Origin of the sequence: Pseudomonas sp. QC2 (assembly GCF_002859085.1) — a bacterium.
GTDB classification, from domain to species: Bacteria; Pseudomonadota; Gammaproteobacteria; order Pseudomonadales; family Pseudomonadaceae; genus Aquipseudomonas; species Aquipseudomonas petroselini.
In genome coordinates this window covers 115,343-170,963 of record NZ_PKKS01000008.1, presented here as the reverse complement: position 1 = coordinate 170,963, position 55,621 = coordinate 115,343, and the positions used below count along the sequence as shown (strand labels likewise).

Annotated in this window: 56 protein-coding genes (2 of these 56 cut by a window edge); 34 read left to right on the top strand and 22 right to left on the bottom strand. The window is 61.7% G+C overall.

Translation table 11 applies throughout. The annotated features are described in order from the left end of the window. Positions 1-1,005, top strand: the 3' portion of a protein-coding gene (gene ligD, locus QCBJ_RS07500) for a DNA ligase D (protein WP_102060438.1). Its footprint begins 1,500 nt before the window's first position; only the last 1,005 of its 2,505 coding nucleotides appear in the window; the start codon falls outside the window, past its left edge; the stop codon is at positions 1,003-1,005. Positions 1,006-1,024: 19 nt separating this feature from the next. Here ligD and lpxO read toward each other — a convergent pair whose 3' ends face one another. Both lpxO and QCBJ_RS07490 read right to left on the bottom strand, forming a co-directional pair. Beyond that, positions 1,025-1,924 carry a lipid A hydroxylase LpxO gene (gene lpxO / locus QCBJ_RS07495; RefSeq protein ID WP_046034230.1) on the bottom strand — a complete coding sequence of 300 codons (900 nt, stop codon included), beginning with the start codon at positions 1,922-1,924 and terminating at the stop codon, positions 1,025-1,027. Positions 1,925-2,173: 249 nt separating this feature from the next. Next, a complete protein-coding gene (locus QCBJ_RS07490) occupies positions 2,174-3,490 on the bottom strand; it encodes a Wzz/FepE/Etk N-terminal domain-containing protein (RefSeq protein ID WP_102060437.1) in 1,317 nt (438 codons plus the stop codon). Between the two features lie 361 nt (positions 3,491-3,851). Here QCBJ_RS07490 and QCBJ_RS07485 point away from each other — a divergent pair, with 361 nt between their 5' ends. Then, positions 3,852-4,238 (top strand): TIGR03067 domain-containing protein, encoded by a 387-nt coding sequence (locus QCBJ_RS07485; protein WP_102060436.1) that lies wholly within the window; start codon positions 3,852-3,854, stop codon positions 4,236-4,238. Positions 4,239-4,384: 146 nt separating this feature from the next. Here QCBJ_RS07485 and QCBJ_RS07480 read toward each other — a convergent pair whose 3' ends face one another. Next, on the bottom strand, positions 4,385-5,197 hold the full coding sequence (locus QCBJ_RS07480; protein ID WP_102060435.1) for a bifunctional 2-polyprenyl-6-hydroxyphenol methylase/3-demethylubiquinol 3-O-methyltransferase UbiG: 813 nt from the start codon (positions 5,195-5,197) through the stop codon (positions 4,385-4,387). A 155-nt stretch (positions 5,198-5,352) separates the two neighbouring features. On the opposite strand from QCBJ_RS07480, the gene QCBJ_RS07475 reads away from it, so the two are divergent. From QCBJ_RS07475 to QCBJ_RS07465, 3 genes are all read left to right on the top strand, one after another. Further along, positions 5,353-6,591, top strand: a complete 1,239-nt coding sequence (locus tag QCBJ_RS07475; RefSeq protein ID WP_102060434.1) for an MFS transporter — start codon at positions 5,353-5,355, stop codon at positions 6,589-6,591. Positions 6,592-6,733: 142 nt separating this feature from the next. After that, on the top strand, positions 6,734-8,320 hold the full coding sequence (locus tag QCBJ_RS07470; protein ID WP_080567188.1) for an ABC-F family ATPase: 1,587 nt from the start codon (positions 6,734-6,736) through the stop codon (positions 8,318-8,320). Between the two features lie 278 nt (positions 8,321-8,598). After that, positions 8,599-9,774 (top strand): MFS transporter, encoded by a 1,176-nt coding sequence (locus tag QCBJ_RS07465; protein WP_043205287.1) that lies wholly within the window; start codon positions 8,599-8,601, stop codon positions 9,772-9,774. Here the strand turns inward: QCBJ_RS07465 and QCBJ_RS07460 are convergent. Both QCBJ_RS07460 and QCBJ_RS07455 read right to left on the bottom strand, forming a co-directional pair. After that, on the bottom strand, positions 9,768-10,805 hold the full coding sequence (locus QCBJ_RS07460; protein ID WP_012723997.1) for a dienelactone hydrolase: 1,038 nt from the start codon (positions 10,803-10,805) through the stop codon (positions 9,768-9,770). The genes QCBJ_RS07465 and QCBJ_RS07460 overlap by 7 nt on opposite strands. A gap of 207 nt (positions 10,806-11,012) precedes the next feature. Then, on the bottom strand, positions 11,013-11,624 hold the full coding sequence (locus tag QCBJ_RS07455; RefSeq protein WP_012723996.1) for an FMN-dependent NADH-azoreductase: 612 nt from the start codon (positions 11,622-11,624) through the stop codon (positions 11,013-11,015). 125 nt (positions 11,625-11,749) lie between these two features. On the opposite strand from QCBJ_RS07455, the gene QCBJ_RS07450 reads away from it, so the two are divergent. Together QCBJ_RS07450 and QCBJ_RS07445 are read left to right on the top strand one after the other, a co-directional pair. After that, positions 11,750-12,658 carry a LysR substrate-binding domain-containing protein gene (locus tag QCBJ_RS07450; RefSeq protein ID WP_012723995.1) on the top strand — a complete coding sequence of 303 codons (909 nt, stop codon included), beginning with the start codon at positions 11,750-11,752 and terminating at the stop codon, positions 12,656-12,658. Next, positions 12,655-13,011: an MmcQ/YjbR family DNA-binding protein gene (locus QCBJ_RS07445; protein ID WP_012723994.1), complete on the top strand. Its 357-nt coding sequence runs from the start codon at positions 12,655-12,657 to the stop codon at positions 13,009-13,011. The genes QCBJ_RS07450 and QCBJ_RS07445 overlap by 4 nt, the downstream gene beginning before the upstream one ends. Here QCBJ_RS07445 and QCBJ_RS07440 read toward each other — a convergent pair. Together QCBJ_RS07440 and QCBJ_RS07435 are read right to left on the bottom strand one after the other, a co-directional pair. Next, on the bottom strand, positions 13,000-13,383 hold the full coding sequence (locus tag QCBJ_RS07440) for a DUF1294 domain-containing protein (protein ID WP_012723993.1): 384 nt from the start codon (positions 13,381-13,383) through the stop codon (positions 13,000-13,002). The two genes, QCBJ_RS07445 and QCBJ_RS07440, sit on opposite strands and share 12 nt — an antisense overlap. After that, the gene (locus QCBJ_RS07435; RefSeq protein ID WP_012723992.1) at positions 13,380-14,210 is read right to left on the bottom strand and encodes an undecaprenyl-diphosphate phosphatase; all 831 of its coding nucleotides are present in this window, start codon (positions 14,208-14,210) and stop codon (positions 13,380-13,382) included. Before QCBJ_RS07435 ends, QCBJ_RS07440 begins: the two co-directional genes overlap by 4 nt. Positions 14,211-14,429: 219 nt before the next feature. Between QCBJ_RS07435 and QCBJ_RS07430 the strand changes: the two genes are divergently transcribed. The 3 genes from QCBJ_RS07430 to QCBJ_RS07420 all read left to right on the top strand — a co-directional run bounded on the left by QCBJ_RS07430 (position 14,430) and on the right by QCBJ_RS07420 (position 17,422). Further along, entirely contained in the window at positions 14,430-16,064 is a 1,635-nt protein-coding gene (locus QCBJ_RS07430) for a methyl-accepting chemotaxis protein (protein ID WP_102060433.1), read from the top strand. A gap of 279 nt (positions 16,065-16,343) precedes the next feature. After that, positions 16,344-16,907 (top strand): nicotinamide riboside transporter PnuC, encoded by a 564-nt coding sequence (gene pnuC / locus QCBJ_RS07425; protein WP_102060432.1) that lies wholly within the window; start codon positions 16,344-16,346, stop codon positions 16,905-16,907. Next, positions 16,904-17,422 carry an AAA family ATPase gene (locus QCBJ_RS07420; protein WP_012723989.1) on the top strand — a complete coding sequence of 173 codons (519 nt, stop codon included), beginning with the start codon at positions 16,904-16,906 and terminating at the stop codon, positions 17,420-17,422. The genes pnuC and QCBJ_RS07420 overlap by 4 nt, the downstream gene beginning before the upstream one ends. A gap of 145 nt (positions 17,423-17,567) precedes the next feature. On the opposite strand, the gene ggt is transcribed toward QCBJ_RS07420, so the two are convergent. Continuing rightward, complete coding sequence (ggt, locus tag QCBJ_RS07415; protein ID WP_012723988.1) at positions 17,568-19,292, bottom strand: gamma-glutamyltransferase; 1,725 nt, start codon at positions 19,290-19,292, stop codon at positions 17,568-17,570. Between the two features lie 178 nt (positions 19,293-19,470). Between ggt and QCBJ_RS07410 the strand changes: the two genes are divergently transcribed. Beyond that, positions 19,471-20,109 (top strand): TetR/AcrR family transcriptional regulator, encoded by a 639-nt coding sequence (locus QCBJ_RS07410; protein ID WP_043205286.1) that lies wholly within the window; start codon positions 19,471-19,473, stop codon positions 20,107-20,109. Here the strand turns inward: QCBJ_RS07410 and QCBJ_RS07405 are convergent. From QCBJ_RS07405 to QCBJ_RS07390, 4 genes are all read right to left on the bottom strand, one after another. After that, on the bottom strand, positions 20,106-23,633 hold the full coding sequence (locus QCBJ_RS07405; protein ID WP_102060574.1) for a molybdopterin cofactor-binding domain-containing protein: 3,528 nt from the start codon (positions 23,631-23,633) through the stop codon (positions 20,106-20,108). The genes QCBJ_RS07410 and QCBJ_RS07405 overlap by 4 nt on opposite strands. A 5-nt stretch (positions 23,634-23,638) precedes the next feature. Then, complete coding sequence (locus QCBJ_RS07400; RefSeq protein WP_012723985.1) at positions 23,639-24,121, bottom strand: (2Fe-2S)-binding protein; 483 nt, start codon at positions 24,119-24,121, stop codon at positions 23,639-23,641. A 160-nt stretch (positions 24,122-24,281) separates the two neighbouring features. Further along, positions 24,282-24,716, bottom strand: a complete 435-nt coding sequence (locus QCBJ_RS07395; protein ID WP_043206229.1) for a MarR family winged helix-turn-helix transcriptional regulator — start codon at positions 24,714-24,716, stop codon at positions 24,282-24,284. 60 nt (positions 24,717-24,776) lie between these two features. Next, positions 24,777-25,829, bottom strand: a complete 1,053-nt coding sequence (locus tag QCBJ_RS07390) for a 2,5-dihydroxypyridine 5,6-dioxygenase (RefSeq protein WP_102060431.1) — start codon at positions 25,827-25,829, stop codon at positions 24,777-24,779. Positions 25,830-26,136: 307 nt separating this feature from the next. On the opposite strand from QCBJ_RS07390, the gene QCBJ_RS07385 reads away from it, so the two are divergent. The 6 genes from QCBJ_RS07385 to QCBJ_RS07360 all read left to right on the top strand — a co-directional run bounded on the left by QCBJ_RS07385 (position 26,137) and on the right by QCBJ_RS07360 (position 32,638). Beyond that, entirely contained in the window at positions 26,137-27,270 is a 1,134-nt protein-coding gene (locus QCBJ_RS07385; RefSeq protein WP_102060430.1) for an FAD-dependent monooxygenase, read from the top strand. Continuing rightward, a complete protein-coding gene (locus QCBJ_RS07380) occupies positions 27,267-28,064 on the top strand; it encodes an alpha/beta fold hydrolase (RefSeq protein WP_102060429.1) in 798 nt (265 codons plus the stop codon). Before QCBJ_RS07385 ends, QCBJ_RS07380 begins: the two co-directional genes overlap by 4 nt. 14 nt (positions 28,065-28,078) lie before the next feature. After that, on the top strand, positions 28,079-28,831 hold the full coding sequence (locus tag QCBJ_RS07375; protein ID WP_012723980.1) for an Asp/Glu racemase: 753 nt from the start codon (positions 28,079-28,081) through the stop codon (positions 28,829-28,831). A gap of 183 nt (positions 28,832-29,014) precedes the next feature. Then, positions 29,015-29,647 (top strand): N-carbamoylsarcosine amidohydrolase, encoded by a 633-nt coding sequence (locus QCBJ_RS07370; protein ID WP_102060428.1) that lies wholly within the window; start codon positions 29,015-29,017, stop codon positions 29,645-29,647. Positions 29,648-29,824: 177 nt separating this feature from the next. Continuing rightward, positions 29,825-31,135, top strand: a complete 1,311-nt coding sequence (locus QCBJ_RS07365; protein ID WP_046034237.1) for an MFS transporter — start codon at positions 29,825-29,827, stop codon at positions 31,133-31,135. Positions 31,136-31,492: 357 nt separating this feature from the next. Continuing rightward, positions 31,493-32,638 (top strand): MalY/PatB family protein, encoded by a 1,146-nt coding sequence (locus tag QCBJ_RS07360; protein ID WP_102060427.1) that lies wholly within the window; start codon positions 31,493-31,495, stop codon positions 32,636-32,638. A 55-nt stretch (positions 32,639-32,693) separates the two neighbouring features. Here the strand turns inward: QCBJ_RS07360 and QCBJ_RS07355 are convergent, their stop codons facing one another. Further along, positions 32,694-32,909: a molybdopterin-binding protein gene (locus QCBJ_RS07355; protein ID WP_003173733.1), complete on the bottom strand. Its 216-nt coding sequence runs from the start codon at positions 32,907-32,909 to the stop codon at positions 32,694-32,696. A gap of 318 nt (positions 32,910-33,227) precedes the next feature. Here QCBJ_RS07355 and QCBJ_RS07350 point away from each other — a divergent pair, with 318 nt between their 5' ends. From QCBJ_RS07350 to QCBJ_RS07340, 3 genes are read left to right on the top strand one after another with little or no spacing between them, the layout of a single operon-like run. Further along, the gene (locus QCBJ_RS07350) at positions 33,228-34,184 is read left to right on the top strand and encodes an aliphatic sulfonate ABC transporter substrate-binding protein (protein WP_102060426.1); all 957 of its coding nucleotides are present in this window, start codon (positions 33,228-33,230) and stop codon (positions 34,182-34,184) included. A gap of 22 nt (positions 34,185-34,206) precedes the next feature. Beyond that, entirely contained in the window at positions 34,207-35,028 is an 822-nt protein-coding gene (locus QCBJ_RS07345) for an ABC transporter permease (protein WP_102060425.1), read from the top strand. Next, a complete protein-coding gene (locus QCBJ_RS07340; protein WP_102060424.1) occupies positions 35,025-35,741 on the top strand; it encodes an ABC transporter ATP-binding protein in 717 nt (238 codons plus the stop codon). The genes QCBJ_RS07345 and QCBJ_RS07340 overlap by 4 nt, the downstream gene beginning before the upstream one ends. 159 nt (positions 35,742-35,900) lie before the next feature. Here the strand turns inward: QCBJ_RS07340 and QCBJ_RS07330 are convergent, their stop codons facing one another. Then, positions 35,901-36,821 (bottom strand): FecR domain-containing protein, encoded by a 921-nt coding sequence (locus QCBJ_RS07330; RefSeq protein ID WP_102060423.1) that lies wholly within the window; start codon positions 36,819-36,821, stop codon positions 35,901-35,903. After that, complete coding sequence (locus QCBJ_RS07325) at positions 36,818-37,336, bottom strand: sigma-70 family RNA polymerase sigma factor (protein WP_046034241.1); 519 nt, start codon at positions 37,334-37,336, stop codon at positions 36,818-36,820. The genes QCBJ_RS07330 and QCBJ_RS07325 overlap by 4 nt, the downstream gene beginning before the upstream one ends. Positions 37,337-37,574: 238 nt before the next feature. Here QCBJ_RS07325 and QCBJ_RS07320 point away from each other — a divergent pair, with 238 nt between their 5' ends. After that, the gene (locus QCBJ_RS07320) at positions 37,575-38,540 is read left to right on the top strand and encodes a threo-3-hydroxy-L-aspartate ammonia-lyase (RefSeq protein WP_102060422.1); all 966 of its coding nucleotides are present in this window, start codon (positions 37,575-37,577) and stop codon (positions 38,538-38,540) included. Further along, positions 38,537-38,917: a RidA family protein gene (locus QCBJ_RS07315; protein WP_046034243.1), complete on the top strand. Its 381-nt coding sequence runs from the start codon at positions 38,537-38,539 to the stop codon at positions 38,915-38,917. Before QCBJ_RS07320 ends, QCBJ_RS07315 begins: the two co-directional genes overlap by 4 nt. Here the strand turns inward: QCBJ_RS07315 and QCBJ_RS07310 are convergent. After that, positions 38,905-39,531 (bottom strand): transcriptional regulator, encoded by a 627-nt coding sequence (locus QCBJ_RS07310; protein WP_102060421.1) that lies wholly within the window; start codon positions 39,529-39,531, stop codon positions 38,905-38,907. The two genes, QCBJ_RS07315 and QCBJ_RS07310, sit on opposite strands and share 13 nt — an antisense overlap. A gap of 258 nt (positions 39,532-39,789) precedes the next feature. Here QCBJ_RS07310 and QCBJ_RS07305 point away from each other — a divergent pair, with 258 nt between their 5' ends. The 5 genes from QCBJ_RS07305 (at position 39,790) to QCBJ_RS07285 (ending at position 44,590) form a co-directional block, all read left to right on the top strand. After that, positions 39,790-41,040, top strand: coding sequence for a ribonucleotide-diphosphate reductase subunit beta (locus tag QCBJ_RS07305; protein ID WP_102060420.1), 1,251 nt, complete (start codon positions 39,790-39,792; stop codon positions 41,038-41,040). A 150-nt stretch (positions 41,041-41,190) separates the two neighbouring features. Next, complete coding sequence (locus QCBJ_RS07300; RefSeq protein WP_012723968.1) at positions 41,191-41,679, top strand: DUF1289 domain-containing protein; 489 nt, start codon at positions 41,191-41,193, stop codon at positions 41,677-41,679. Between the two features lie 168 nt (positions 41,680-41,847). After that, on the top strand, positions 41,848-42,762 hold the full coding sequence (locus QCBJ_RS07295; protein ID WP_046033825.1) for a class I SAM-dependent methyltransferase: 915 nt from the start codon (positions 41,848-41,850) through the stop codon (positions 42,760-42,762). Positions 42,763-42,910: 148 nt separating this feature from the next. After that, the gene (gene pcsA, locus QCBJ_RS07290; RefSeq protein WP_012723966.1) at positions 42,911-43,627 is read left to right on the top strand and encodes a phosphatidylcholine synthase; all 717 of its coding nucleotides are present in this window, start codon (positions 42,911-42,913) and stop codon (positions 43,625-43,627) included. A gap of 183 nt (positions 43,628-43,810) precedes the next feature. Continuing rightward, the gene (locus QCBJ_RS07285) at positions 43,811-44,590 is read left to right on the top strand and encodes a TSUP family transporter (RefSeq protein ID WP_012723965.1); all 780 of its coding nucleotides are present in this window, start codon (positions 43,811-43,813) and stop codon (positions 44,588-44,590) included. On the opposite strand, the gene nudC is transcribed toward QCBJ_RS07285, so the two are convergent. Together nudC and QCBJ_RS07275 are read right to left on the bottom strand one after the other, a co-directional pair. Further along, on the bottom strand, positions 44,558-45,391 hold the full coding sequence (gene nudC, locus QCBJ_RS07280) for an NAD(+) diphosphatase (protein ID WP_046033824.1): 834 nt from the start codon (positions 45,389-45,391) through the stop codon (positions 44,558-44,560). The two genes, QCBJ_RS07285 and nudC, sit on opposite strands and share 33 nt — an antisense overlap. A gap of 5 nt (positions 45,392-45,396) precedes the next feature. Next, positions 45,397-46,209, bottom strand: coding sequence for a crotonase/enoyl-CoA hydratase family protein (locus QCBJ_RS07275; RefSeq protein ID WP_102060419.1), 813 nt, complete (start codon positions 46,207-46,209; stop codon positions 45,397-45,399). Between the two features lie 302 nt (positions 46,210-46,511). On the opposite strand from QCBJ_RS07275, the gene QCBJ_RS07270 reads away from it, so the two are divergent. The 3 genes from QCBJ_RS07270 to QCBJ_RS07260 all read left to right on the top strand — a co-directional run bounded on the left by QCBJ_RS07270 (position 46,512) and on the right by QCBJ_RS07260 (position 48,948). Beyond that, complete coding sequence (locus QCBJ_RS07270; RefSeq protein ID WP_043205273.1) at positions 46,512-47,075, top strand: YecA family protein; 564 nt, start codon at positions 46,512-46,514, stop codon at positions 47,073-47,075. Positions 47,076-47,272: 197 nt separating this feature from the next. Continuing rightward, a complete protein-coding gene (locus QCBJ_RS07265; RefSeq protein ID WP_102060418.1) occupies positions 47,273-48,529 on the top strand; it encodes a 3-phosphoshikimate 1-carboxyvinyltransferase in 1,257 nt (418 codons plus the stop codon). Between the two features lie 32 nt (positions 48,530-48,561). Beyond that, positions 48,562-48,948: a hypothetical protein gene (locus QCBJ_RS07260; RefSeq protein WP_043205271.1), complete on the top strand. Its 387-nt coding sequence runs from the start codon at positions 48,562-48,564 to the stop codon at positions 48,946-48,948. Between the two features lie 64 nt (positions 48,949-49,012). Here the strand turns inward: QCBJ_RS07260 and QCBJ_RS07255 are convergent, their stop codons facing one another. Further along, positions 49,013-49,276 (bottom strand): hypothetical protein, encoded by a 264-nt coding sequence (locus tag QCBJ_RS07255; RefSeq protein WP_102060417.1) that lies wholly within the window; start codon positions 49,274-49,276, stop codon positions 49,013-49,015. 111 nt (positions 49,277-49,387) lie between these two features. Further along, positions 49,388-49,987 carry an NAD(P)H-dependent oxidoreductase gene (locus tag QCBJ_RS07250; RefSeq protein ID WP_102060416.1) on the bottom strand — a complete coding sequence of 200 codons (600 nt, stop codon included), beginning with the start codon at positions 49,985-49,987 and terminating at the stop codon, positions 49,388-49,390. 69 nt (positions 49,988-50,056) lie between these two features. On the opposite strand from QCBJ_RS07250, the gene QCBJ_RS07245 reads away from it, so the two are divergent. After that, positions 50,057-50,659: a TetR/AcrR family transcriptional regulator gene (locus QCBJ_RS07245; RefSeq protein WP_012723956.1), complete on the top strand. Its 603-nt coding sequence runs from the start codon at positions 50,057-50,059 to the stop codon at positions 50,657-50,659. Here the strand turns inward: QCBJ_RS07245 and QCBJ_RS07240 are convergent. Then, a complete protein-coding gene (locus QCBJ_RS07240) occupies positions 50,631-51,320 on the bottom strand; it encodes a GNAT family N-acetyltransferase (RefSeq protein WP_093545432.1) in 690 nt (229 codons plus the stop codon). The genes QCBJ_RS07245 and QCBJ_RS07240 overlap by 29 nt on opposite strands. Positions 51,321-51,341: 21 nt before the next feature. After that, positions 51,342-52,247: a LysR family transcriptional regulator gene (locus QCBJ_RS07235; protein WP_102060415.1), complete on the bottom strand. Its 906-nt coding sequence runs from the start codon at positions 52,245-52,247 to the stop codon at positions 51,342-51,344. Between the two features lie 112 nt (positions 52,248-52,359). Between QCBJ_RS07235 and QCBJ_RS07230 the strand changes: the two genes are divergently transcribed. From QCBJ_RS07230 to QCBJ_RS07220, 3 genes are all read left to right on the top strand, one after another. Further along, positions 52,360-53,574: an MFS transporter gene (locus tag QCBJ_RS07230; protein ID WP_102060414.1), complete on the top strand. Its 1,215-nt coding sequence runs from the start codon at positions 52,360-52,362 to the stop codon at positions 53,572-53,574. 81 nt (positions 53,575-53,655) lie between these two features. Next, entirely contained in the window at positions 53,656-54,507 is an 852-nt protein-coding gene (locus QCBJ_RS07225; protein WP_046033815.1) for a CAP domain-containing protein, read from the top strand. A 153-nt stretch (positions 54,508-54,660) separates the two neighbouring features. Then, on the top strand, positions 54,661-55,621 hold the start of the coding sequence (locus QCBJ_RS07220) for a GAF domain-containing protein (RefSeq protein ID WP_102060413.1). 1,220 nt of this gene lie beyond the right edge of the window; only the first 961 of its 2,181 coding nucleotides appear in the window; the start codon lies at positions 54,661-54,663; its stop codon lies beyond the right edge, outside the window.

Sequence of the window (55,621 nt, the reverse complement as noted above, 5' to 3'; positions counted from 1 at the left end):
GAAGGTGTGGTCCGCCAGGCGGCATTCGTGGGTCTGCGCAGCGACAAACCGGCCGCCGAGATCATTCACGAGCAACCACGAACGGCCAACGCCATGAAACCCGCGAAAAAAAACAGCGCTGCGGTAACGATCACCCACCCCGACCGGGTGATCGACCCGCAAAGCGGCACACAGAAGCAGCACCTGGCGCAGTTCTACGACAGCATCAGCCAGTGGATCTTGCCCTTCCTGCGCCACCGCCCTGTTTCATTGCTGCGAGCGCCTGAAGGCATCGAAGGCGAGTCATTCTTCCAGAAACACTCGGAGCACCTGGCCATTCCCAACATCAAGCACCTGGATCAGGCACTCGACCCAGGGCATGCGCGCCTGATGGAAATCGACAGCACCCCCGCGTTGATCGGTGCCGTACAAATGGGTGCCGTAGAATTTCACACCTGGGGCGCCACCTCAGACAAGATCGAAACTCCCGACCTGTTTGTGCTCGATCTCGACCCGGACCCGGCGCTGCCCTGGAAAGCCATGCTGGAAGCGGCGCAACTGACCCTGTCGGTGCTGGATGAACTGGGGCTGCAAGCGTTCGTCAAGACCAGCGGAGGCAAGGGACTGCACCTGGTCGTGCCCCTGGCGCGCCGCGACGGTTGGGACACCGTCAAGGCGTTCGCCAAGGCCATCGCGCAGTTTATGACCGAGCAACTGCCCGAGCGTTTTACCGCGACGTCAGGGCCCAAAAACCGCGTCGGCAAGATCTTTATCGACTACCTGCGCAACGCGCGGGGCGCCAGCACCGTGGCGGCCTACTCCGTGCGGGCACGCCCAGGCCTGCCGGTGTCGGTGCCGATCAGCCGTGAGGAGTTGAAGGGTTTACGCAGCGCGCAGCAATGGACTGTCGCCAATGTGCAGCAGCGGTTGAACGGTTTGAAGGCTGATCCCTGGGCCGGGTATACCAACCGACAGAAACTCAGCAAGAAGATGTGGGACAAATTGGGCGCCCGTCCACCGGTGTGAATGGCGCCCAACGTGACGATCAGATCAGTAGGAAGATCGCTGCCAAACCAGCGAAGATCGCCCACTTTTCCAGGTAATAACGGGTACGGTTGCGCTTTTTCAGCTCTTTACCACGCAGACGGATCTTGTACAGCCGCGTGAACGCGCGGTTGAGCCCACCGGTCTTGTCACCGTCATCATTGGGCGAACCCGCAGCGGCCATGACGGTACGGCTGAACCAGCGATTGAAAGCCGCCGCCCAGCGGTACTTCATCGGACGCTCAATGTCGCAGAACAGGATGATGCGATTCTGCTGTGTGGTGTTTTCCGCGTAGTGGATATAAGTCTCGTCGAACATCACCGGCTCGCCATCACGCCAGGAGTAGCTTTCGCCATCCACGTTGATGTAGCAACCTGGGTCATTCGGCGTATCCAGGCCCAAGTGATAGCGATACGAGCCGGCATACGGATCACGGTGGCGTACCAATTTTGAGCCCGGCGGCAGCTCGGCAAACATCGCGGCCTTGATCGAGCCGATGCTCTGGACCAACGCCGTGGTGCGCGGGCACAGCTTCATCGCCGACGGATGGCTGTCGCCATACCATTTCAGGTAAAAGCGTTTCCAACCCGACTTGAAGAACGAATTGAAGCCGACGTCGTTGTATTGGTCCGAACGCTTGATTTCCCCGGCGCGCATCAGGTTCTGGCCTTCCTGGCGGATTTCTTCCCAGTGTTCCTGGAGCGGGCTCAGGTCGGGAAAATCGCTGGGCGACAGGTAGGGCCGGCTGGGCAGCTTGGAGAAGAGATAGAGAAAACAGTTGATCGGGGCGAGAAAGGTCGAATGATCACTGAGCTGGCGACCCAGCTTGTGTCGCACCCGGCCACGCAGGTGGACATACGCAATCGAGGCAACGTAAAGAACAACAATGATGAGCTTCAAGGGATTTCGTCACACGTCAGAAGAGAACAGGCTGCTCCTGCGTGCCCACGACGGCCGAGGATGGATAGCAGCACCTGAAATCACAATTCACACAATCGGCACCACCGTCTGAGAGATCGGTGCGTTGCCATTGGCAGTTATTTAGCCACAGTTTGTAACCAAAAGTTAACTAAGAATTGTGAAAAGCTGTCTTCTGAATGTGTTGAGCGGGCTTGCTCAGGGGCACGCCCGCGGTGCGGCTAATCCATCTTATCGAGGGGGTAAACGACGCTCATTGATCACCGAAAATGGCCCGTTCTCCCAGCGAACTTGTGCGAAATGCCGAATCAACGCCACCAAAACACCCAGCATCAGCCCTGCCATCAGGCTCAATGCAATAATCAGGGCTTTTTTCGGTTTGATCGGCCCCAGCGGTTCCTGCGCCTGGCGGTCCACCGTCACCAACTTCAGCGCGCTCATATCGATACTGAGGCCCCGCAGCCGGGCCTCCTCCGCCCACAGTGGCTCCACACCTTGCAGGAATATGTCCTCATCCTTACGGCTGTTGAGCACCTCCACTTCGCGATTGACATCAAGCATGCGCAACTCTTTGCTGATTTCGGCAACCCGATTGTTGGTGAAGTCATCATTGGAACGTTGCGCCAACGCTGTGCGCTCGGCCTCCAGCGCCTCGGTGCCCATGAAGTACAGCGGGATTTTCTGGTTGGTGACTTCGGTGCGCATCACCTGGCCGGCCCCACGAACCGCGCTGGCTCCCATGGCGGAAGGCGTGGTGGGGTTGTTGATGCCGATGGACTTGGCGATGGAAATAGCCTCGGCCAATTCTGCCAAGCGGCTGACGCGTTGCATTTTCATCTGCAAGCGCAGCGCGGAGAGTTCATCCTTCAATTGAGCGCGCTTGACCTTATCCGCCTCCAGCAACCTGGCGATTTTTGACGCTTTGCCCGTTTCGTAGTTGGCGCGTGCCGCGTCGATCTTGCCTTTGAGCTCGTTCAGGCGGTTGTTCACGATCACCTTGAGGTCCGCGCCCACTTGCTCGCGTTGCTGCGTGATCGCATAGGCTACTAACCCGTTTAGAATCGCCACCCCATCAATCCCATTGGGGTACTGCATTTCCAAGCGGAGGTAATTGTTGAGTGCGTCGGGCTTCTTGGGATCTGCGCCCACCAAGTTGATAGCGTTCTGATTGAACGCTTCAAAGCTCTGTTCCAGGCTTCGCCCAGGTTGTTGAAAGGCCTCGAACAAAGGCAGGTTGGCCCTGAAGAAGCCCAGCCGCGTTTCGTAGGAATCCAGCTGTGCACCGACTTTGGCCAGCGCATCGGCCGGCGGCAACTTGTAGACTTCGGAGCGGTTGAGTGCATCCAGCTCATTGATTGCCGCAGGCCGCAACACACTGCTGACTTGGTAAACCCTCGGCGCAAGGAACGCGTAGCCTACTCCCAGAAGGCCCGCCAGAATCGTGCAACCGATGATCAGTTTTTTTTGCTTCCAGATCGCGTGAAACAGTTCAAACAGATCGATTTCATCCGTAGGCAAATATTGATGCAGCTGGGGAGTGTTGTTCAAATGTCTTACACCCTGGTGAGTTGAAATTCAGCGTCCGACAACAGACCTGATCAACAACTGAATAAACAGGGGGCAACGTCCGGCCACACGACACGCATGGCCCTCTGCGGTAACGGAGCCACCCAATTCACTGAAACGTCAGCCTAAGCAGCAAGCGGTTTCATTTCAGTGACACGGGTGTCATTAGTGACAGACACCCAGAACATAGACGCTCCGTTACAAGACGTTACCCGGAGGGCAGGCAAAGTACGCCAATTGCCTGTGTTCATAACGAAAAATTGCATAAGAAAATAAAAAACAGGACCCTTCCTACGCTTGATTACGCATCAGGCCTTCACCCCCTCAGCAAAAAGGAATTTGTATGTCATCCATTTCCGACCCAGACCTTCAAGCCCTCCAAGGTGCCTGGGAGCAAACTTCACTCGAAGACAGTGGCGTGCTTAATCCCGTCGACGCGCACAGCGCCCCCGGCGCAATCACCACGATTAGCGGCGACCGCTTCGAAGTGAAAACCGTCAGTGGCGAGGTGTTGCTGGCTGGCCGGTTTTTCCTGGACGGCAGCACCGTTCCCAAGGGCATTACCTGGGTCGACTCCATAGGGGATGACGCCGGCAAACACTTGCCTGCCAGTTATCGCCTCGAAGGGGATGAGTTTGTGTTCATTGCAGCCGATGAAAGTATGCCCAGGCCAATCGTATTCAGTACTGGCCCAGGTCAAACCATGCGCACGTTCGTGCGGCGCTCCTGAACGACGCCTTACGAACCTGTGACAGTATTTTCACAGGGCCTTCACTTTCGGGTCTATAGGGTGAAGCCTACCTACTCCAGTGAATCTCCAGTGAATCCCTTAGCCCGCGTCTTTTCGTGGGCTTTTTTTGCCTGTGGAATGACGCCTCAATCAGCACGCTTGATGGCCGTCAAGGTAAAGCACATCGGCAATTGCGCAGGCTGGTCTTCGTACTGGTCGTAAAGCTCTTCGCGGTTGGAATGGGCATATTCCTCCAAGTGGCTGATCTGCAAGCCCGCGCAGATCGCGGCGTTTACCAGGTCGCCCAAGGTATGCACATACCAATAAGAGGTGGGCCCGGCAATCTCGCCCTGGCCTTCATAAACAATTGACTCCTGCAGCACAAAGGGCTCGCGCTGGAAGTAGGAGCTGGCCGGCAGGAATGGGTTTTGCGCGCGAGGATCGAACACCTCCAGGAACGGATGGGTTTCGTACATCACCAGCGTGCCGCCGGGTTTCAGGGTGCTGGCAACGTGGTGCATGAACAGCGCCACGTCCGGCATCCAGCCCAGCACACCGATGGTCACCAAGGCGATATCGAAACGCTCGTGCAACGCGTGCGGCAGCTGGTGGATATCACTCTCCACGAACTCAGGGTTGTGCGGCGAGACACCCGCCAGTTCACGGGCCTGCTGCAGAAACGCCGGCGATTGGTCCACGCCCACGACCGAGCGCGCGCCCAGGCTGAACAACGAGAGGCTCTCGCGACCATTGTTACAACACAGTTGCACCACGTCTTTGCCGGCCACGCCTACGTCTTGCAGCACGCCGGTGATGGTAGGGTCCAGACATGAAAAACCAGGCTTGCCGACACCGCTGAGCAGCGCGTTCCAAGTGTCGGTGGTTTTGTGCAGGCTGGCAGATTGGTCCCAGGCGTCCTTGTTGCAGGCGACCGCCTGTTGAGCTGAGGGCATGTCCATTGCGTCTCCAGATAATCCATTGAGTGGGGCTCTGAAAATAAGCCAAGTGCCTGCGGATTAAAACCCCGAGAAACGGGCGAAACTTAACGCCACGCCTGTAGGTCATTAACGCTGTGAGTGTTCAACCCCTGAACGCCGCCTCAGAAGTTCTTGCCGTGGCTAAACATTCCGACCTGCGTAATACCCTGTCCCTGGACAGCCTGAACTTCTTCCTGGCGGATGTGCGCGACGGACTCGGTCCCTACCTCGCCATCTACTTGCTGGCCGTGCACAAATGGGACCCGGCCAGTATCGGCGTGGTCATGACCCTGGCGGGTATCGCCGCGCTGCTCACCCAGGGGCCGGCGGGTGCGTTGATCGACCGTACCCACAGCAAGCGCGCGGTCATTGCGCTGGCCGCCATTGTGGTCACCGCCAGTTGCCTGCTGCTGCCCTTTGTCAGTTCTTTCAGCCTGGTCGCCCTTACCCAGGCTGCCAGCGCCGTTGCCGCGTCCGTGTTTGCCCCAGCGATCAGCGCGATCTCCCTGGGCATCACCGGCCCCCGCGCGTTCACCCGCCGCACAGGGCGCAATGAAACCTTCAACCACGCCGGCAATGCCGTGGCCGCGTTGTTGGCCGGCGGCCTGGCCTACCTGTTCGGGCCGGTGGTGGTGTTCTACCTGATGGCCTTTATGGCGGTGGCCAGTATCGTCGCGATCAGTTGCGTGTCGGCCGAGGCGATCGACCACGACGTCGCCCGAGGCTTCGACCCGGCGCATCACACCGATCATGAGCAACCGTCCGGCATGAAGGTATTGCTGGCGAACCGCCCGCTGTTGTTGTTCGCCATCTGCTGCGCGTTGTTCCACCTGGCCAATGCGGCGATGCTGCCGCTGGTCAGCCAAAAGCTGGCGCAGATCAACCTGCACATGGCCACCCCGCTGACGTCGGCGTGCATCGTCGCCGCGCAACTCGTGATGGTGCCGATGGCCTGGCTGGTTGGGTTGAAGGCCGACATCTGGGGACGCAAGCCGTTGCTGATGGCCGGCTTCATGATCCTGCCGTTGCGCGGCGTGCTCTACACCCTGTCCAGCGACCCTTACTGGCTGGTGGCCGTGCAAATGCTCGACGGCATCGGCGCAGGTATCTTCGGCGCGTTGTTCCCGGTAATCGTCAAGGACCTGACCCAGGGCACCGGCCGGTTCAACGTCAGCCTGGGCGCCCTCTCCACCGTCTTTGGCCTGGGCGCGGCGCTGAGCAGCAGCCTGGCAGGTTTTGTGGTGCAAGAGGCCGGCTACAACGCGGCATTCCTGACCCTGGCCGGCGTGGCGGCGCTGGCCTTGGCGCTGTTATGGCTGGCGATGCCGGAGACGTTGGAGAAACCTTCCTTCGCTCGACATACAACTGTCGCCTGACATATGCGACAATGCGCGCCAAATTCCAACACACATCCCAAATTTTCTGCTCAGCGACCGGGTTTCGCGCCTTGATGTCGCTGTTGACGCATGCCTGAAGGCTCCTGCCGTCACGCTCGCAACCCATTGATAGGTAAAGTAATTGATCTCCACAGCTAACATCACCATGCAGTTCGGCGCCAAGCCGCTCTTTGAGAACGTCTCGGTCAAGTTCGGCGCCGGCAACCGTTATGGTTTGATCGGTGCCAACGGTTGCGGCAAGTCGACCTTCATGAAAATCCTCGGCGGCGACCTGGATCCGTCCGGCGGCCAGGTCATGCTGGAGCCGAATGTACGCCTGGGTAAACTGCGCCAGGACCAGTTCGCCTACGAAGAGTTCACCGTGCTCGACACCGTGATCATGGGCCACGAAGAGCTGTGGAAGGTCAAGGCCGAGCGCGACCGTATCTACTCGCTGCCGGAAATGAGCGAAGACGACGGCATGGCCGTGGCCGAGCTGGAAACCGAGTTCGCCGAGATGGACGGCTACACCGCCGAATCGCGGGCCGGTGAGCTGCTGCTGGGCCTGGGCATTCCCCTGGAACAGCACTTTGGCCCGATGAGCGAAGTGTCCCCAGGCTGGAAGCTGCGTGTACTGCTGGCCCAGGCATTGTTCTCCGATCCTGAAGTGCTGTTGCTCGACGAACCGACCAACCACTTGGACATCAACACCATCCGCTGGCTGGAAAACATCCTGACCCAGCGCTCCAGCCTGATGATCATCATCTCTCACGACCGTCACTTCCTGAACAGCGTGTGCACCCACATGGCTGACCTGGACTACGGCGAGCTGCGCCTGTTCCCGGGCAACTACGACGAGTACATGACCGTGGCGACCCAGTCCCGCGAGCAATTGCTGTCGGACAACGCCAAGAAGAAGGCGCAGATCTCCGAACTGCAATCCTTCGTCAGCCGCTTCTCGGCAAACGCCTCGAAAGCCAAGCAGGCCACCTCCCGTGCCAAGGCGATCGACAAGATCCAACTGGCCGAGGTCAAGCCTTCGAGCCGCGTGAGCCCGTTCATCCGTTTCGAACAGACCAAAAAGCTGCACCGCCAGGCGGTCATCGTCGAGCGCATGGCCAAAGGCTTCGATGGCAAGCCGCTGTTCAAGGACTTCAGCTTCCAGGTTGAAGCGGGCGAGCGCGTGGCCATCATCGGCCCGAACGGCATTGGCAAGACCACCCTGCTGCGCACCCTGGTCAACGAACTGACGCCGGACGCCGGTAGCATCAAGTGGACCGAAGCCGCTGAACTGGGCTACTACGCACAGGACCACGCCCACGACTTCGAAGACGACATGAGCCTGTTCGACTGGATGGGCCAGTGGACCCAAGGCGAGCAAGTGATCCGTGGCACCCTGGGCCGCATGCTGTTCTCCAACGACGAGATCCTCAAATCGGTCAAGGTGATCTCCGGTGGTGAGCAAGGTCGCATGCTGTTCGGCAAGCTGATCCTGCAAAAGCCGAACGTGCTGATCATGGACGAACCGACCAACCACTTGGACATGGAATCCATCGAAGCACTGAACCTGGCGCTGGAAAACTACCCAGGCACGCTGATCTTCGTCAGCCACGACCGCGAGTTCGTATCGTCCCTGGCCACCCGCATCATCGAGTTGAGCGCCGATGGCGTGATCGACTTCAGCGGCACCTACGACGACTACCTGCGCAGCCAAGGCGTGGTGTTCTAAAACACACGCTTGTAATGAGCGCGCTTGTTGTGGTGAGCGGGCTTGCCCCGCGCTGGGGTGCGAAGCGGCCCTAAAAAGAACACCGCGCTCTGTCCGACAGAACGCGGTGTTTTCTATTGGGGCCGCTTCGCAGCCCAGCGCGGGGCAAGCCCACTCACCACAACAAGCCCGCTCACCACAACAACACACCTGTTCATCAGGCAAAGTAGTTAGCCTGCTTTCTTTTCCCCCTGGCCCTTGCCATCATGCCCTCACCGCCCGCCCGCGAATGAGTGCCCATGCCTGCCGCCGCTCCCAGTTCAATGTCGATCACCCTGAAGATCGTCTCCATCGTCTTCTACACCTTCATCGCCTTTATCTGCATCGGCCTGCCGATTGCGGTGATCCCAGGCTATGTGCACGAACAACTGGGCTTCAGCGCCGTGGTGGCCGGGGTCACGATCGGCTCGCAATACCTGGCCACCCTGCTCAGCCGCCCCATGGCCGGGCGCATGTCCGACACCGTCGGCACCAAACGCGCGATCGTGTTGGGGCTGGCCGGGATCCTTGTGAGTGGTGTGCTGACGTTTTTCGCGACGCTGGTGGATAGCTTGCCGTCATTGAGCCTGGGCATTCTGATCGTCGCGCGGCTGTTGCTGGGCGTAGCCCAAGGGCTGATCGGCGTGGGTACCATCAGTTGGTGCATGGGCGCCGTCGGCGCCGAACACACGGCGCGCTCGATTTCGTGGAACGGCATCGCCTCCTACGGTGCCATCGCCATCGGTGCGCCGCTGGGCGTGGTGATGGTGGCCGAGTATGGCTACAACAGCCTCGGCATTGCGCTGTCGGTGTTGTCCGCATTGGGCCTGGTGCTGATCCGCAACAAACCCTCGGTGCCGGTAGTGCGCGGTGAGCGCCTGCCGTTCTGGGCGGTGTTCGGGCGTATCGCACCGTTTGGCGCCAGCCTGTGCCTGGCGTCCATCGGCTACGGCACCCTCACCACCTTTATTACCCTGTATTACCTCAATCGCGGCTGGGCCGGCGCAGCGTACTGCCTGACCGTGTTCGGCGTGTGCTTTATCCTGTCGCGTCTAGTGTTTATCTCGGCCATCAGCCGCTTTGGTGGCTTCCGCGCCGCGATTGCCTGCATGACCATCGAGACCTTGGGCCTGACGCTGCTCTGGCTCGCACCGTCCACCGGGGTGGCATTGATGGGGGCCGGGCTGACCGGCTTTGGCTTGTCACTGGTGTACCCGGCGCTGGGTGTGGAAGCCATCAAGCAGGTGCCCAACAGCAGCCGAGGCGCGGGACTGAGTGCGTATGCGGTGTTCTTTGATTTGGCCCTGGCGATTGCCGGGCCATTGATGGGCGCCGTGGCGCTGAACCTCGGCTATGGCTGGATCTTCTTCTGCGCGGCACTGCTGTCGGTGACCGCACTGGGCCTGACGCTACTGCTCAAGCGCCGCGCTTACTGATCAGCCGTCTGCAAACCGGCGCGGGTGGATTGGCCGAGGGTGTGGCTGAAAAAACGCCCCGCCTCGGAAATCAGGTCGCGGTGAATGCCCTCGCGGTCGACGCCATCGGCATCGGTGCAAATCGCCGGCATTGCGGCCAACTGATCGCTGTCGCACGGCGCCATGAACACGAAATGCCCGGCCCCGGCCAGCAGTTTGAAGTCCGGCGGTTCCGGCAGTTTGCGCGCCAGGGCCGCCGCGTTCTTGTCCACGGCCACCAGCTTGTCGCCGTCGCCGCTGTAGAGCAGCACCGGCACATGCACATCCGCCAGGGTGTGGCGACCAAACATCAGGCTCAGCGGTGCCATCAGCATCAAGGCATGAATACGCGGGTCGGACTGCGGTTGCAGGTCGTCACGGTCCACCACCAGTTCGCCCTTGGTGGTGCAGGCGTCGCGGTCTTCCGGGCGCTCCTGGCAATAACGGCGCAACCGGTCGAAGTCCGGCTTGGCACCGGCCAGGATCAACGCGGTCTCGCCCCCGGCGGAGTAACCGATAACCCCCACTTGATCGATGTTGACGAACGGCGAGAGCATCGGGTCGCCCAAGGTCGCGGTGATCGCTTCGGAAATCTGGATCGGCCGGCCATACAGGTTACTCACCGTGCCCAGGCGGCTGTGGTCCTTGTAGTTGTCGCCGGGGTGCAACACCGCCACCACCACAAAGCCTTTGCGCGCCAATGAGGTGGCCAGGTCATGCAGGGCCAGGGGCGTGCCAGTGTTGCCGTGGGACAACATCAACATCGGGAAACGGCCGATGGCAATCTTGGAGTCTTCGGTGGCAGCAACGTGGTACGCACCCAATTGTGTGGTGTGCTCAAGCCCGGTGGACGGGTAAAAGGCCACGGCCTTCATCGGCTGCAAGTCCAGCGGATCAAGAAACGTCATGCGATGGAAACCCACACTCCAATGCGGGTGCGGTGCCGGCGCAGCGTGCACTGAAATCAGGCCGCCGAGCAGGGAAAGAACCATAACAGCACAAAGACGCATCATGGGGATGTCCACCTTTGCTGCGTGAGAACCGACATATCGAAGAAACGTCCAGGTTGTTAAACCCATGCTTGCACAACCTGGGCCAAAGTAATGACAGCGGGTAAACGAAAAAACTCCGTACTCCGGTCGTTTTCAGGCGAGCAGAATACAGAGTTTAGGCGCCCGGCTTCAGATTGAAACCGAGGAAGGGCGAAATTTACACAAGCCTTACGCGGCGGCGAACAATTGTTCGTTGATCAGTACGTTGGCGTCGCTCAGGGCTTTGCTGCGCACTTCGTCACCGTAGGCCAGGCCTTCGGCACGCACGATCTCGATATCGGTGATGCCCAGGAAGCCAAACAGCAGTTTCAGGTAGCCTTCATGGGCGGCACCCGTGGCTTGCCCGGCATGCATGCCACCGGACGTGGACACGATGATGACTTTCTTGTTGCCGCACAGGCCTTCCGGACCGGCTTCGCTGTAGCGGAATGTCTGGCCGGCGACGGCGATGCGGTCGATCCAGGCTTTCAACTGGGTTGGAATAGTGAAGTTGTACATCGGCGCACCCACCACCACCGCGTCGGCGGCGAGGAACTCGGCCAGCGACGATGCGCTCAGCTCGGCCTCATGCTTTTGCGCGGCATCACGCAGCTCGGCAGCGGTGCCCAGGGCGCCCAAGGTCGCGCCGGAGAAGTGGTTGATGCCTTCGCTGGCCAAGTCACGGTAGGTCACTTCCACACCCGGCTCCGCAGCTTGCCAGGCCTTGACCACGCCGGCGCTGAGCTGACGGGACGCCGAGTTGTCGCCGAGGATGCTGGAATCGATATGCAACAGTTTCATGGTGGATCTCCGAGGTGGGATCGACAGTGGCGATCAGATGGTGGTGATCCTACGCATCAAACGAATAGTCGATAAGTCAGCTCAAATGCGATAGTTTGTCCCACTGACAGGACAATAGGCTGACCATGCAAGACCTCAACGACCTCTACTATTTCGCCAAAGTCGTGGAAGCCGGCGGTTTCGCGGCGGCCGGGCGCCTGCTGGGGATTCCCAAGTCCCGGTTGTCGCGACGCATCGCCGAGCTGGAAGAACGCCTCGGCGCGCGCCTGCTGCAACGCACCACCCGCCAATTGACGCTTACCGCCGTCGGCGAGCGTTACCTGCGGCATTGCCAGGCGATGCTGCTGGAAGCGGAAATGGCCGATGAGGCCGTCGCCAGCATGTCCAGCGAGCCCCGTGGGCGGCTGCGGGTGAGCTGTCCGGTGGGCATGGCCCAGCACATCCTGCCGGAAATCGTCGCGGGTTTTCTCGCAGCCCACCCTCAGGTGCAATTGGAGATGACCCTGGTCAACCGCCGCGTCGACCTGGTGGCCGAGGGCATCGATGTGGCCCTGCGTGTGCGCGAGCTCGGTGATGAAGACCCCTTGCTGGTCACCAAGCGCCTGCGTCAGGCGCAGACCGTGCTGGTGGCCAGCCCCGCGTTGATGCTCGGTCGTCAGGTGGCCAGCCTTGAGGACCTCAAGCAATTGCCGATCCTCGGGGCGCTGGAGGCGGATCGCCTGGTGCATCAGCGCATTATCGACCCGCAGGGCCATGCCCACGAGCTGGCGATGGAGGCCCGGCTGGGTATCGACGACTTCATCGTGCGCAAAACCAGCGCCATCATGGGCCTGGGCTTCACCATACTGCCGATGATGTACTGTGAAGCCGAACTGGCCAGCGGCCAGTTGGTACAACTGCTGCCGGAATGGTCGTTGCCGGGCGGCTGGCTGCAAGCGGTGTACCCGCATCGCCGTGGCGTGTTGCCGGCCATCCGCGCCTGGATCGATTACCTGGAAGAAGGTTTCAAAGGCTGTGGAGACCGCCTGCTATGAAAATGACCGAAGCCCAAGTCGCGACCTTCTGCCTGAGCCTGCCCGGCGCGCGGGAGGACTACAAATGGGGCGGCGTGCGGGTATTCTCGATTGCCGGCAACAAGATGTTCGCGCTGCAAAACCTGCGCGGTGACTCGCTGGCGTTCAAGGTCGACAAGGAATTGTTCCTCGGCCATGTGGACCGCCCAGGCATCCACCCGGCGCCGTACCTGGCACGTGCGCAGTGGATCATCATGAACACGCCCTACCCGCTGGGCGCCGAGGAGCTGCGTGGCTTGTTGCAGCGCTCCCACCAGTTGGTGGTGAGCAAACTGCCCAAGCGCACGCAGATCGGGTTGTTGCTAGAGGATTGAAACCAGGGTACCGCCGAGGAACATCTGGTCCAGCCAAAACACCTGGTGCAGCAACACGATCACCCAGAACAGCACCTGGTAGGACACCTTGCGCGTCTTGTGCCGGAACACCTGCTGCGCAATCAACGCGCCCGGCCAACCGCCTGCCAGCTCGACGGCGTGCAGGATATTTTCCGGCGTGCGCCAGCTGTCGGTGCGCGCCTTGCGCTTGTCGCTCCAGTACAGGAAGAACGCGATCACGCTGACCACGCCATAGGCCACCAGCGGAATCAGCGTCTCGCCACGCTGCCACACCAATACCGACCCCAACAACGGCGCCGCGCACAGCAGCACAAAGATCGCCGCCTTCAGGCGTGGGTGCTGAATCATCATGCCTTGGCCGCGGTCCAGTCGATCCAGCCGAACTGCCAGGTCGCCAGGATCAGCAAACCGAACGCAATGCGGTACCAGGCAAACGCGGCATAGCTGTGACTGGCAATGAACTTGAGCAGGCCCTTGACCGCGATCATCGCGAAGATAAACGAGGTCACGAAGCCGATGACGAACACCGGCAGGTCCGCCGGCTGGAACAGGTCACGGTACTTGTAGCCCGAATACACTGCCGCGCCGACCATGGTTGGCATGGCCAGGAAGAACGAAAACTCGGTGGCGGTCTTGCGTGACAGCCCGAACAACAGGCCGCCGATAATGGTCGAGCCCGAACGCGAGGTGCCCGGGATCATCGCCAGGCACTGCGCCAGGCCGACTTTGAGCGCGTCTTTCCAGGTGATGTCATCGACGGTCTCGGCATGCACTTCATGTTCACGACGCTCGGCCCACAACATGACGATGCCGCCCAGCACCAGGGCCGTGGCGACGGTGATCGGGTTGAACAGGTAGTGGTGAATCACGTCAGCGAAAATCACCCCCAACACCACCGCCGGCATAAAGGCGATCAGCAGGTTGACGGTAAACCGCTGGGCCTTGCGCTGGGTCGGCAGGCCGCTGACCACTTCGAAAATCTTGCCCCGGAACTCCCACACCACGGCCAGGATGGCGCCCAGCTGAATGATGATGTTGAACGCGTTGAAACGGTCGCCGGTAAAGTCGAGCAAGTCGGCGACGATGATCTGGTGGCCGGTGCTGGAAATCGGCAGGAACTCGGTAAGCCCCTCCACAACGCCAAGAATCACTGCCTGAATGGCGGTCCAAAAATCCATACTTCCCCCAAAGGTCTTGCTCTACGGCAAGCCTTGTTAATCTTTTTAATGGTTCACTGACGACAAGACACAGCGCTGAGTTTCAACCCCACGCTGCAAAAATCCTGTGAAAAATCAGACAGTACTCAGGTTTTTCGATTACAGGCCGAAAGCCTATCAGACAAGGCGTAAAAGTCGATGTGGCGCCCACAATTATAAAAAGCCCGGAGTGACAGGACGATGAACAGTTTGCGCAATATGTCGATCAGCCGACGGCTCTGGCTGATCCTGATAGTCGCCGTGCTGATGCTGATGGCCCTGGGTTTGCTGATGCTCAAGCAGATCCATGACGACCTCTACCAGGCCAAAAGCCTGCAGACCCAACACGTGGTCCAGACCGCCAGCGGTATCCTGACGTTTTATCACAGCCTCGAAACCACCGGCGTGATGACCCGCGAAGCCGCCCAGAAACAAGCCATGAACGCGGTGCGCGGCTTGCGCTACGACCATGACGACTATTTCTGGATCAACGACCTCACGCCCGTGATGATCATGCATCCGGCCAACCCCAAGCTCGACGGCCAGAACCTGTCGGCGATCCGCGACCCCGACGGGTTTGCCGTGTTCAACGAATTCGTGATCCTGGCCAAGGCCAAGGGCGCGGGCATCATCAACTATCGCTGGCCGAAGCCGGGTGCCGAAGCGCCCGTGGCCAAGACCTCGTATATCCAACTGTTCGAGCCGTGGGGCTGGATCATCGGTTCCGGGGTCTACGTGGATGATGTACAGGCCGAGTTCAGCGCCCAGGTCTGGAAAGCCTCGTTTATCGGCTTGGGCATCGCGGTGGTCATGGCGTTGCTGGTGTCGTTGATCGCCCGCAGCATCGTACGGCCGTTGCAGGACGCCGTGAATGCCATGGGCAACATCGCCAGCGGCGAAAGCGACCTCACCCGCAGCCTCGATACCCATGGCCAGGACGAAGTCACCCAACTGTCCCAACACTTCAACAGCTTTACCGCCAAGCTGCGTCTGGTGGTAACCCAGTTGCAGGCATGCGCCAACGCATTGGGCCAGTCCTCGCAAGAGCTGGGCGCCAACGCCACCCAGGCCCATGACCGCAGCCAGCAACAGTCCCAGCAGATGGAGCTGGTGGCCACGGCCATCAACGAAGTCACCTACGGCGTGCAGGACGTGGCCAAGAACGCCGAACACGCCGCCAGCGAAATGCGCGATGCCCAGGCCCAGGCGCAGCAAGGCCAGGTCAACATCGACGGCAGCCTGCAGCAGATCGACCAGCTCTCGGGCACCATCAGCCAGGCGGTGGAAGTGATTCGCACCCTGTCCGCCGAAAGTACCCAGATCGGCAGCGTGCTCGAGGTCATCCGCTCCATCGCGGACCAGACCAACCTGCTGGCCCTTAACGCGGCGATTGAAGCGGCACGCGCGGGCGAACAAGGCCGTGGCTTTGCCGTGGTGGCCGATGAAGTGCGCCTGCTGGCCCAGCGCACGCAAAAGTCCACCGCCGAGATCCAGGGCATGATCGAGCGCCTGCAAGGCCACTCGGAAGCGGCGGTCAAGGTGATCAGCGAAAGTCACAGCGCCTCGCAACTGACCATCGAACAGGCCGGCCAGGCCGGCGCCAGCCTGACCGCCATCGGGCAAGCCCTGAATAACCTCAACGGCCTGAATGCGTCGATTGCCAGCGCCACCCTGCAACAGGCCCATGTGGTGGAAGACATCAACCAGAACGTCACCCAGGCCGCCGGTTTGTCCCACAGCACGGCGCTGGCGGCGGAACAGTCGAGCGTGGCGAGTGCGCAATTGCGCGGGTTGAGCGAACAACTCGACGGCCTGCTGCGCCAATTCAAAGTGTAGTTTTGTGGTGAGCGGGCTTGTTGTGGTGAGCAAGCCAATTGTGGTTAGCGGGCCTATTGTGATGAGCAGGCTTGTTGTGGTGAGCGGGCTTGCCCCGCGCTGGGCTGCGTAGCAGCCCCAATAAATACGCCGCGTATTGCCTGACAGTACGCGGCGATTGGTTTTAGGGCTGCTGCGCAGCCCAGCGTGGGGCAAGCCCGCTCACTACAACAGCCAATTCCTAGACCCACCTTCTTTGGTTACAATCCCCGCCCTCTCCCACTCTCCCAAGGAACCACCATGTCCGGGCTTGAACTGTTCGCCGCCGCCCTGGGGGTGATCGCCGTATGGCTGACGGTCAAGCAGAACCCTTGGTGCTGGCCTATCGGGCTGGTGATGGTGTTGCTGTACACCTGGGTGTTCTTCGACGTAAAACTCTATTCCGACATGCTCTTGCAGGTGGTCTACGCCGCGCTGCAAGTCTACGGTTGGTGGCAGTGGACCCGCGCCGGCGAGGTCCAGCAGGGCCGCCAAGTGACCAGCCTCGGTGTGCCGGCGATCATGGCCAGCCTGGCGGTGGGGGCAATCGGCAGCTTGCTGCTCGGCGCCGCGATGGCGCACTGGACCGACGCCGCCCAACCCTGGCTGGATGCCGCCCTGACCGGTTTCAGCCTGGTGGCGCAACTGTGGATGGCGCAGAAGCGCGTGCAGTGCTGGCCACTGTGGATTGCCGTGGACGTGATCTTCGTCGGGCTGTTTGTCTACAAAGGCCTCTACCTCACCGCCGCGCTCTACGCGCTGTTCACCGTGATCGCCGTGCAAGGCTGGCGCGAATGGCGCGCCGACCCGGCGTTGCACGCATGAAGGTGGTGGTACTGGCCGGGCCGGAATCCAGTGGTAAAAGCTGGCTGGCGACAGAGCTGCAAGCGCAGTTTGGCGGGTTGATGGTGCGTGAATACGTGCGTGAATTCATCGACCATCACCAGCGTGATACCTGCCTTGCGGATATCCCGGCCATCGCCCGTGGCCAACTCGCCTGGGAAGACGCCGCCCGCGCCGAACAGCCCCGCCTGCTGATCCTCGATACGCACTTGCTGACCAACAAACTGTGGAGCCAGACCCTGTTTGGCGACTACCCGGCCTGGCTGGACGACGAACTGCTGGCTCGGCACTACGACCTGCACCTGCTGTTGTCGCCGGAAGATGTGGAGTGGACGGCCGATGGGCAACGCTGCCAACCAGAGCTGGCCGACCGCAGGGCGTTTTTCCAGGACAGCCTGGACTGGATGCAGCAGCACCAGCAACCCGTCGTGGTCATCAGGGGAAATTGGGAAGAACGCCGGAGCGCCGCATTCACCGCAGTAGAACAGCTGTTGTAGTGAGCGGGCTTGCCCCGCGCTGGGCTGCGTAGCAGCCCTAAAACCATACACCGCGCTCTGTCAGGCAGAACGCGGTGTTTTTATTGGGGCTGCTACGCAGCCCAGCGCGGGCGGTGCGAAGATTCGACAAGCCCGCGCGCCCCCGTCAGTACCCCAGCGACAGCCCCGTATTACGACGCGGGTCATTCGCCCCATAGAAGCGGTTGTTACCCACCGGCTTGCCACCCAGCGACGGCGCGCCCACCAGGATCGCCGCCAAGTGGTTGGCATCCTGCGGACCGGCAAACTTGTGGCCCCAGCTTTCCAGGATCTTCTGGGTGTCCGGGCTCACGGCAAACGTCTCGAGGTTGGTGGTCTCCGGCATCCACTGCTGGTGGAAACGCGGCGCGTCCACGGCTTCCTGGATGTTCATCTTGTAGTCGATGACATTCAGGATGGTCAGCAAGGTCGCGGTAATGATGCGGCTGCCACCTGGCGTGCCCACCACCATCACAGCCTTGCCATCCTTGGTCACGATGGTCGGGCTCATCGACGACAGCGGCGCCTTGCCCGGCGCGATGGCGTTGGCTTCACCCTGGACCAGCCCGTACATGTTCGGCACGCCGACCTTGACGGTGAAGTCGTCCATTTCATCGTTGAGGATCACCCCAGTCTTGCTCGCCATCACGCCCGCGCCGAACCAGTCGTTGAGGGTGTAGGTCACCGACACCGCATTGCCCCACTTGTCGACGATGGAATAGTGGGTGGTGTTGTTACCTTCGTGAGGTGATACGCCCGGCTTGATGGCTTGGGAATCCCCGGCCTTTTGCGGTTCGATGGCGTCGCGCAGTTTGGTCGCGTAGTTTTTATCCAGCAGGTGCTCGATCGGGTTCTTCACGAAGTCCGGGTCGCCGAGGTAGCTGTTACGGTCCACATAAGCGTGGCGCATGGCTTCGATCTGGTAGTGCAGGCCTTGGGCCGAGTGATAGCCGAGGTCGGCCATCGGGTAGCCTTCGAGGATGTTCATGATCTGGCAGATCACCACGCCACCCGAGCTTGGTGGCGGTGCCGAGACCACGTGGTAGCCACGGTAGTCGCACTCGATGGGTGCCAACTCACGGGTCTTGTATTTGTCGAGGTCCGCCTGGGTGATGATGCCCTTGCCGGCCTGGCTGGAATCCACCAGCGCCTTGGCGACCCAACCTTTATAGAAACCGTCGGTGCCCTTGGCCGAGATTTCCTTGAGGGTCTTGGCCAGGTCTTTCTGCACCAGTTTCTGACCCACCTGCAGCGGCTGGCCGTTGTGCAGGAAGATCGCGCGCATGTCCTTGTCTTTTTCAAACTCGCCGGTGGCGGTGTGCAGCAGGTCGATATCACCCTGCTCCAGGGCAAAGCCGTTTTCCGCCAGCTTGATCGCCGGTGCGATGACCTGAGCGCGCTTGAGGGTGCCGTATTTGCTCAGGGCCAGTTCCATCCCCGACACGGTGCCGGGTACGCCGACGGCCAAGTGGCCCTTGGCGCTGAGGCCTTCGATGACGTTGCCGTCTTTGTCCAGGTACATATCGGCGGTGGCCGCCAGCGGGGCTTTTTCGCGGAAATCGAGGAAGGTCTTGCGCCCGTCTGCCAGTTGCACGGTCATGAAACCGCCACCCCCCAGGTTACCCGCCGCCGGGTACACCACGGCCAGCGCATAGCCCACCGCGACAGCAGCATCGACCGCGTTGCCGCCGGCCTTGAGCACATCCACGCCCACATGAGTGGCCAAATGCTGGGCCGTCACCACCATGCCATTTTCACCGGCCACCGGGGCCTGGGAAGCGGCGTGCACACCACTGACCGTCAACACCAGGGCTGTGGCAATCAAGGTACGGCTGAAGGGTTGGTATTTCATCCATGGCTACTCTAGTTATTGAGACGCACCAAAATAGCCCGGCGCACAGGTAATCCCCAGCGCAATGGCGTTTTTATTACAGAACTTGTCGGTCATAGAACGGACGCGAAAAAGCCCATGCTATATTCCGCGCCCTGACTGTCGTGCAAGGCGCCCTGATAGGGCGATGAAGAGGGATATGGCGATCAAGAAAACCGGCATCCGCGCCCAACAGGCCGACCAGACCCGCGCGCGTATCCTCCAGGCGGCGGTCAAGGTGTTTACCCGTGACGGTTATTCAGGCGGCCGTGTCGATACCATCTCCAAGGAAGCCGACTCCAACGACCGCATGCTGTATTACTATTTCGGCAGCAAGGAACACCTGTTCGTCTGCGTGCTGGAACACACCTACGAACAGTTCAACAAAGCCGAAAGCAAGCTCAAGCTGAGCCTGGACGCACCCGAGCAGGCCCTGCGCGACTTGGTGGCGTTCATCTGGAATTACTACGTCAAGCATCCGGAATTCGTGGCGATCCTGAGCATCGAGAACCTGCACCAGGGCAAGCATGCCCAGCAGTCCGGCGAGATGCGCAGGCTGTCGGGGGAAGCGGTGGGCGTGCTGAAGCCGATTATCGAAGCCGGCCAGGCGCAAGGCGTGTTTCGCCTGGATGTGGACCTTAAGCACGTGTACTTGATGATTGCCTCGCTGTGCTACTTCTATAACTCCAACCGCCATACCCTCAGCTCGTTCCTCGGTGAAGACCTGGCGGACAAAGGGCCGCAGCAGGATTGGCTGGGGTTTATCAGTGACCTGGTGGTGCGCGGCGTCACGCCCTAGTGCGTACCGGGGTTGGCGCGCAGATGCGCCACCTTCTGTTCCACCCCCTTCCACTGCGGCGCATTCGGCGCGAATTGCCCGCGCAGGTACGCCGCCAGGTCCGCCACCTGGCTGTCCGACAAACTGTCCTTGAACCCCGGCATATACCCCAGATCCCGGGTCGCCGGGTTGCTGATGCCCTGCAGAATCACCTTGATCAAATTATCCGGCTGATCGCTGTGCACATTGGTATTGTTCGCCAACGACGGGCTCACCCCAAACAGTTTCGGCCCCAGGCCGTCGGCATGACAGGCCTTGCACGAACCTTCGAACACTCTTCGGCCATTGGGGTTGGGTACGGTCACAGCAGCGGCCACCGGGACGTCGGCCGTCGCATTGCCGTTAAGCGATGCCAGGTACACCGCCATGGCGCGGATATCCGCCTTGGGCAATTTCGACAACTCACTCACCACCGGCCCCATCGGGCCTGCCGCCACGCCGTGGGCGTCGGAATAGCCGGTGCTCAGGTAAGCGAACAGGTGCTCTTCGGTCCACGGCGTCGGTGACTTGGACAAGCCATTGAGCGCCGGCGCCTCCCAGCCATCGACCATGCCGCCCGCCAGGAATGCCTTGCCGCCCTTCTCCGCCCCCATCACGTTGCGCGGCGAATGGCACGCGGCGCAGTGACCCAAACCGTTGACCAGATAATTGCCGCGATTCCATTGCTCACCGCGCTCAGGCTGCGGCGTGATTTCACCGCGCCGCACATTTAGTGCATTCCACCCCGCCATCAACGGCCGGATATTGAACGGAAAGCGCATGGCGTTCGGCGTAGGCTCCTGGCTCACCGGCGCCTGGGACATCAGGTAGGCGTACAGCGCCTGCATATCCGCGTCGGTGATATTGCGAAACGCCGTATAGGGAAACGCCGGGTACAGGTTGCGCCCGTCACGGCCGATGCCGTCACGCATCGCCCGCTCGAACGCCGAGTACGACCAGGCGCCAATCCCGGTCTTCACGTCCGGGGTGATATTGCTGCTGTACAACGTGCCGAACGGCGTTTCCATGGCCAACCCACCGGCATTGGGAGCGCCACCGGGCGCTGTATGGCACACCGCGCAATCGCCCACCGCCGCCAACAAACGCCCGCGCTCCAGGGTGGCCTTGGACCAGGTGCCGGCACTGGGCGGTGCAATCGGTGCGATTTCAGCCTGGAACGGCCAGGCTGTCGCCAGCACCGCGCCCAAGGTGGCGAACAGCGCGCCGAACCACCATTTTCGGCGTTTTTCCGGCGACTTGACCGGCTCACCCAGGGTCGCCGCATTCAGCGCCGCCAGCACCCGCTCCGGGGTGATCGGCAACTCGCGAAAACGAATGCCGGTGGCGTCGTAGATCGCATTGGCGATCGCCGCCGCGCTGGGCACCGACGCCGACTCACCGGCGCCCATGGGCGGTTGGTCCTGGCGCGGCATCATCATCACGTCGATCTGCGGCACGTCGGGAAAGGTCAGGATCGGATAGCCGCCCCACTCCTTGCTCGCCACGGTCGACTCTTCAAAGGTCACGCGCTCCTTCAGTACGCGACTGGTGGACTGGATCACATTGCCATGGATCTGATGCTGCACCCCGGCCGGGTTGATCATCATCCCCGAATCATGGCCGATCACCACCCGCGTCACCGACACATCGCCGGTCTGCTTGTCGATGGCCACGTCCGCCACCCAAGCCGCCCAGGCCGCGCCGAACCCGGGAAACTTGCTGTGGATGTAGCGCGCGTAGGCAAAGCCACGGCCACGCAGCAGATGGTCTTCGTTGGCGGTTTGCATCGGCGCGGTGCGCGGTGACCAGTTGGCGCGTTCGGCGGTGGATTTCACCAGGTCGATGGCGCGCTCGTCCTTGAGGTAGCGCAGGCGGTATTCCACCGGGTCGACGCCGGCGGCAAAGGCCAGTTCGTCGATATAGGATTCATGCGCAAAGGTGTTGGGCAAGGCCGATACGCCGCGCATCCACGAGGCGCGCACGATGGGCGCCATGTCGTTGATGGTCACACGCATAGTGTCGATGTCGTAGGGTGGGATCGAGGTGCGGTCGCCCATCTCGAACATCGCCGCCACCGGCTCGACACGGCCTGTCAGCAACAGCGCCAGGGTCGGCGCGCCGTTGGAGGGATAGCTGGTTTCAAAGTCGTAGGCGGCAATGCTGCCATCGGCGTTGAGGCCACCGTCCACATCCATCAGCTGCGCGGTGCCCTTGGGCTCCCACAGGTGTTCCTGTTCGCGGGTCAGTTGCACGCGCACCGGCTTGCCGACCGCACGGGATAACAGCAAGGCATCCGCACACACGTCATCGGCGCAATTGCGCCCGTAACAACCGGCGGCCTCCATGCGGATCACGTCGATCAGGGTTTCTTCGCACTCCAGCAACCACGCCAGGTCAGCGCGCAACAGGTGCGGGTTCTGGCTGCCCGACCATACGCGACTGCCGGAAGGCGAGTAATCGGCCACGCCACAGGAGGGGCCGATCGAGCCATGCATCTGGTACGGCCACAGGTAAGTGCGGGGCATACGTTGACTGGCATTGGCCAGGGCCGCATCGACGTTGCCCTGGTCGAGGACGGTGCGCCGCACACGGGGGTTGTCGCGGATGGCCTGCTCGACATCGCTCATGTCCGGCAACGCGTTGTTCCAGGGTTTCCAGTGCACCTGCAAGTCGGCGGCCGCCTTGATCGCCTGCTCTTCCCACAAGGCCACCACGCCCACAAAATCGCGGATCACCACCACCGCAACGACGCCTGGGATATGGGCGATGGACGATTCGTCCACGCTCAGCAGGCTATTACCGACAAACTCCCCGCAATCAAGCCCGGCATACGGCGGGCGGATCACGCGGCCATGGAGCATGCCCGGCACGCGCATGTCGTGCACGTAGGTCAGCTCGCCGGTGGCCTTGCCGGGGATATCCACCCGTGCGGCACCCTTGCCCACCAGGCGATACTCCTCGACCGCCTTCAGCGGCGCATCACCGCTGATGCGCAGTTGGTCGTGCTGGCCGCTGACCAGTTCAAAGTAGCTGGTGGTGCGCCCGTCCGCCGCCTGAATAACGCCGGCGTCCACCTTAAGACTGGCGGTGCTCACGCCCCAGCGCCCCGCCGCCCGCGCCAGCAGAAACCGCCGCGCCTCGGCGGCGGCATGGCGCAGGGGTACGGCGGAAATCTGCAGCGTCGCACTGGCAATGGTCGCGCCCTGATTGGGCACGCGTTCGGTGTCGCCGAGCACCATCTTCACCTGCTCCATTGTCAGGTCGAGTTCCTCGGCCACGATCTGCGCCAGTGACGTGCGAATACCGGTACCCAGGTCCACATGGCCATTGAATGCGTAGACCCGCCCGTCATCGCTCACCGCGATAAACAGCCCGAGTTCCTTGGGTTTCACAGTGGGCGTGCCACCCTTGGCCACCGGCCCCGAGGGCGGCAGCACGTCATCGACGATCAGCAAGACGCCGGCCTTGGCCAGCCACTGGTCACGGGAAAGCGGAGTGTCTGTCATGGTCATCAATCCACGGTCATCAAGCGGGCCGCACGCAGCACGGCGCGCAGGATTTCGATATGGGTGCCGCAGCGGCAGAGGTTGCCCGATAGCGCGTTGCGCACCTCGGTTTCGCTGGGGTGGGGGTTACGGTCGAGCAAGGCCTTGGTGGTCATGATCATGCCGTTGAGGCAGTAGCCGCATTGCGCGGCCTGCTCATCGATAAAGGCTTGTTGCACCGGGTGCGGCGCCTGCCGCGTGCCCAGGCCTTCAAGGGTGAGAATCTCGCGCCCCACCGCACCTGCCAGCGGGAACACGCATGAGCGCGCCGCCACGCCATCGATGATCACGGTGCAGGCACCGCACTCCCCCAGGCCGCAGCCGTATTTGGGGCCATTGAGTTGCAGGTCATTGCGCAGCACCAGCAACAGCGGCGTGTCCGCCATGGCGCTGACTTCGCTGACGTGCCCGTTGACCTCAAGCGCTACCGTGATGTGCTGGCTGATCATTCGCTTCGCCCGTAACAGTTGATGAAGCAGGCACTACATGAAACAGTCAAAAAAAAGCATCGCGGACCTGGGGCCTCACGACACACTTGACTGATGAAGTGACTACTACATGAACTCAGAGCAAAAACGGTGCCAAAAGACCGTATGGTGAGTGGGCTGTTTATTCCTGCGGGTCGTCGATCATCTTGCGCAACAGGAACAGCACCGCGACGCGTTCGGCGGGGTTGAGGTTGCTCATGGTCAGTTCGCTGATCTGCGCGGCGCGAGGTGCAGTCTGGGCAACCAGCTCGGCGCCTTCCGGGGACAGGTCGACCACCACTTTGCGCTTGTCCTGCGGGTCCGGCTCCAGGCTGATCAGCGCCTTGGCCTTCAGCCGCTCGACGATACCGCGAATGGTCGCCTGGTCCACCGCAGTCGCCTTGACCAGTTCCGTCAGGGAACTTGCACCGTGATCGCGCAGCGCACACAAGGTCACGAATTGCACGGCGGTGAGCTGCGAGTCGCCGACATTCTGCTGAAAGATCGCCAGGTGGCGCTGGTAGGCCTTGCGCAGCAGGTGGCCAACTTGTTCAGAAAAGACGTAGGAATCAGGCACGGCGCAGCTCGGTGGGTGGTTAAAGTGGGGAGGCATGATACTCCATCCCCATACCGATGATCAGCGCGCGAGAGAGGCTCGCGGCGCCACCACATCCCCCGCAATAACGACGGCCTCATTATCCAGATACACATCGCAATTGCGCAGCGGAATGTCCATATGGCACGGCGTCTTGCGCGTTCCGCCCACTTCGGTATTCGGCCCGGTGGAGAACAGGAAATTGCCATAGAACGCCCGCGCGTCCATGCACATGCCGTCGTTTTTGTCGTGCAGCCCCATGGCCGTCCACTGCGCCCGTGGCTGCAGGCCCCAGCCGATATGGGAGATGCCGTACACCTCGGGGTCATTGAAATACTTCATGTAGTCACGCAGATATTCGGCCTCGAAACCGCCATGGATGTTAGTGATGAAGCCCTTCTCGATCTCCAGGGTGATCTTCTCGCGGGTGTAGGTCTTGAACGGCAGCAGGATGTCGCCGATGTCCAGCACCAGCACGCCTTCGGCGGTTTCTTCGTTGGGCCAGGAGAACAGGAAACCGCTCGGCCAATGGTCCCAGCGCCCCGGCTCATCGGCGAAACCATATTCCGTCACCGACGGGTATTGCCCCAAGGCCGCACGGAAGTCGCTGCCGGCGCGGGACGTCACCTGAATTGAGCGCGCCTTTTTCAGCCACTGCTCCGCCGCCAGCACGCGCACTTTGTCTTCTTCGGTGGGCAGCATCCGCGCCAGCACTTCCGGCGGCTCCACGGCCAGCAGGATGCGCGTGCCGGTCTTGAGGATCTGCTCCTGCTCCGGCGAGTGCAGCAGCATCATGGTGTCGACGATCAGGTCGGCGGCTTCCAGCGCGCGTTGCGCCGCGATATTGCCGGTCAGCGCAGTGTCGCCGCAGTAGGCGGTCATGTCGTTACCCATCGCCTTGGGATGGTTGAACGACGGCAACTCCACCGCATACACCTTGGCCCCCAGGCGCTGCGCGGCATCCATCGCGGCACGCACGGTGCGCGGGTCGGAGTAATAGCTCTTGAGCACGGCAACGCTCTGGGTCGGGTCGACCTTGGACAGCGTCAACACGTGTTCAAACATCTGGGTCAGTTCGCAATCGCTTACCGGCATTTTCCTGTCTCCTGTGGGCCTGCACCAAGTTCAAGCACTGCGCTTCACTCTAGTGCATTTTTATAGCGTATACGCCATTTAATAACGATAAGACCCGAATTACAGACAGACTGCAAGCGGCGCACCAAAACGTTACCTATCGAAACAATTCCAGTATTTATTGGCCAAATCAAGTTACACAGGACAACTATCGCCAAAAAATATATTTGCAGAGATAGGCTTCCCATTTCAAAAAATGAGCGTATACACTTTAAAAACCTTGCGGACAGACGCCGCCGAAAAATCAAAAGACAGAGGAACACGCCCCATGGGAAGCACTCAGAAAATCGCCATCGTCGGCGCCGGCCTCGGCGGTGCCGCCGCTGCCACCCTGTTGCAACAAGCTGGTTTCGACGTGGATGTGTATGAGCAGGCGCCGGAGTTTTCCCGACTGGGTGCCGGGATCCACATGGGCCCCAACATCATGAAAATCTTCCGCCGCATGGGCATCGAAAAGCAGCTGGACCTGATGGGCTCGCACCCCGAGCACTGGTTCAGCCGTTGCGGCGAGACCGGCGACTACCTCTCGCGCATCCCGCTCACCGGCTACGGCGCGTCCTACATCACCGTGCACCGTGGCGACCTGCACGCGTTGCAGATGTCGACTCTCAAGCCCGGCACCCTGCACTTCAACAAGCGCCTGGAAACCCTTGAAGAAACCGACACCCAGGTGCGCCTGACCTTCGCCGACGGCCAGGTGACTTACGCCGACATCGTGATCGGTGCCGACGGCATCAACTCCAAGATCCGCGAAGAACTGCTCGGCGTGGAAAAACCGCTGTACAGCGGCTGGGTCGCCCACCGTGCGCTGATCCGGGGCGACCAGTTGGCCAAGTACGACCTGAAGTTCGAGGACTGCATCAAGTGGTGGACCGAAGATCGCCACATGATGGTCTACTACACCACCAGCAAGCGCGACGAGTACTACTACGTCACCGGCGTGCCCCATGCCGAATGGGACTTCCAGGGCGCATTCGTCGACAGCAGCCGCGAAGAGATGTTCGACGCCTTCAAGGGCTACCACCCCACCGTTCAAGCCCTGATCGAATCCACCGAAAGCGTGACCAAATGGCCGCTGCGCAACCGTAACCCGCTGCCGCTTTGGAGCCGTGGCCGCCTGGTGCTGCTCGGCGATGCCTGCCACCCGATGAAGCCGCATATGGCCCAGGGCGCCGGCATGGCCATCGAAGACGCGGCGATGCTCACTCGCTGCCTGCAGGAAACCGGCATCAGCGACTACCGCACCGCGTTCCAGCTCTACGAAGCCAACCGCAAGGAACGTGCGTCACGCGTACAAGCCGTGTCCAACGCCAACACCTGGCTGCGCACCCAGGAAGACCCGGCCTGGGTCTACGGTTATGACCTGTACGCCCAGGAACTGAAATCGGGGGTGGCCGCGTGAGCACCTTCCTCTACGGCGGCAACGTGCAGGCCAATGGCATCCGCCAGCATTACCTGCGTTATGGCGGCAAGGGCCCGGCGCTGATCCTGATTCCCGGCATCACCAGTCCGGCGATCACCTGGGGCTTCGTGGCCGAGCGCCTGGGCGCGCGGCTCGACACCTACGTGCTGGATGTGCGCGGTCGCGGCTTGTCCTCGACCGGCCCCGCGCTGGATTACAGCACCGATACCTGCGCCGAGGACATCGGCGCGTTTGCCGATGCATTGAACCTGCACAGCTACCACCTGATGGGCCACTCCATGGGGGCACGCTTTGCCCTGCGCAGCGCGGTGCTGCATCCCCAGGGCGTCAATCGCGTGGTGTTGATCGACCCGCCGGTGTCCGGCCCGGGCCGACGCGAATACCCAAGCAAGCTGCCGTGGTACGTCGACTCGATTCGCCAATCCCTGATCGGCATGGACGCCGAGGCGATGCGCGCCTTCTGCGCTACCTGGACCGACGAGCAACTGCAACTGCGCGCCGAATGGCTGCACACCTGCTATGAGCCCGCCATCGTGCGCGCCTTCAATGACTTTCACACGGTGGATTTCCATCAGCACTTGCCGTCTCTCAAGGCGCCGGCCCTGCTGATGGTGGCCGGGCGCGGCGGCGTGATCCTCGACGAGGACATTACCGAAATCCAGGACCTGCAACCGGCCATCCAGGTGGCCCGCGTACCGAATGCCGGGCACATGATTCCGTGGGATGACTTCGACGGTTTCTTCCACGCCCTCGGCGACTTCCTCGAACAATAACCCTGGAGACCACCATGCAGAAGCCCTACCGCATCGGCCAGATCGTGCCGAGCTCCAACACCACCATGGAAACCGAGATCCCGGCGATGCTCACCGCCCGCCAGGCGATCCGCCCCGAGCGCTTTACCTTTCACTCCAGCCGCATGCGCATGAAACAAGTGCGCAAGGAAGAACTGGCGGCCATGGACGGCGAGTCCGACCGTTGCGCCGTCGAACTGTCCGACGCCAAGGTCGATGTGCTGGGTTATGCGTGCCTGGTGGCGATCATGGCCATGGGCCTGGGTTATCACCGCAATTCCGAACAACGCCTGCGCAAGGCCACCGCCGACAACGATGCCAATGCACCGGTCATCACCAGCGCCGGGGCCTTGATCGAAGGCCTGAAAGTAATGGGCGCCCAGCGCATCGCGATTGTCGCGCCGTACATGAAGCCACTGACCGAACTGGTGGTGAACTACATCCGCGAAGAAGGCTTTGAGGTCGTGGACTGGCGTGCCCTGGAGATCCCCGACAACCTCGAAGTGGCCCGCCACGACCCGGCCAACCTGCCGGCCATCGTCGCCGGGATGAACCTGGACGGTGTCGACGTGATCGTGTTGTCCGCCTGCGTGCAGATGCAATCGTTGCCGGTGGTGGCCAAGGTCGAGGCGCAAACCGGCAAGCCGGTGCTGACGGCCGCGATCGCCACCACTTACGCCATGCTCAAGGCCTTGGACCTGGAACCCATCGTTCCCGGCGCGGGCGCGCTGCTCTCCGGCGCCTACTGAAACCGCATCTGTGGTGAGCAGGTTTTTTGTAGTGAGCGGGCTTGCCCCGCGCTGGAGTGCGTAGCGCTCCCGCTTTTTTGGGGCCGCTTCGCAGCCCAGCGCGGGGCAAGCCCGCTCACCACAGCAAGCCCGCTCACCACAAATAAACCGCTCACCACAGCTATGAATGAGGAGATTGGGAAGATGAGCGAACAATCCGCCGACGCCAATTATCAGGGCGTCTGGGGCAACCGCATTGGTTTCGGCAAAAAAGCCGCGCTGCTGATGATCGACTTCATGCAGGGCTACACCACCGAAGGCGCGCCATTATTCGCGCCGGGCGTGGTCACGGCCGTGGCCGAAAGCGTCGAGCTGCTGGCCACCGCACGCGAGCACGGGATTGCGGTGGTGCACACCAATATCCGCTACCATCCCGGCCATTTCATCGACGGTGGCATCTGGGTCAAAAAGGCCCCGGTGATGAAAGACATGGTCGAAGGCAACCCACTGGCCGCGTTCTGCGCCGAAGTCTTGCCGCAAGCCGATGAAGTGGTGATCACCAAACAGTACGCCAGTGCGTTTTTCGGCAGCAGCCTGGCGCCGATGCTGCATGCCCAGGGCATCGACACCGTGGTGCTGGCCGGTTGTTCCACCAGCGGCTGCATCCGCGCCACGGCGGTGGATGCGGTGCAACACGGGTTTCGCACCATCGTCGTGCGCGAATGCGTCGGCGACCGGCACCCGGCGCCCCATGAGGCCAACCTGTTCGATATCGACAGCAAGTATGGCGACGTGGTGAGCAAGCAGGAGGCGATGAGCAAGTTCAGGGAGCCATAAGACGGTACCGAGAACCGCGCCATAGAGCGCGGTCTTGAACAAACTGAGGCCTGAAATGCAAAACCGAAAGACCTCAGTCTTCTGACACTGCCTTTGGAAGTCGCTTCTACAGCACTCCGAAGTGCTGGAACAAAAGCGGCTGTATAAAAACCATAAGTCACCGCCAGGAGACACCCAATGCCCATTGCGAATGCAGCGCCCGCGACCACCGTCGCCGACCCGGTCAACACGCTTTACCACAAGATCACCTGGAAGCTGATTCCGTTCCTGTGCTTCTGCTACCTGGCCGCCTACCTCGACCGCATCAACATCGGCTTCGCCAAACTGCAGATGCTTGACCAGTTGCAGTTCAGCGAAACCGCGTTCGGCCTCGGTGCCGGCCTGTTCTTTGTCGGCTACATCCTGTTCGAAGTGCCGAGCAACCTGGTACTGGAACGGGTCGGCGCGAAGATCTGGATCGCGCGCATCATGATCACCTGGGGCCTGCTCTCGGCTTGCACCATGCTGGTCACCTCCACCACCCAGTTCTACATCCTGCGTTTTCTGCTCGGTGCTGCCGAAGCGGGCTTTCTGCCGGGCGTCCTGTACTACCTGACCACCTGGTTCCCCACTCACCGACGCGGGCGGATCATCGCGCTGTTCATGATCGGCCTGCCGCTGTCCAGCGTGATCGGCGGCCCGTTGTCCGGCTGGATCATGGGCCACTTCGACCACATGGGCGGCCTGCGCGGCTGGCAGTGGCTGTTCCTGATCGAAGCGGTGCCCAGCGTATTGCTCGGCGTGCTGACCTTCTGGGCACTGCCCAACACCTACCAGCAAGCCAAATGGCTGTCGGACGAGGAAAAGGCCCTGCTGGAAACCGAACTGCGCAAGGATGACGCCGACGGCGCCGACAGCAAGCACAGCTTTCGCGACGGTTTCTTCAACCTCAAGGTGTGGATGCTCGGCGGCATCGATTTCTCGATCCTGCTCAGCGCTTACGCCATGGGCTTCTGGATGCCGACCTTCATCCGCAATGCCGGGGTCATCGACACCTTCCATATCGGCGTGCTCACCGCGTTGCCGAGCGTTGCCGCCCTGCTCGGCATGCTGCTGATCGGCGCCAGTTCCGACAAGCACCGCGAGCGCCGCTGGCACATCATCGTGCCGTTTTTCATCGGCGCGGCGGCCATGGCCACCAGCACCTTCTTTACTCATAACGTGGCGGCCACCGTGGCGCTGTTCGCGATTGCCTCGGCGGCGATCATCGGCGCGGTGCCGGTGTTCTTCAGCCTGCCGGCGACCTTCCTCAAAGGTACGGCGGCGGCCACCGGCTTTGCCCTGGCCTGCTCGCTGGCGAATATCGCCGGCCTGGTGAGCAACTCGTTGATGGGCGTTGCGATCGACGTCACAGGCAGCAGCGCCGGTGCCTTATGGTTTTTCGCCGGCTGCCTGATTCTCAGCAGCTTCCTGGTCATCGCCTTGCCGGCGAAACTGGTGAACCGTTGATAACAACCCTTTTTGCGGATAAATCAACCTGCAAGGCTTCTTGAAACGCTATGCGCTGCTTGTCGCGGTCGACCTGTGCGCCCGCGCCTTGCGTGGAAGCGCGCGTTTCTCAAGGGGTATATCCGTTACCTGATGTATGGAGATCAAACTGTGGGAGGGGGCTTGCTCCCGATGGCAGTGGAACAGCCAGAGATGCATCAACTGACACACCGCCATCGGGAGCAAGCCCCCTCCCACAGTTTTAACCCACTACGGCACACCTCAACAACGGTAAGCACCAATCAACCCTGGCCTATAAAAATAATGACGCTAGAATCAGCCCCATTCCCGCGCCCGACGCCCTGACACGAGCCCCCCATGAGCTTTGATTTCAACACAATCCACCCCCGCCTAGGCACCGGCAGCACCAAGTGGAACCGCTACCCGCACGACGTTTTGCCGATGTGGATCGCCGACATGGACATCGCCGCCCCACCCGCCGTGCTGCAAGCCTTGCACGCGCGCCTCGACCAGCAGGTGCTCGGCTACAGCGTCGCCGGCCCGGATGTGCGTGAGGCGATCATTGCCGATTTGTGGGCCAAGTACGCCTGGCGCGTACAGCCGGATGAGTTGCTGTTCCTGCCCGGCGTCGAACCGGGTTTCAACATGGCACTGCACGCCTTTGTACAACCCGGCCAACCGGTGGTACTGCAAACTCCCAACTACCGGCCGATCCGCCTGGCGCCGGGGCACTGGAACCTGCCGCGCATCGAAGTCCCCTTCGAGCTGGTCGACGGCGAATACCTCACGCCCCTGCCCGCCATGCGTCAGGCGCTGACCGGTGCCGGCGCGCTGCTGTTGAGCAACCCGCATAACCCCATGGGCAAAGTCTTCCCCCGCGAAGAACTGCTGGCCGTGGCCAACGCCTGCCTGGAACACGGCGCGCTGATTATCTCCGACGAAATCCACGCCGAGCTGTGTTTTGACGGACGTCGCCACATTCCCACTGCCAGCCTCAGCGATGAGATCGCCCAGCGCACGATCACGCTGATGTCGGCGAGCAAGGCGTATAACGTCGCTGGCCTGAAAACTTGCTTTGCAGTGGTCCAGAACGCCGAGATCCGCGAGCGCTTCAACCAGGCGCGTTGCGGCATGGTCGACAGCGTCAGCCCCCTGGGTCTGGAGGCCACCCGCGCCGCCTACAGTCAGTGCGGCGACTGGCTTGATGCGTTGGTGCAATACCTGCAAGCGAACCGTGACTACCTGCTCGAGGCCGTGCAAACCCGCCTGCCCGGCGTGGTGATGCAGGTGCCGCAAGGCACGTTCCTGGCGTGGCTGGATTGCAGCGCCCTGGGCCTGGATGATCCGCAGCAGTTTTTCCTGGAGCAGGCCAAGGTCGGGTTGAGCGCCGGTATCGAGTTCGGCGATGACAGCCAACAGTTCGTGCGACTGAACTTCGGCTGCCCACGAACGATGCTGGAAGAAGGCCTGCAACGCATGGAACGCGCCCTTCGCCAACGCTGAAGCGTGCATCTATTAATGAGGGCTCCGGCTTGCCAGCGCCCTCATTCGATTGGGTTCACAACTTGGCGATGGACACTTCCGTCGATTTCACAAAGGCAATCACTTCACTGCCCACTTTCAACTCCAGGTCACGCACCGAGCGGGTGGTGATCACCGAGGTGACGATGCCGGACGCGGTCTGCACGTCGATTTCCGACACCACTTCCCCCAGCAGGATTTCCTTGATGACGCCCTTGAACTGGTTGCGCACGTTGATCGCTTTAATGGTCATGTCGGCTTTCCTTTTGGCTGTTGGGTCAATCCGCACGAATGCGCAGGCCCTCAACATGCGCCACCCACGAAGACATTAAAAGGAATATATAACTCTTTATTTATTCGATACAGATATATAAGAACTGTTGCATCACCAACAGCTGATCAACAGTTTGCGCATTCGCGCTACAGCTTTAGCCCCTTCAAGCCCCGTAAACACGCCTCCGAACCAGATGGCACAGAGACTGCATATTCCCGAAAAGCATGATGGAACATGCCGTTTAATTTTTCTGGATATAAGAAAAGCCTTCTCTCAACGCCTTGCCGGAGCTGTTCCATGACCCCCTTCACCCGACGCTTACTCGGCGCCTGCGCCCTCGCCCTCTGCCTGCAACCGCTGGCCCATGCCGCCGACACCGACCCCGCTGAAGTCAATCTCGACTATGCCTACTACTCGCCCGTCAGCCTGGTGCTCAAGCATTTTGGCTGGCTGGAACAGGCCCTGCCGAACAGCAAGGTCGGCTGGGTCCTGAGCCAGGGCAGCAACCGGTCGCTGGAATACCTCAACAGTGGCGGCGTGGATTTCGCTTCCTCCGCCAGCCTGTCGGCGGTGTTGAGCCGCGCCAACGGCAGCCCGATCAAATCGGTGTATGTGTACAGCCGCGCCGAATGGACGGCCCTGGTAGTGCGCAAGGACTCGCCGTTCAAGAGCGTCACCGATCTCAAGGGCAAGAAAATCGCCGCCACCAAAGGCACCGACCCGTACCTGTTCACCCTGCGCAGCCTGCAAAAGGCCGGGCTGAAAAAAGACGATGTGGAGCTGGTACACCTGCAACACCCGGATGGCCGCACCGCCCTGGAGAAAGGTGACGTGGACGCCTGGGCCGGTCTTGACCCGCACATGGCCGCCAGCGAAATCCAGGCCGGTTCGCGCCTGCTGTACCGCAACAAGGATTTCAACAGTTATGGCGTGGTCAGCGTCACCGAAAAATTTGCCAAAGCGCATCCGCAGACCATCACCAAAGTGCTCGGCGCCTATGAAAAGGCCCGCGACTGGGCGGCGAAGCACCCGGATGAATTCGCCAAGCTGCTCGCCGACGAATCCGGCCTGCCGCTGGAAGTGGCCAAGCTGCAACTGTCGCGCACCGACCTGAGCACGCCGTTCCTGAGCAGCAAGGATGTGCTGTCGTCCAAGGCCGCCGCGCCGATCCTGGTGTCCGAAGAGTTGGTGCGCAAAGGCGTGAATGTGGACCAGGTGATCGACCAGTTGATCGACACCTCGTTCGGCCACTGACACTAAGGAGAAGGAGCGCGTGATGACCAGCAAAACCCAAGCATTGCCCCTTGCCGCGCCCGTGGCGATCAACCGCAGTGCCTGGCCGAGACGGCTCAAGGGCCTGGTGGTGCCGGCGCTGATCCTGCTGGTGTTGGAAGTGGTGGTACGTGTGGGTTGGCTGCCGTCGTACCAGATGCCGGCGCCCAGCGAAATCGCCGTGACCCTGACGGACCTCGCCGAAGGTGCACTGTGGAAACACATCAGCGCCAGCCTCGGCCGGGTGCTGCTGGGCTTTGCCATCGGCGCCAGCCTGGCGTTGGTGTTTGCCGCGTGGGTCGGCTTGAGCCGTGAGGCCGAAGCCTATCTGGAACCGACCTTCGCCGGGCTGCGCTCGATCCCGAGCCTGGCCTGGGTGCCGCTGTTGCTGCTGTGGCTGGGCATCGACGAAACGTCGAAGATCGTGCTGATAGCAATCGGCGCGTTCTTCCCGGTGTACCTCAATGGTATTGCGGCCATCCGCGATATCGACCGCAAGCTGGTGGAAGTCGGGCAAATGCATGGTTTCAATCGCCGCCGCCTGGTGCGCCGCATTTTATTGCCCGCCGCCCTGCCCGGCCTGTTTACCGGGTTGCGCAGCGGCTTGAGCCTGGCGTGGATGTTTTTGGTGGCGGCCGAGTTGATCGCGGCCACCAAGGGCTTGGGTTATTTGCTCAGCGACGGGCGGGAAACCTCGCGGCCGGATATCGTGCTGGCCGCGATCATTGTGTTGGCGCTGCTGGGCAAGGTCAGCGATGGCCTGCTCGCGGCACTGGAGAAGCGCTGCCTGGCCTGGCGCGATACGTTTCAGGGAGCCGGACAATGAGCGCACAGCCTCTGCTGGACATTCACGTGGCGCGTAAAAGCTTCGCCCACACCACCGTGCTGAACGAGGTGCGCCTGACGTTGCAACCGAGGGAAGCCGTGAGCCTGCTGGGCCCCAGCGGCTGCGGCAAAAGCACCTTGCTGCGCATCGTCGCCGGCCTGGAAAAGGACTTCCAAGGCGAACTGCACAGCCCGGAGGGCGAAGTCGCCTTTGTGTTCCAGGAACCCCGGTTGATGCCCTGGCTCACGGTGGAACAGAACATCGGTTTCAGCGATGACAACCACTACGACAGGGCCTGGGTCACGCAACTGATCGAGGAAGTCGGCCTCAAGGGGTTTGCCCAGGCACTGCCCAAGGCGTTGTCCGGCGGCATGGCGCAGCGGGTCGCCATCGCGCGGGGCCTGTATTCACGCCCGCAGGTGTTGTTGCTGGATGAACCCTTCAGCGCAGTGGACGCGTTTACCCGCATGAAGTTGCAGGACCTGCTGCTGCAACTGGCCCAACACCATGCCATCGCCTTGCTGTTGGTGACCCATGATGTGGACGAGGCGCTGTACCTGAGCGACCGTGTGCTGGTGATGGACAACCGGCCCAGCAGCATTCGCCAGGAACTGGCGGTGGACCTGCCGCACCCAAGGGACCGGCGTGATCCGCTGCTGGCCCGGCTCAAGGCACTGGCCTTGACCGAGCTGCACCGCGCCCATGTGATCTAACACCACTGAGACTTGTAGTGAGCGGGCTTGCCCCGCGCTGGGCTGCGAAGCGGCCCTAAAACCAAACACCGCGTTCTGTCTGACAGACCGCGGTGTTTTTATTGGGGCCGCTTCGCGCCCCAGCGCGGGGCAAGCCCGCTCACTACACAAACGGGGTGATCAGCTCATTGCTTTGCGCAATGTCACCCAATACCGTGTCCGCGCCTGCAGCTCGAGCCCCAGGGTCGAGGCAAGCAAATTGAGGATACGGTCGGTGTCGTCGAGGCGGAAGCTGCCGGTCACACGTAAATTCTCCAGGTTCGGTTCCCAACGCAAAACACCTGGCCGATAACGTTCCAGCTCCCGCAAAAAATCGCCCAGCGCCTGGTTCTGCGCCGTCAGCACACCGTCGCGCCAGCCCAGCTGCGACACATCAAACGGCACCCAGGCACCCAGCCCGCCGGCTTTCAGCGGCGCTTGCTGCCCCCCCTGCAGGGTCGCCATCTGCCCGTTCCGGTCGCGCACTTGGACTGCGCCCTTGAGCACAGACACCAGGCAGCCGGCCGCCTGTTGTCGTATGCACACGTCGGCCTGGCTGACGCTCAACTCGCCGTAGCGGGTCTGCACGGTCATCGCGGTCGCGCCGGGTAAATTCAGCGCCAACTCACCGTCCACCAGCGTGATACGCCGCTGTGCCAGGTCCACATCCACCGCCGTGGCGGTATTGAGTTGCAGGTTGCCGCCGTCATCCAATTGGATACGCTTGCGCTCACCGGTGGCGGTGTGCAGGTCGGCGCGCCATACCTCGATGGGCAATTGACGGCTGACCAACCAGGCCGTCGGCACCAAGGCCGCGATACCCAACGCGCGCTTGAGCACGGCGCGGCGTCCCGGTTGCGGGCGGTCGAGGCTGGCCATCGCCAGGGCCTGGGGCAAGGCGCTGAAACGCTGGCGCAGGGTCTGGGCTTTTTGCCAGGTCTGTTCGTGCTGAGGGTGGCTGTCTCGCCAGTGCTGCAAGGCGGCGTGATCATGCTCGGTGGCCGCGCCAGACTCCAACAGCGCCAGCCATTGGGCGGCGGCGCGGGCCACGTCACGGCTCACAGGTCCACCAACAGGCAATGTTCGTAAGCCTGGGCCATGTAGCGTTTTACCGTGCGTTCGGAGACGTCGAGGCGCTCGGCGATCTCCCGATAGCCCAGGCCTTCCAGTTGGCTCCAGAGAAAGGCGCGGCGGACCAGCACCGGCAAGCCATCGAGCAATTCATCCAGGGCTTGCAGGGTTTCCAGCACCAGCCAGCGCTGCTCGGGCGACGGCACACAGGCTTCCGGCAGGTTCGCCAAGGCCTGCAGATAGGCCTGTTCGAGGCTGCGCCGCTGATGGAAATTCACCAGCAGGCGCTTGCCGACGGTCACCAGATACGCGCGCGGCTCCTGCATCTGCGCAATCGGCTGGGCGCTGGCGAGTACCCGTAAAAACGTATCCTGGCTCAGGTCCGCGGCATCCCAGGCATTGCCCAAGCGCCGGCGCAGCCAGCTTTCCAGCCAGCTGCGATGGTCGCGGTACAGGCTCGACAACGTCAGCTCGGGGGCGTGGGTCGAAACAACAGCATCATTCATGGCAAGCGACCTGCGCGGCGCGAGTGAGTCTCAAATGAGATTCATTCTATTTAATATCGCAGTCAGACACCATGATCTTTTCAACCTTGCGCTAAGTGGGCGATGCAGTCGGCGAGTCGGACCAACATCGTATCCTGCCGCGATCAGAGAGGTTCGAAACGCCAGCACTCCCACACGAATCTTTACTATCTGTCTTGTTATGGATATTTTATCCAGACATGCCATTGAGGTCCGTCCCATGCACCTGCCGACTTACCAAGACGTCATCGCCGCCGCCCAACGCCTGGAGGGCGTTGCCTGCCTGACGCCGGTGTTCACCTCTCGAACGCTCAACGCACAGACCGGCGCCGAGGTCTTCATCAAGTGCGAGAACCTGCAACGCACCGGCTCATTCAAGTTTCGCGGCGCCTTCAATGCACTGTCGCAGTTTGACGCACGGCAACGCGAAGCCGGGGTGGTGGCGTTCTCGTCGGGCAACCATGCCCAGGGCATTGCCCTGGCGGCGCGTTTGCTGGGCATACCGGCAACGATTGTGATGCCCGGCGATGCGCCTGCCGCCAAGGTCGCGGCCACCCGCGAGTATGGCGCCAGCGTGGTGCTGTATGACCGCTTTACCGAGGACCGCGAGCAGATCGGCCGTACCCTGGCGAACGAACACGGCATGACCCTGATCCCGCCCTACGACCATCCGCATATCCTCGCCGGCCAAGGCACCGCCGCCAAGGAACTGCTGGAAGTCACCGGCCCCCTGGACGCGTTGTTCGTCGGCCTGGGCGGTGGTGGCATGCTGTCGGGCACGGCGCTGTCGACCCGCGCCTTGTCGCCGGAGTGCCAGTTGTACGGCGTCGAACCCGAAGCGGGGAACGACGGCCAGCGCTCGTTTCGCACCGGCAACATCGTACATATCGACACCCCGGCGACCATCGCCGACGGCGCCCAGACCCAGCACTTGGGCAACTACACCTTCCCGATCATCCGCGAGCAGGTGAACGACATCCTTACGGTGTCGGACGCACAGTTGGTGGCCTCGATGAAGTTCTTCATGCAGCGCATGAAAATGGTGGTGGAACCCACCGGCTGCCTGGGCCTGGCCGCACTGCACGCGTTGGGCGACCAGCTCAAGGGCCAGCGCGTGGGCATCATCGTCACCGGCGGCAACGTCGATCTCCAGAAGTACGCCACCCTGCTCAGCGAGGCGCCATGAACATCATCCACACCCCCACGGCGGCAAAGCCTGCCGGCCATTATTCCCAGGCCATCCGCCACGGCGACACGCTGTATATCTCCGGGCAACTGCCGGTCAGCCCGGACGGGCGGCATAACCTGTCGGCGCCGTTTGCCGAACAGGCCCAGGTCGCACTGGCGAATGTGTTGGAAATCCTCAAGGCGGCCGGCGGCACGCCGCAGGATCTGGTGAAAGTCACGGTGTACGTGGCGGGGGTCGAACACTGGCCGGCGTTCGACCAGGTCTACGCCGGCGCACTGGGTGATCACCGCCCGGCACGCGCGGTAGTGCCGGTGCCCGAGTTGCATCACGGGTATCTGGTGGAGATTGAAGCCGTCGCGCGTTACTTGGCGTAGGTGTAGACCGCCGCGCGCGACACGCCCAGGTGCGAGGCTACGGTTTCCATGGCCCGACGCACATCCATGCAGCCGGCATCCTTGAGCTCACGCATCAAGGCACGCCGGTCCGCGGTCTTGAGCGCGCGCGGCGTGGTGGCCAGGCGTGCGGCGAACTGATCGATGCGCGCACGAATGGCGTCGGCGCCGGACGGGTCGAGAGACTCACGGGGCGTGTCGCCACTGACGGAGCCGAACTGTTCCAGCATGCCCTGCAAGCCTCGGAACAACGAGAGGTCGACGTTCATGCACAAGGCCGCGACGTATTGTCCGCGGGTGTCCTTGATGCCGATCGAGGTGCTCTTGACCTGGCGGCCGTCGGCGAACTGGTTCTGATAATTGGCAATGACTGGCGGGTAATCGGGATCGGCAATCCGCGCCAGGCCCAGCTCAGTGGCCGGGTCGCCAGACTGGCGGCCCGAGAGGTTGTTATGGATGGCCAGGATCGCGTGCTGCGGGTCGCGCAAGTCGTGCAGCACCACTTCGCAGAACGGGCTGAAGGTTTTGCTCAAGCCTTCGGCGATCTGTTCGAGCTGGCTGATCAGGTGGGTGTCTTCGGGCAGGGGCTTTTTCATGCAAGACAACATATCCAGTCCTGGACAGGGCGTCAATCAGGCGCCCGGCAGCGACCCCAGACCGCACATCTTGTGCGTTGACCATCGTCATCACACCCCATATAGTGTGCCCACAAACAGAACAGACCACTACATAGTGTGCAGTATCGGTAAATACCGACCACACTATGCGCCGTATTTCAATGCCTAACCGCCTGCAAATTTTATATTTTGGACGGCTCCATAGGCCGTCAGAACAGACCAGAAGGGAGTATTTCAATGCTGAGTTGGGATGAAGTCGACAACGAAGACACCGGTGCAGCGGTGATCAAGGGCGCCAACGCCGGCCACGCCAGCGAAGCCAACATGGACCGCCTCGACGGTGCCGGCGCCGCCGCCGCGCTGGAAGCCCGTAACGTGACCGCCAACGACTCCGCTGCGATCATCCGCGCCAAGGCCGCCCTCGACAAACTCGACGTCGCCGAAGGCCTCGCCGAACTCGAAGGCTCCGCCGCCCGCGTCGCCGTCGACGAAAAGCGCATGATCAACTGCCGTGCCGACCTCAACCAACTCGTGCCCTTCAAGTACGACTGGGCCTGGCAAAAGTACCTCGACGGCTGCGCCAACCACTGGATGCCGCAAGAGGTCAACATGACCGCCGACATCGCCCTGTGGAAAAACCCCGAAGGCCTGACCGACGACGAACGCCGCATCGTCATGCGCAACCTCGGCTTCTTCTCCACCGCCGACTCCCTGGTGGCCAACAACCTCGTGCTGGCCGTGTACCGCCTGATCACCAACCCGGAGTGCCGCCAGTACATCCTGCGCCAGGCCTTCGAAGAAGCAATCCACACCCACGCCTACCAGTACTGCATCGAATCGTTGGCCATGGATGAAGGCGAGATCTTCAACATGTACCACGAGATTCCATCGGTCGCCAAAAAGGCTGCCTGGGGCCTGAAGTACACCCGTTCGATCTCCGATCCGAAGTTCGAAACCGGCACCGTCGAGACGGATAAAGAGCTGCTGCGTAACCTGGTCGCCTACTACTGCGTCCTGGAAGGCATCTTCTTCTACTGCGGCTTCACCCAGATCCTGTCCATGGGCCGTCGCAACAAAATGACCGGCGTGGCAGAACAGTTCCAGTACATCCTGCGCGACGAGTCGATGCACCTGAACTTTGGTATCGATGTGATCAACCAGATCAAAATCGAAAACCCGCATTTGTGGGATGCCGAGATGAAGGAAGAAGCGACCCAGATGATCCTGCAAGGGACTCAGCTGGAGATTGAATACGCTCGCGACACCATGCCACGCGGCGTGTTGGGGATGAACGCGGCGATGATGGAAGACTACTTGAAGTTCATCGCTAACCGTCGCCTGTCGCAGATTGGCTTGAAGGAAGAGTATCCAGGCGCCACCAACCCGTTCCCGTGGATGAGCGAGATCATGGACTTGAAGAAAGAGAAAAACTTCTTCGAGACCCGCGTGATCGAATACCAGACCGGCGGCGCGTTGAGCTGGGACTGATCCACGGACGAGACCCCAACATGTGGGAGGGGGCTTGCCCCCGATGATGTTCGTTCAGTTCAAGCTTCAGTGACTGATGCACCGCGATCGGGGGCAAGCCCCCTTCCACAGGGGTTGCGGTGCGCTATAGATCTTTGCAAATTGCCTCTTATGCCCAATCAAACCATCAAAACACCTTGCGTCGGCCTGTGCTCCACCGTTTACGGGGACCTGGTCTGCCGGGGCTGCAAGCGTTATCACCATGAAGTGATCCAGTGGAATGGCTACAACGCCGAGGAAAAACAAGCGGTGTGGCTGCGCCTGGAGCAATTGCTGGTGCAGGTGATGGCCAGCAAACTCGAGGTGTTTGATGCGCACCTGCTGCGCCAGCAACTGGAAAATCGCAAGATCCGTTTTGTACCGCACCAATCGCCGTATTGCTGGGCGTACCAGCTGATTGCCCGGGGTGCGCGGGTGATTTCCAAGCTGGATGCATATGGGCTGGCGTTGCTGCCGGAATTTCGTGAGCGCAGCCTGGCGGATTTGCGCGATGCGATTGACCGGGAATTTTTCCTGCTGTCCGAAGCGCATTACGAGCGGTATATCGCGCCGGGCTTTCTCAAGGAAGCGTTTGGGCCGGCCCTGATCGCCACGTTCTAGACAACACCCCATTTGGATTTGCATCGCTCAGCAGGTCAAAGACCTGCCGCGCCCGCGCGGGGCCGGCGTTGGCCAGCAGCGAAGCCAGGGCATCGCGCCATTCATCCAGCCCCCTCGCACCGGCAATTGTGTTTAAAATGCCGCCCGCTCAACGAACGACGTTTAATGATGAACCCAGACGCACTCGCCACCCTGCACGCCCACTTGCTCACAGCCCTGGCCACCCCACCGGCGGAAACCCGGCGCCTGTTCCACGGCCGTGGCCGCTGCTGGCCGGGCCTGGAGCAATTGACCGTAGACTGGTTGCAAGGCGTGCTGCTGGTGGCGTTGTTCAAGGCGCCGGAAGCGGCGCAGTTGCAAGCCTTGAAGCAACTGCTGCAAACCCGATTCGGCACTTACACCGTCGCCCTGCAACACCGCTACCTGCCGCAAAGCACCACCGAATGGCTGGTGGGCGGCCCCGTCGACGAGCTGACCATCACCGAAGGCGGGCTGCGTTACCTGATCGACCTGGGTAAAAAACAGAACAGCGGGCTGTTCCTCGACATGCGCTACGGGCGCAATTGGGTGCGCGAACAGGCTAAAGGCCAGCGGGTGCTCAACCTGTTCGCCTACACGTGCGGGTTTTCGGTAGCAGCCATCGAAGGGGGCGCCGACCACGTAGTGAACCTGGACATGGCCCGTGGCGCCCTGAGCCGTGGCCGCGACAACCATCGCCTCAATGGTCATGACCTGAGCAAGGTCAGCTTCCTGGGCCACGACCTGTTCAAGTCCTGGGCCAAGGTCACGCATGGCGGCCCCTACGACCTGGTGATCATCGACCCACCGTCGTTCCAGAAAGGCAGCTTCCTGCTGACCAAGGACTACCAGCGCGTCCTGCGTCGCCTGCCGGATCTGCTCACGCCACAGGGCACGGTACTGGCCTGCATGAACGACCCGGCCTTTGGCGAAGACTTCCTGATCGACGGCGTGACACGCGAGGCCCCTGGGCTGCGCTTTGCCGAACGGCTGCAAAACCCGCCGGAATTTCCTGATATTGACGCGCAAAGTGGCTTAAAGGCACTGGTGTTCCGCCAAGGCTGATGCCGAAACTGCCTACGCTTGCTACGCTAAGTGATACGCCGGGTGGTGAACCTTCTTACCCCCTTCCCGGTCGATACCTGCATCCCCCGGCCAGACTCGACGGCGTCACGTCGTCGGCTGCCCTGTTTCACCTTTTGGAGATCCGCCCGTGATATCGACCCTGCATGTAGCCAGACTCAAAGCCTGGGGCGCCCACGGCTTCACCGCCACCGGTGTGGTATTGGCCTTCCTGGCCACCCTGGCGCTGCTGGAAAACTCACCCAAGGCCTGCCTGCTCTGGCTGGGCCTGGCATTGGTGGTGGACGGTGTCGACGGCTCACTGGCGCGACGGGTGAATGTCAGCACGGTACTGCCCAGTTTCGACGGCTCGGTGCTCGACCTGGTGATCGATTACCTCACCTACGTGTTTATTCCGGCACTGTTTATCTACCGCTATATCGACCTGCCGGAATTTACCCACCTGCTGACGGTGTCGGTGATCCTGGTGTCGTCGCTGTTCTGCTTCTGCAACGTGAACATGAAGAGCAAAGACAACTACTTCGTCGGCTTCCCCGCCGCGTGGAACGTGGTTGCGCTGTGCGTCTATATCATCCAGCCGGAAGCCTGGGTGACCTTGCTCACCGTGATTGGCCTGGCGCTGCTGACGGTGACGCCGATGAAGTTCCTGCACCCGTTCCGCGTCAAGCGGTTCATGCCGATCAATATCGCCGTGACCACGATCTGGTTGCTGTGCAGCTTCTTGATGGTGGTGGACTATCCCAACACCAACCCGTGGACGTTTGGGTTGTGGTCGCTGATGTCGGCGTATTTCCTCGGGATTTGTATCTGGCGCACGGCACTGGAGTGGCTGGGAACACACAAATGACCCGGTGAACATTCTGTAAATGTGGGAGGGGGCTTGCCCCCGATAGCGGTGGGCCAGCTAAAGATGAGTCAGCTGGAGCACTGCCATCGGGGGCAAGCCCCCTCCCACATTTGGATTTGCAGACTCCCCGCGAGTAAGATGGCGGCCTTTCGCTTAGCGCCCTGCCAACAATAAGCCCTGACCATGCCCTTCGAACTCAGCGTAGACCTCACCACCCTTGCCATCCTGGCGGCGGTCGCCTTTATCGCCGGTTTCATCGATGCCATCGCCGGCGGCGGGGGCTTGCTCACCACGCCCGCCCTGCTCACCGCCGGCATGCCGCCGCACTTGGTACTGGGCACCAACAAGCTCAGCTCCACCTTCGGCTCGGCCACCGCCAGCTTCACCTTTTATCGCCGCAAGCTGTTCCACCCGCGCCAGTGGGTGCACGCCATTGTCGGCACGCTGATTGGCGCCCTCGCTGGCGCGGTAGTCGCCCACTACCTGCCGGCTGAAACCCTGAACAAGATGCTGCCGGTGATTGTGTTCGGCTGCGGCCTTTACCTGTTGTTCGGCGGCACGCCCAAGGCGCCGCTGGATGCCGACGCGCCGATCAAGAAGAAGTGGCAATCCACCCAAGGCTTCGGCCTGGGCTTCTACGATGGCGTGGCAGGTCCGGGCACCGGCGCGTTCTGGACCGTCAGCACGATGCTGTTGCACCCCATCGACCTGGTGAAGGCCAGCGGCGTGGCGCGCAGCATGAACTTCGTCAGCAACGCGGCGGCACTGTCGGTGTTTATCTTCAACGGCTCGGTGGACTGGATCGTCGGCCTGGCCATGGGCGTATCGGTGATGTGTGGCGCGTTCTTTGGCGCACGCAGCGCAATCAGCGGCGGCGCCAAATTCATTCGCCCGGTGTTCATCACCGTGGTCCTCGGCCTGACGGTGCGCCTAGCCTGGCAGCACTGGTTCAGCGTGGCCTAGGCGACGGGCCAGGTAGAGGTCGATCAGGTAACGCGCAATCGAGCGTGACGCCGGCAGCGGCGGCAGATTGTGGATGTTGAACCACTGCGCGTCCTCGATCTCGTCAGCCTGGGGCACGATGTCGCCACCGGCGTACTCGGCATGGAAGCCGAGCATCATCGAATGCGGGAACGGCCAGCACTGGCTGCCCATGTACTGGATATTCTTGACCTCCACCTGCACTTCCTCGCGGACCTCGCGGATCAGGCAGTCTTCGGCCGACTCACCCGGCTCGGCAAACCCCGCCAACGTGCTGTACACCCCCGTGACAAAGCGTGGCGAACGCGCCAGCAGGATCTCGTCGCCACGGGTCACCAGCACGATCATGCTCGGCGAAATCCGCGGGTAGCTGCGCAGGTCACAGGCTTGGCAATACATCGCACGCTCGCGCGGCACCTGGACCATGGGCTGGCCGCAACTGCCGCAAAACCGATGCTCGCGCGCCCACGTACCGATCTGCGCGGCGTAACCCAGCACTTTGTACAAGGTGTGATCGCCTTGCAGCATGAAGCCGCGCAGGCCTTGCCAACTGCAGCCCGGTACTTCACCCGCGCTATTGAGTTCCAGCAGGTACACCGGCTCACCGTCGAGGTGGCCGATGCCGTGTTCGGCGAACACCGACAGGTCCTGGCGCTTAAGCCATTCCCGGGGGAACAAGGGGCCATTGGTGTCATGCAAAAAGCCGTCGCGGCTGCGGGCAACGGCCCAGCCGCCAGGGGTGTCGTTGTCCAGCAGCGTTGTGGTAATCCAGCCTGGGGTCATGTCAGTCAATCCACGAATTCGGGTTTCTGCTTACTCATATGGGCCGCGATGGCCACGCGCAGGTCGTTGGATTGCAACATAGCCGAGTTCCAGGTGGCAACGTATTCCAAGCCGTCATTGACCGTATGGTCACGCATGTAGCTGATCATGGCCTTGGTGCCGGTGACCGCAATCGGCGATTTGGCGGCAATTTCATGGGCGATTTCCATCACCCCGGCCAACAGGCTGTCCTGATCGGGATAAACGCGATTGACCAGGCCGATGCTGCGCGCCTCCTCGGCGCCGAACTGGCGGCCGGTATAGGCCAACTCGCGCAGCATGCCGTCACCGATGATGCGCGGCAGGCGCTGCAGGGTGCCGACGTCGGCCGCCATGCCGATGTCGATTTCCTTGATCGAGAACTGCGCGCCTTCAGCCGCGTAGCGCATGTCGCAGGCGCTGATCAGGTCAATGGCACCGCCGATGCAATAGCCCTGGATCGCCGCCAGCACCGGCTTGCGGCAGTTGTCGACGGCATTGAACGAGGCTTGCAGTTCAAGGATTTTGCGGCGCAAAAGGCGTGCGTTGCGGCCCACGTCCTTGCCGAACTCGTTGGCCACCGAGGCCAGCATCATCAGGTCGATGCCGGAGGAGAAATGCTTGCCGGCACCGCTGAGCACCACGGCGCGTACGGCGTCGGTGTCTTCGACCCATTGGAAGATGTCGATGATTTCGGTCCAGAACTCCGCATTCATCGCGTTGATCTTTTCCGGACGGTTGATCTGCACATGGGCAACGTTGCCGGCGAGTTCGACGACGAAAGCTTGGTATTCGGACATGGCAGTGATCCCTGACTGGCGAGTGATGAGGCCCGAACTATAACAAGGGTGCACCACGACGCATCAGCCAAAAACAGGACGGGCAAACGTAATGAAATGTTGTGGGCGCACCGTTATCGACCTGGCCAATGGCGCACTGCTGGCGATCATCCTCGCCGTGGTCGGTTCGGTCTGCGTGAGCAAGCTGTGCCAGCCGCGCAGGTAAAAACCCTGCAAAGCGCTGGATAAAACCCTGCACACACGCCATCCTTCGCGCTTTAAGCCGCCTCACCTGCGGCGCTCGACGTTTAAAGGATATGCCCATGCACGCCCACCCCCTGACCGCCGCCGACTTCGAATTCATCGAAGACACCCTGCTTAAGTACGGCGACGACCATTCGGTCCTGAACCTGGCCGAACTCGACGGCTACTTCACCGCGCTGGTCTCCAGCCCGGTCCAAGTGGATGTGGCAGAGTGGTTCCCGGCGATCTGGGGCGGGCAAAACCCCGAGTGGGACAACATGGACGAAGCGCAAAGCTTCCTCGAACTGTGCGTGCGCCACATCAACACCCTGGCCAGCCAACTGGCCACCGACGCGCAAGGCTTCAAGGCCCGCTTCGACGAAACCGAACACCAGGGCCAGAACGTCACCCTCGCCGAAGAATGGTGCTTCGGCTACATCCGCGGCGCCGCCATCGGCAACTGGCCGGAACTGCCGGCAGAACAGGCCGCCCTGCTGGAAAAAATCTCCTGGTGCGCCGAACAAGACAACTTCGAACTGCCCGCCGACCTGGACGTACAAGCACACCAGCAACGCGTCAGTGAAATCGAACCGGCAGCGCGGGCGTTGCATGATTATTGGTTGGCAAAGCGATACGTGCTGTAGATCTTGATCTCAAGCGCCCCGTCAAACACGCTGGCCGGGATTCGACGGGGATTTGGGGGCGGCCCCCCCAAATAACGGATAGGCACACCGCACCACCGCCATCGCAAGCTCGACAAGCACCACACCTATACCCGATCATTCAAATCCGCCCGTCGGCCACTCCATCCCACCTTGCCTTGAATCAGGAGCCTTGTACCTTGAGTTCGCAGAAAACCGTGACCGTTACACCGCCCAACGCCCCCCTCAACGGCAAGGTTGCCCCCCCCGGCTCCAAATCCATCACCAACCGCGCCCTGCTGCTGGCCGCCCTGGCCAAGGGCACCAGCCGCCTCAGCGGCGCCCTCAAGAGCGACGACACCCGCCACATGTCAGTGGCCCTGCGCCAAATGGGCGTCACCATCGACGAACCAGACGACACCACCTTCGTCGTCACCGGCCAAGGCAAACTGCAACTGCCGCCGCAGCCCCTGTTCCTCGGCAACGCCGGCACCGCCATGCGCTTCCTCACCGCCGCCGTGGCCACCGTTGAAGGCACCGTGGTGCTCGACGGCGATGACTACATGCAAAAACGCCCAATCGGCCCGCTGCTGGAGACCCTCGGCCAGAACGGTATCCAGGTCGACAGCCCCACCGGTTGCCCACCGGTCACCGTGCACGGCGTGGGCAAGATCAAGGCCAAGCGCTTCGAGATCGACGGCGGCCTGTCCAGCCAATACGTATCGGCCCTGCTGATACTCGCAGCCTGCGGCGAAGCGCCGATTGAAGTGGCGCTGACCGGCAAGGACATCGGCGCCCGTGGCTACGTGGATCTGACCCTGGACTGCATGCGTGCCTTCGGAGCCCAGGTTGAAGCCGTCAACGACACCACCTGGCGCGTCGCCCCTGGCGGCTACACCGCCCATGATTACCTGATCGAACCTGACGCCTCCGCCGCCACTTACCTGTGGGCCGCAGAAGTGCTGACCGGTGGCCGTATCGACATCGGCGTGGCCGCGCAGGATTTCACCCAGCCGGACGCCAAGGCCCAGGCCGTGATCGCGCAGTTCCCGAACATGCAAGCCACGGTGGTTGGCTCGCAGATGCAGGACGCTATCCCGACCCTGGCGGTGCTGGCTGCGTTCAACAACACCCCGGTGCGCTTCACTGAGCTGGCCAACCTGCGCGTCAAGGAATGTGACCGCGTCCAGGCGCTGCATGATGGCCTGAACGAAATCCGTCCGGGCCTGGCGACCATCGAGGGCGATGACCTGCTGGTGGCCAGCGACCCGGCCCTGGCCGGCACTTCCTGCACCGCGCTGATCGACACCCACGCCGACCACCGCATCGCCATGTGCTTTGCGCTGGCGGGCTTGAAAGTGTCAGGGGTCAAGATCCAGGACCCCGACTGCGTGGGCAAGACCTATCCTGAATACTGGAATGCCCTGGGTAGCCTGGGCGTTCAACTGACCTACTAATCTGTCGGCAACGGTGTGGGGAGGGAGTGATCATGACAATTCGCCAACCCTGCCCACCTGCGTTATGTGACTGCGAGCGCGAACAACTGCTTGGCACCCCCTCGGCAGACCAACGCATCCTGCGGCTGACTCGCCAGGAAGAGAAGAAGCTGCTGGAGCGCCTGGAAAACCTTCAAAGCCTGGAAGACCTGGAACACATGCAGCGCTTGATGTACCTGCAACTGGGTATCCGCGTACATGTCGCACCCGGCCACACTGAAGTCAAAAGCATGCGTGGGATTCAGATTGTGATCGACAAACTGCCAGGCTTGTGTCGCAAGACTCGGTTGTCGATTCCGGCCGCAATCCGTAAAGGTATGGAAAAACGGCCGGAGGTTGCTTATCGGTTGCTTGATGCACATGACCTGTTTGGACAGTAGTCAGTTCTTTAAACGCGTCAGCACCCAGTTGCCGCAGGCACAGCGTCTGTCGTAGCTAAACCCGTTACCAGACGAAACCATTGGCAAATTCCGTTCCATGCCCACCCCTTACGTCTTGATAGCTCATATCGGGAAATTTGTTGAGCCTCTGCAGTTGCTCGCTGTTCAAGGTCTGCAGTTGTTCAGGCGAGACGTTCGGAAAGGGATGGTTTTTTTTCGCATCGTTTTGTTGATCTTGCCTCACTTGATCTTGCGTGGGCTTTCCGTAAGACGTATCGATGGTGGGGGCAATGAACGCGGTTCCAGGTGCAGAAGAAATTGACGTCATTAACTTTATCTCAAGTGTGTGTGAACACCATGAGTGATCGTCCAATCGTTCCAAGTTCCATGCCCGCCACACCCTCTTCACTGCCCGTCTGCTGGATTCGCGAAGGTTGAATCAACCGGCGACTGTCTCGACGTCGAACAAACCCTGCCCCACGGCCCACGCCTTCTCCAAATGCGCCTGCGCCCCGCCGCTTTCCGAGTCGAGCAACAGCGCCGAGGTCAGCACCTGCGCGCCACAGTAATCGAAGATCCCGTAGTCGATCTGCGTGCGCATCGCCTGGGCGTAGCCGTGTCGATCAAACGCATCGTCATCCGCTGCGCCCAAGGCCAGCAGATGCACGTTCAGGTGCCGCAGCTTTTTCACCACCGGCGTATCGGGGCCGTATTCGATGGCCCAGCCGTTGATGAATACGCGGTCGATCCAGCCTTTGAGCAGGCCCGGCAATGACCACCAGTAAATCGGGAACGCCAGCACCAGGGCGTCGGCACGGTCGATGCGGGCCTGTTCGGCCCGCACGTCGGCGGGTGGCGTGGAGCGGGTTCGGTGAACCGCATGGTCGGCGGCGGTGTAGCGCGGGTCAAAACCTTCGGCGGCAAGGTCGGCGATTTCAACAGTGTGGCCAGCGGCAGTGAGCCCGGCGGCCACCTGCGCAGCCACGCTGTGGGTGAGGGATTGCGGGTCGTGATGTGCAACAACGATAAGTGCGTGCATGACAAGGACTCCCTTTGGGGTTACGCTGGGCTTAAGTTACGATTAGTAAGTTACTTTTGGTATATAAGCATGTCAAGCAGCGAATCCCCTGCCCCACGTCGGCGCCTGTCCCGTGAAGAACGCCTGCGTCAATTACTCGATGTGGCCTGGCAACTGGTGCGCGATGAAGGCACCGAAGCACTGACGCTCGGACGCCTGGCGGAACTGGCGGGCGTGACCAAGCCGGTGGTCTACGACCATTTCGTCACCCGTGCGGGGTTGCTGGTCGCGTTGTATGAGGATTTCGATGCGCGTCAGAACCAAGTGTTTGTCGACGCCATAGAGGCCAGCAGCGCCACCCTTGAGGATCGCGCCGGGGTGATCGCCGCGTCCTATGTAGAGTGCGTGTTGTTGCAGGGCCGGGAAATCCCGGGGGTGATTGCAGCCTTGAGCAGCTCGCCGGAGCTGGAAACCCTCAAGCGCCACTACGAGGCGATCTTCCTCGATAAGTGTCGCGACGCGCTATCGCCCTTCGGCCACGTGTCCAAGGCTGGCTTAAGGGCGATGCTGGGCGCTGCGGAAGCGCTGTCCCAGGCGGCGTTCAGTGGCGAGATCAGCCGTGAAGAAGCGCAGCAGGAATTGCTGGCGACTATCCTGGCGATGGTCAATCGCGGCCGTGTTCACCGCGAGTAATAAATGCCTGGACCTTACGTGCCAGTTGATCCAGGTGGCGGTCACGCTGCTTCTCGGCATCCACCATCGCGCGCTTGCCGTGCTTTTGCAGCAGGTAGGTATGAATCTGCCGCACCTCCAGCGAGCGATAGATCGCCGCCACATCCAGCACGCCCATCAGGCCGTCGGTGCCGTAGTCCCGCGTATTCATCAGCACTTGAGTCTCACGTGCGCCACGTACCCGAAAGCCCATGCTTTCAAACGCTGGCACCTTCTCTATGGAGCAGGCCAGTTCCGCATGGGGATGACGGCTCAGCACGTCGCGCATCATCCCGCGAGCCACGCCCTGGCGCCGATAGCCGACTTGCACCGCCATGAAAGCGATTCCGCAGGCCTCGGGAGCCTCCTTCACCGGCAGGTACAGCACAAAGCCCATCACCTTCTGCGGGTCTTGCGGATCGGTGGCCACGACCAACTCGACGGCAATGCCCTTTGAACCGTCCAGCGCTTCCAGGTACAGATGCACCTCAAAGCCAATCGCGTACTGGTAGATGTTGTACAGCAGGTTACTCGGCGGCAGCGCCACGCTGCTGATGTCGGTGAGGTTGTCCACCACCATCTGCAGGATCTGAGCATTGATAGGCTCCGGGCACGGTGTGGTGTAGCGGGTAAGGCTGAACATGCAGATTCCTGGGGTTAAGCATCAAGGCAGCGCGGATTGTACCTGCTCGGCACACACCTCGCGCAAACACCCGCGCAACCAGCGATGGGCCAGGTCGGCATCGAGCCTGGGGTGCCACAGCATCGCGACGGTGAAGGTCGGCAGCGCCACCGGCAGCTCAAAGCGATGCAGGCCTTCCCGTTGATGGAAGGTGTAGCGTTCAGGCACGCTGGCGATCAGGTCGGTGTCGCGGGCCATGGCAATGGCGGTGGCGAACCCGGCGACGATGGTACTGATCTGGCGCGTCAGGCCCTGGGCCTCAAGCGCATCGTCGATCTGGCCACGGTCCTGGCCACGGCGTGATACGTAGACGTGCTGGCCCTCGGCATACCGCCGGGCGCTGACGTCGCCCTGGCTGAGCGCATGGCCGCTGCGTACCACCCCAACCAAACGGTCACGGAACAGCGCCTGGGTCAGCACTTCGGGGCTGGCCGCAGGGTCAACCACGCCGGTTTCCAGGTCGACGCTGCCGTCACGCAGCAGCGCACTGTCCTTGTCGGTTTTATGGATGAAGCGCAGGCGCACACCGGGTGCTTCCCGCGCCGTACGTGCCAACAACGCCGCACCGACATTTTCGACGAACTCTTCGCTGGTACGCAGGGTAAAGGTGCGCTCGACCTGAGCCATGTCCAGCGTGTGCACGGGCCGCAACACGGCGCTGGCGTCCTGCACCAGGCGGCTGACCTGTTCGCGCAGTTCCACCGCCCTCGGCGTAGGCACCAGGCCGCGACCGGCGCGCACCAGCAACGGGTCGCCGGTGGTTTCGCGTAAACGCGCCAAAGCGCGGCTCATCGCCGAGGGGCTCAGGCGCAAGCGTCTGGCCGCGCCGGCCACACTGCCTTCGGCGAGCAATACATCCAGGGTGACCAGCAAATTTAAATCGGCCATCGGTGCTCCTTATCAGGCGTCAGATGCAGGTATTAACTGCAACCCATGCGTCTTCCGCCATGGTAGGTCACGCCGTAGATTTGTGACAGTTGCCTTCGCTCAAGGATTACCCATGCTCCCCTCTTCTCGCGGCAGCCTCGTCAGCCTGTCCCTGTCCATGTTGCTGGCCTCCCTCGGCACCAGCATCGCCAATGTCAGCCTGCCCAGCCTGGCGCAGGCGTTTGATGCGTCGTTTCACGCGGTGCAGTGGGTGGTGCTGGCCTATCTGCTGGCAATCACGGCAGTGATCGTCAGCGCCGGGCGCCTGGGTGACCGCTGGGGCCGTCGACGCGGATTGCTCACCGGCTTGCTGCTCTTCGCCGTGGCGTGCGGGCTGTGCGGGCTGGCCCCCTCGCTGGAGGGTCTGGTTGCCGCGCGCGTCCTGCAAGGCCTCGGCGCAGCAGTGATGATGGCCATGGCCCTGGCAATGGTGGGCGATACCGTCACCCGGGAACGTACCGGCCGGGTCATGGGATGGCTGGGCACGATGTCGGCCGTCGGCACTGCCATGGGTCCCAGCCTGGGCGGGGTATTGCTGAGCCTGTGGGGTTGGCGCGCGATCTTCCTGGTCGGGGTGCCGTTGGGGCTGCTGGCCGCCGCCCTCGCTTATCGCTGTTTGCCGGTTGATCGTGCGCAGGCACCCGCCGGTGCGGCCTCTGGTGTCTGGTCTTTACTGAAGGACGCGCCATTGCGCAGCAGCCTGGCCATGAGTGCCTTGGTGGCCGCTGTGATCATGGCCACCTTTGTGGTCGGGCCCTTTTATTTGTCCAGGGGCCTGGGGCTGGCCCCGGAGTGGATGGGCCTGGCCATGGCCGTCGGACCCTGTGTGGCGGCCCTCACCGGCATCCCGGCCGGCCGCCTGACCGACCGCCTCGGCAGCCTGCGCATGACACTCGCCGGGCTGGGCGTGCTGGGGTGTGGGGCGCTGCTGCTGTCGCTGGCGTCTGGACTGATCGCCTATCTGGCCGCACTGGTCATTCTGACGACGGGCTACAGCCTGTTCCAGGCGGCCAACAACACGGTGGTGATGAGCGATATAGAGGCGGCGCATCGCGGCACGGTGTCGGGCCTGCTGAACCTGTCACGCAATCTAGGCCTGATCCTCGGTGCTTCAGCGTTGGGGGCGGTGTTCGCGTGGGCCAGTCCGGATGTCACCCGTGCGCTCCCGCAAGCCGTGGCCCATGGCCTGCATGTGACCTTCAGCGTGGCACTGGGCTTGATCCTGCTGGCCAGTGTGATGGCATTGCGCCGCGCCAGCGCCTTTAATACCGCCAAGAACACCCATTGAGGCAAAAAAACAAAAAAGGCGTTGCACCAGACCGGGTTACATCGCGCATCATGGGCACTTTCAAGCTCAAGGGTAACGTCCATGCGCGTTCTGTCATTGATGATGGGTCTCACGACGCTGGCCGCCAGTACGGTGTTCTGCGCCAGCGCGATGGCGAATGAAGAGAGTCAGTTAGTACAACAGATCAACCAATACCGCAGCCAGGTACAACGCTGCGGCGACCAGGGTTCCCAGGAACTGCCACCGCTGGCCAGCGATACGCGGCTGGTGCTGCCGGCCACCAACGTCGGCGATTTGCAGCAAGCGCTGGCCCGGGCCGCGTACCCGATGGTCAACGTGCAGGCCATCAGCCTGTCCGGGCCCAAGGATGCCCAGTCAGCCATGAAGGCCGTGCGCGAAAGCTTCTGTCGGGTGGTGTTGGACCCGCAATTTGTCGATATCGGCGTAAGCAACAGTGGCCAGGACTGGCGCATCGTGCTTGCCCGCCCACTGCTGACCAGCGGCCTGGGCGATTGGCAGACCGAAGGCAAACAACTGCTCAACCTGATCAACACCGCGCGTGCGCAACCGCGCCAATGCGGCACCCAGGCGTTTACCGCAACCACACCCTTGTCCTGGAATGACGCCCTGGCCGACGCCGCCAACAGCCACACGCGTAACATGGCCAACGGCAATTTCTTCGACCACCTCGACCACGACGGGCGCACCCCCGGTGACCGCGCCGAACTGGCCGGGTATAGCGCGAAGAATATTGGCGAAAACATCGCCGCCGGCCTGGATACGCCGCGCAAGGTGGTGGACGGCTGGCTGGCCAGTCCGGGCCATTGCGCCAACCTGATGAACCCGCAATTTCGCGAACTGGGTGCGGCGTATGCCATGGACCCGAAAAGTGATGCCGGGATTTATTGGACAGGGGTTTTCGGCGCGCAATAAACACGCTCACAGATCTATCCGAACGGAGGAGGCATCAATTTGCCATCTCATGGATAATGCCGCTGAACTTGGCAGCGGCCATGCCGGTCTGTTGATTGCTGACCTGACCCTCTCAGGCGTTCGACAGACTGTGGCAAACAAGGTGTTCTTGCGATGATGAATTGGCTGCAAAGTAGCAGCGACATGGCTGAGCGGGTCCGCCTGCATGATTGGGCGAGTACGCCGCTGGGACCGCTGGAAGAGTGGCCGGATGTGCTCAAGACCACCGCGGCGCTGTGCTTTGCGTCGAGCTTCCCCCAGGCCATCATCTGGGGGCCGAGCCTGACCACCCTTTACAACGATGCGTTTATTCCAATCCTGGGCAACAAACCCGACGCCCTGGGGCGCCCGTTCAGCGAAACCTGGCGCGAAGTCTGGGAGCAGGTGCGCCCAATCGCCGACGCGGCGTTCAACGGGCATGCGACCTTTATTGAAAACTTCCCGCTGATGATCGAGCGTGGCGACGGGCCGGAGCAGGCGTATTTCACTTTTTGCTACAGCCCCATCCGCGACCCTCAGGGCCAGGTGGTGGGGATGTTGGATACCGTCACCGAAACCACCACCACCGTCTTCCTGAACCGCCGCCTGGCGGTGTTGGATGCCGTCGGCAGCGCCGTGGCGAATGCCACCGACGCCGAAAGTATCATGTCCACCACCACGCGCCTGCTGGCCGAGCACCTGCAGGTGTCCAACTGTGCGTATGCCGACATGGATGCCAATGAAGACGGCTTCACCATTCGCGGCAACTGGGCGGCGCCTGGCTCCCCGAGCATCCTGGGCCACTACAGCCTGGCGTCATTCGGCGCATTGGCAGTGCAGCGCCTGCGCGCGGGCGAGCCGCTGGTGGTCCAGGACAACCGATTCGAATTCGCTCCCGAAATCGCCGCCAGTTATCAGGCCTTGGGCGCGCTCGCCACCGTGTGCTTCCCGCTGATCAAGGACGGTCGCCTGACCGCACTGATGGCCGTGCACCACAAAACGGCCCGCGCCTGGTCGCCCTACGACCTGGCACTGGTCGGCGAGGTCACCGAGCGCTCGTGGGCCCATATCGAGCGGGTGCGCGCCGACGTCGCTG

Excerpts from the sequence above, each read along its gene's own strand:
- QCBJ_RS07485 (WP_102060436.1), top strand. The coding sequence starts at position 3,852 with ATGTCATCCATTTCCGACCCAGACCTTCAAGCCCTCCAAGGTGCCTGG.
- QCBJ_RS07480 (WP_102060435.1), bottom strand. The coding sequence starts at position 5,197 with ATGGACATGCCCTCAGCTCAACAGGCGGTCGCCTGCAACAAGGACGCC.
- QCBJ_RS07465 (WP_043205287.1), top strand. The coding sequence starts at position 8,599 with ATGCCTGCCGCCGCTCCCAGTTCAATGTCGATCACCCTGAAGATCGTC.
- QCBJ_RS07460 (WP_012723997.1), bottom strand. The coding sequence starts at position 10,805 with ATGATGCGTCTTTGTGCTGTTATGGTTCTTTCCCTGCTCGGCGGCCTG.
- QCBJ_RS07455 (WP_012723996.1), bottom strand. The coding sequence starts at position 11,624 with ATGAAACTGTTGCATATCGATTCCAGCATCCTCGGCGACAACTCGGCG.
- QCBJ_RS07450 (WP_012723995.1), top strand. The coding sequence starts at position 11,750 with ATGCAAGACCTCAACGACCTCTACTATTTCGCCAAAGTCGTGGAAGCC.
- QCBJ_RS07445 (WP_012723994.1), top strand. The coding sequence starts at position 12,655 with ATGAAAATGACCGAAGCCCAAGTCGCGACCTTCTGCCTGAGCCTGCCC.
- QCBJ_RS07440 (WP_012723993.1), bottom strand. The coding sequence starts at position 13,383 with ATGATGATTCAGCACCCACGCCTGAAGGCGGCGATCTTTGTGCTGCTG.
- QCBJ_RS07435 (WP_012723992.1), bottom strand. The coding sequence starts at position 14,210 with ATGGATTTTTGGACCGCCATTCAGGCAGTGATTCTTGGCGTTGTGGAG.
- QCBJ_RS07430 (WP_102060433.1), top strand. The coding sequence starts at position 14,430 with ATGAACAGTTTGCGCAATATGTCGATCAGCCGACGGCTCTGGCTGATC.
- pnuC (WP_102060432.1), top strand. The coding sequence starts at position 16,344 with ATGTCCGGGCTTGAACTGTTCGCCGCCGCCCTGGGGGTGATCGCCGTA.
- QCBJ_RS07420 (WP_012723989.1), top strand. The coding sequence starts at position 16,904 with ATGAAGGTGGTGGTACTGGCCGGGCCGGAATCCAGTGGTAAAAGCTGG.
- ggt (WP_012723988.1), bottom strand. The coding sequence starts at position 19,292 with ATGAAATACCAACCCTTCAGCCGTACCTTGATTGCCACAGCCCTGGTG.
- QCBJ_RS07410 (WP_043205286.1), top strand. The coding sequence starts at position 19,471 with ATGGCGATCAAGAAAACCGGCATCCGCGCCCAACAGGCCGACCAGACC.
- QCBJ_RS07405 (WP_102060574.1), bottom strand. The coding sequence starts at position 23,633 with ATGACAGACACTCCGCTTTCCCGTGACCAGTGGCTGGCCAAGGCCGGC.
- QCBJ_RS07400 (WP_012723985.1), bottom strand. The coding sequence starts at position 24,121 with ATGATCAGCCAGCACATCACGGTAGCGCTTGAGGTCAACGGGCACGTC.
- QCBJ_RS07390 (WP_102060431.1), bottom strand. The coding sequence starts at position 25,829 with ATGCCGGTAAGCGATTGCGAACTGACCCAGATGTTTGAACACGTGTTG.
- QCBJ_RS07385 (WP_102060430.1), top strand. The coding sequence starts at position 26,137 with ATGGGAAGCACTCAGAAAATCGCCATCGTCGGCGCCGGCCTCGGCGGT.
- QCBJ_RS07375 (WP_012723980.1), top strand. The coding sequence starts at position 28,079 with ATGCAGAAGCCCTACCGCATCGGCCAGATCGTGCCGAGCTCCAACACC.
- QCBJ_RS07370 (WP_102060428.1), top strand. The coding sequence starts at position 29,015 with ATGAGCGAACAATCCGCCGACGCCAATTATCAGGGCGTCTGGGGCAAC.
- QCBJ_RS07365 (WP_046034237.1), top strand. The coding sequence starts at position 29,825 with ATGCCCATTGCGAATGCAGCGCCCGCGACCACCGTCGCCGACCCGGTC.
- QCBJ_RS07360 (WP_102060427.1), top strand. The coding sequence starts at position 31,493 with ATGAGCTTTGATTTCAACACAATCCACCCCCGCCTAGGCACCGGCAGC.
- QCBJ_RS07355 (WP_003173733.1), bottom strand. The coding sequence starts at position 32,909 with ATGACCATTAAAGCGATCAACGTGCGCAACCAGTTCAAGGGCGTCATC.
- QCBJ_RS07350 (WP_102060426.1), top strand. The coding sequence starts at position 33,228 with ATGACCCCCTTCACCCGACGCTTACTCGGCGCCTGCGCCCTCGCCCTC.
- QCBJ_RS07345 (WP_102060425.1), top strand. The coding sequence starts at position 34,207 with ATGACCAGCAAAACCCAAGCATTGCCCCTTGCCGCGCCCGTGGCGATC.
- QCBJ_RS07340 (WP_102060424.1), top strand. The coding sequence starts at position 35,025 with ATGAGCGCACAGCCTCTGCTGGACATTCACGTGGCGCGTAAAAGCTTC.
- QCBJ_RS07325 (WP_046034241.1), bottom strand. The coding sequence starts at position 37,336 with ATGAATGATGCTGTTGTTTCGACCCACGCCCCCGAGCTGACGTTGTCG.
- QCBJ_RS07320 (WP_102060422.1), top strand. The coding sequence starts at position 37,575 with ATGCACCTGCCGACTTACCAAGACGTCATCGCCGCCGCCCAACGCCTG.
- QCBJ_RS07315 (WP_046034243.1), top strand. The coding sequence starts at position 38,537 with ATGAACATCATCCACACCCCCACGGCGGCAAAGCCTGCCGGCCATTAT.
- QCBJ_RS07310 (WP_102060421.1), bottom strand. The coding sequence starts at position 39,531 with ATGAAAAAGCCCCTGCCCGAAGACACCCACCTGATCAGCCAGCTCGAA.
- QCBJ_RS07305 (WP_102060420.1), top strand. The coding sequence starts at position 39,790 with ATGCTGAGTTGGGATGAAGTCGACAACGAAGACACCGGTGCAGCGGTG.
- QCBJ_RS07300 (WP_012723968.1), top strand. The coding sequence starts at position 41,191 with ATGCCCAATCAAACCATCAAAACACCTTGCGTCGGCCTGTGCTCCACC.
- QCBJ_RS07295 (WP_046033825.1), top strand. The coding sequence starts at position 41,848 with ATGAACCCAGACGCACTCGCCACCCTGCACGCCCACTTGCTCACAGCC.
- QCBJ_RS07285 (WP_012723965.1), top strand. The coding sequence starts at position 43,811 with ATGCCCTTCGAACTCAGCGTAGACCTCACCACCCTTGCCATCCTGGCG.
- nudC (WP_046033824.1), bottom strand. The coding sequence starts at position 45,391 with ATGACCCCAGGCTGGATTACCACAACGCTGCTGGACAACGACACCCCT.
- QCBJ_RS07275 (WP_102060419.1), bottom strand. The coding sequence starts at position 46,209 with ATGTCCGAATACCAAGCTTTCGTCGTCGAACTCGCCGGCAACGTTGCC.
- QCBJ_RS07270 (WP_043205273.1), top strand. The coding sequence starts at position 46,512 with ATGCACGCCCACCCCCTGACCGCCGCCGACTTCGAATTCATCGAAGAC.
- QCBJ_RS07260 (WP_043205271.1), top strand. The coding sequence starts at position 48,562 with ATGACAATTCGCCAACCCTGCCCACCTGCGTTATGTGACTGCGAGCGC.
- QCBJ_RS07255 (WP_102060417.1), bottom strand. The coding sequence starts at position 49,276 with ATGACGTCAATTTCTTCTGCACCTGGAACCGCGTTCATTGCCCCCACC.
- QCBJ_RS07250 (WP_102060416.1), bottom strand. The coding sequence starts at position 49,987 with ATGCACGCACTTATCGTTGTTGCACATCACGACCCGCAATCCCTCACC.
- QCBJ_RS07245 (WP_012723956.1), top strand. The coding sequence starts at position 50,057 with ATGTCAAGCAGCGAATCCCCTGCCCCACGTCGGCGCCTGTCCCGTGAA.
- QCBJ_RS07240 (WP_093545432.1), bottom strand. The coding sequence starts at position 51,320 with ATGTTCAGCCTTACCCGCTACACCACACCGTGCCCGGAGCCTATCAAT.
- QCBJ_RS07235 (WP_102060415.1), bottom strand. The coding sequence starts at position 52,247 with ATGGCCGATTTAAATTTGCTGGTCACCCTGGATGTATTGCTCGCCGAA.
- QCBJ_RS07230 (WP_102060414.1), top strand. The coding sequence starts at position 52,360 with ATGCTCCCCTCTTCTCGCGGCAGCCTCGTCAGCCTGTCCCTGTCCATG.
- QCBJ_RS07225 (WP_046033815.1), top strand. The coding sequence starts at position 53,656 with ATGCGCGTTCTGTCATTGATGATGGGTCTCACGACGCTGGCCGCCAGT.